Annotated in this window: 50 protein-coding genes (1 of these 50 running past the window's edge); 27 read left to right on the top strand and 23 right to left on the bottom strand. The window is 74.2% G+C overall.

Annotation, left to right across the window (positions count from 1 at the left end):
- Window positions 1–1,351 carry the 3' portion of an apolipoprotein N-acyltransferase gene (lnt, locus tag ACFVX9_RS10610; RefSeq protein ID WP_387981333.1) on the top strand. 347 nt of this gene lie to the left of the window's left edge, so 1,351 of the gene's 1,698 nt are visible here — the last part of the coding sequence; the start codon falls outside the window, past its left edge; the stop codon is at window positions 1,349–1,351.
- Between the two features lie 112 nt (window positions 1,352–1,463).
- On the opposite strand, the gene ACFVX9_RS10605 is transcribed toward lnt, so the two are convergent.
- The 4 genes from ACFVX9_RS10605 to gdhA form a co-directional block, all read right to left on the bottom strand.
- Window positions 1,464–2,228: a VOC family protein gene (locus ACFVX9_RS10605; RefSeq protein WP_363367249.1), complete on the bottom strand. Its 765-nt coding sequence runs from the start codon at window positions 2,226–2,228 to the stop codon at window positions 1,464–1,466.
- Window positions 2,229–2,304: 76 nt separating this feature from the next.
- The gene (locus ACFVX9_RS10600; protein WP_063350067.1) at window positions 2,305–3,213 is read right to left on the bottom strand and encodes an NADP-dependent oxidoreductase; all 909 of its coding nucleotides are present in this window, start codon (window positions 3,211–3,213) and stop codon (window positions 2,305–2,307) included.
- A gap of 233 nt (window positions 3,214–3,446) precedes the next feature.
- The gene (locus ACFVX9_RS10595) at window positions 3,447–4,316 is read right to left on the bottom strand and encodes an AraC family transcriptional regulator (RefSeq protein WP_063350066.1); all 870 of its coding nucleotides are present in this window, start codon (window positions 4,314–4,316) and stop codon (window positions 3,447–3,449) included.
- 207 nt (window positions 4,317–4,523) lie between these two features.
- The gene (gene gdhA / locus ACFVX9_RS10590) at window positions 4,524–5,912 is read right to left on the bottom strand and encodes an NADP-specific glutamate dehydrogenase (protein ID WP_380373885.1); all 1,389 of its coding nucleotides are present in this window, start codon (window positions 5,910–5,912) and stop codon (window positions 4,524–4,526) included.
- A 348-nt stretch (window positions 5,913–6,260) separates the two neighbouring features.
- Between gdhA and ribA the strand changes: the two genes are divergently transcribed.
- The 9 genes from ribA to ACFVX9_RS10545 all read left to right on the top strand — a co-directional run bounded on the left by ribA (window position 6,261) and on the right by ACFVX9_RS10545 (window position 11,647).
- Window positions 6,261–6,899, top strand: a complete 639-nt coding sequence (gene ribA / locus ACFVX9_RS10585; protein WP_387981330.1) for a GTP cyclohydrolase II — start codon at window positions 6,261–6,263, stop codon at window positions 6,897–6,899.
- A 14-nt stretch (window positions 6,900–6,913) separates the two neighbouring features.
- On the top strand, window positions 6,914–7,072 hold the full coding sequence (locus tag ACFVX9_RS10580) for a hypothetical protein (protein ID WP_387981329.1): 159 nt from the start codon (window positions 6,914–6,916) through the stop codon (window positions 7,070–7,072).
- Between the two features lie 620 nt (window positions 7,073–7,692).
- Window positions 7,693–7,971, top strand: coding sequence for a hypothetical protein (locus tag ACFVX9_RS10575; protein WP_380373894.1), 279 nt, complete (start codon window positions 7,693–7,695; stop codon window positions 7,969–7,971).
- Between the two features lie 246 nt (window positions 7,972–8,217).
- Window positions 8,218–8,541, top strand: coding sequence for a hypothetical protein (locus ACFVX9_RS10570; RefSeq protein ID WP_380493393.1), 324 nt, complete (start codon window positions 8,218–8,220; stop codon window positions 8,539–8,541).
- Window positions 8,534–8,995, top strand: coding sequence for a DUF6879 family protein (locus ACFVX9_RS10565; protein WP_387981371.1), 462 nt, complete (start codon window positions 8,534–8,536; stop codon window positions 8,993–8,995). Before ACFVX9_RS10570 ends, ACFVX9_RS10565 begins: the two co-directional genes overlap by 8 nt.
- 36 nt (window positions 8,996–9,031) lie before the next feature.
- Window positions 9,032–9,880 (top strand): helix-turn-helix domain-containing protein, encoded by an 849-nt coding sequence (locus ACFVX9_RS10560; protein WP_387981326.1) that lies wholly within the window; start codon window positions 9,032–9,034, stop codon window positions 9,878–9,880.
- Window positions 9,881–10,163: 283 nt separating this feature from the next.
- Window positions 10,164–10,478: a hypothetical protein gene (locus tag ACFVX9_RS10555; protein ID WP_387981324.1), complete on the top strand. Its 315-nt coding sequence runs from the start codon at window positions 10,164–10,166 to the stop codon at window positions 10,476–10,478.
- A gap of 23 nt (window positions 10,479–10,501) precedes the next feature.
- Window positions 10,502–10,642 carry a hypothetical protein gene (locus ACFVX9_RS10550; RefSeq protein ID WP_380373906.1) on the top strand — a complete coding sequence of 47 codons (141 nt, stop codon included), beginning with the start codon at window positions 10,502–10,504 and terminating at the stop codon, window positions 10,640–10,642.
- A gap of 441 nt (window positions 10,643–11,083) precedes the next feature.
- Window positions 11,084–11,647, top strand: coding sequence for a hypothetical protein (locus ACFVX9_RS10545; RefSeq protein WP_380373908.1), 564 nt, complete (start codon window positions 11,084–11,086; stop codon window positions 11,645–11,647).
- Window positions 11,648–11,915: 268 nt separating this feature from the next.
- Here the strand turns inward: ACFVX9_RS10545 and ACFVX9_RS10540 are convergent, their stop codons facing one another.
- The 3 genes from ACFVX9_RS10540 to ACFVX9_RS10530 form a co-directional block, all read right to left on the bottom strand.
- Window positions 11,916–15,362, bottom strand: coding sequence for a hypothetical protein (locus tag ACFVX9_RS10540; RefSeq protein ID WP_387981322.1), 3,447 nt, complete (start codon window positions 15,360–15,362; stop codon window positions 11,916–11,918).
- 219 nt (window positions 15,363–15,581) lie between these two features.
- Window positions 15,582–17,696, bottom strand: coding sequence for a putative bifunctional diguanylate cyclase/phosphodiesterase (locus ACFVX9_RS10535; RefSeq protein ID WP_380373913.1), 2,115 nt, complete (start codon window positions 17,694–17,696; stop codon window positions 15,582–15,584).
- 160 nt (window positions 17,697–17,856) lie between these two features.
- On the bottom strand, window positions 17,857–18,663 hold the full coding sequence (locus tag ACFVX9_RS10530; RefSeq protein ID WP_380479346.1) for an SAM-dependent methyltransferase: 807 nt from the start codon (window positions 18,661–18,663) through the stop codon (window positions 17,857–17,859).
- Window positions 18,664–18,965: 302 nt separating this feature from the next.
- Here ACFVX9_RS10530 and ACFVX9_RS10525 point away from each other — a divergent pair, with 302 nt between their 5' ends.
- The 8 genes from ACFVX9_RS10525 to ACFVX9_RS10490 all read left to right on the top strand — a co-directional run bounded on the left by ACFVX9_RS10525 (window position 18,966) and on the right by ACFVX9_RS10490 (window position 28,280).
- The gene (locus ACFVX9_RS10525; RefSeq protein WP_063351550.1) at window positions 18,966–19,430 is read left to right on the top strand and encodes an SRPBCC family protein; all 465 of its coding nucleotides are present in this window, start codon (window positions 18,966–18,968) and stop codon (window positions 19,428–19,430) included.
- A gap of 73 nt (window positions 19,431–19,503) precedes the next feature.
- Entirely contained in the window at window positions 19,504–20,649 is a 1,146-nt protein-coding gene (locus ACFVX9_RS10520; RefSeq protein WP_387981320.1) for an aminotransferase class I/II-fold pyridoxal phosphate-dependent enzyme, read from the top strand.
- A 311-nt stretch (window positions 20,650–20,960) separates the two neighbouring features.
- Entirely contained in the window at window positions 20,961–22,250 is a 1,290-nt protein-coding gene (gene egtA, locus ACFVX9_RS10515) for an ergothioneine biosynthesis glutamate--cysteine ligase EgtA (RefSeq protein WP_387981318.1), read from the top strand.
- A complete protein-coding gene (egtB, locus tag ACFVX9_RS10510; protein WP_363367232.1) occupies window positions 22,247–23,590 on the top strand; it encodes an ergothioneine biosynthesis protein EgtB in 1,344 nt (447 codons plus the stop codon). Before egtA ends, egtB begins: the two co-directional genes overlap by 4 nt.
- Complete coding sequence (gene egtC / locus ACFVX9_RS10505) at window positions 23,590–24,339, top strand: ergothioneine biosynthesis protein EgtC (protein WP_387981316.1); 750 nt, start codon at window positions 23,590–23,592, stop codon at window positions 24,337–24,339. Before egtB ends, egtC begins: the two co-directional genes overlap by 1 nt.
- 45 nt (window positions 24,340–24,384) lie before the next feature.
- A complete protein-coding gene (gene egtD / locus ACFVX9_RS10500; protein ID WP_063350058.1) occupies window positions 24,385–25,356 on the top strand; it encodes an L-histidine N(alpha)-methyltransferase in 972 nt (323 codons plus the stop codon).
- A 143-nt stretch (window positions 25,357–25,499) separates the two neighbouring features.
- On the top strand, window positions 25,500–26,924 hold the full coding sequence (locus tag ACFVX9_RS10495; RefSeq protein WP_387981314.1) for a sugar porter family MFS transporter: 1,425 nt from the start codon (window positions 25,500–25,502) through the stop codon (window positions 26,922–26,924).
- A 120-nt stretch (window positions 26,925–27,044) separates the two neighbouring features.
- Window positions 27,045–28,280, top strand: a complete 1,236-nt coding sequence (locus ACFVX9_RS10490) for a nitric oxide synthase oxygenase (protein ID WP_387981312.1) — start codon at window positions 27,045–27,047, stop codon at window positions 28,278–28,280.
- Between the two features lie 79 nt (window positions 28,281–28,359).
- On the opposite strand, the gene ACFVX9_RS10485 is transcribed toward ACFVX9_RS10490, so the two are convergent.
- Window positions 28,360–29,085, bottom strand: a complete 726-nt coding sequence (locus tag ACFVX9_RS10485; RefSeq protein WP_380479357.1) for a TetR/AcrR family transcriptional regulator — start codon at window positions 29,083–29,085, stop codon at window positions 28,360–28,362.
- 138 nt (window positions 29,086–29,223) lie between these two features.
- Between ACFVX9_RS10485 and ACFVX9_RS10480 the strand changes: the two genes are divergently transcribed.
- The 4 genes from ACFVX9_RS10480 to ACFVX9_RS10465 all read left to right on the top strand — a co-directional run bounded on the left by ACFVX9_RS10480 (window position 29,224) and on the right by ACFVX9_RS10465 (window position 34,281).
- Window positions 29,224–30,387 (top strand): acyl-CoA dehydrogenase family protein, encoded by a 1,164-nt coding sequence (locus tag ACFVX9_RS10480; RefSeq protein ID WP_387981311.1) that lies wholly within the window; start codon window positions 29,224–29,226, stop codon window positions 30,385–30,387.
- 160 nt (window positions 30,388–30,547) lie between these two features.
- Window positions 30,548–31,750, top strand: coding sequence for an acetyl-CoA C-acyltransferase (locus tag ACFVX9_RS10475; RefSeq protein WP_063350054.1), 1,203 nt, complete (start codon window positions 30,548–30,550; stop codon window positions 31,748–31,750).
- A 136-nt stretch (window positions 31,751–31,886) separates the two neighbouring features.
- A complete protein-coding gene (gene fabG, locus ACFVX9_RS10470; protein WP_380341806.1) occupies window positions 31,887–32,657 on the top strand; it encodes a 3-oxoacyl-ACP reductase FabG in 771 nt (256 codons plus the stop codon).
- Window positions 32,658–32,910: 253 nt separating this feature from the next.
- Window positions 32,911–34,281, top strand: a complete 1,371-nt coding sequence (locus ACFVX9_RS10465; RefSeq protein ID WP_363367221.1) for a S53 family peptidase — start codon at window positions 32,911–32,913, stop codon at window positions 34,279–34,281.
- Between the two features lie 157 nt (window positions 34,282–34,438).
- Here ACFVX9_RS10465 and ACFVX9_RS10460 read toward each other — a convergent pair whose 3' ends face one another.
- On the bottom strand, window positions 34,439–36,667 hold the full coding sequence (locus ACFVX9_RS10460; protein WP_387981309.1) for a hypothetical protein: 2,229 nt from the start codon (window positions 36,665–36,667) through the stop codon (window positions 34,439–34,441).
- A gap of 158 nt (window positions 36,668–36,825) precedes the next feature.
- On the opposite strand from ACFVX9_RS10460, the gene ACFVX9_RS10455 reads away from it, so the two are divergent.
- Window positions 36,826–37,350, top strand: coding sequence for an HAD domain-containing protein (locus ACFVX9_RS10455; RefSeq protein WP_387981307.1), 525 nt, complete (start codon window positions 36,826–36,828; stop codon window positions 37,348–37,350).
- A 28-nt stretch (window positions 37,351–37,378) separates the two neighbouring features.
- Window positions 37,379–37,666 carry a hypothetical protein gene (locus ACFVX9_RS10450; protein WP_380373941.1) on the top strand — a complete coding sequence of 96 codons (288 nt, stop codon included), beginning with the start codon at window positions 37,379–37,381 and terminating at the stop codon, window positions 37,664–37,666.
- A 91-nt stretch (window positions 37,667–37,757) separates the two neighbouring features.
- On the opposite strand, the gene ACFVX9_RS10445 is transcribed toward ACFVX9_RS10450, so the two are convergent.
- The 13 genes from ACFVX9_RS10445 to ACFVX9_RS10385 form a co-directional block, all read right to left on the bottom strand.
- The gene (locus tag ACFVX9_RS10445) at window positions 37,758–41,810 is read right to left on the bottom strand and encodes a BTAD domain-containing putative transcriptional regulator (RefSeq protein ID WP_387981305.1); all 4,053 of its coding nucleotides are present in this window, start codon (window positions 41,808–41,810) and stop codon (window positions 37,758–37,760) included.
- On the bottom strand, window positions 41,810–42,256 hold the full coding sequence (locus tag ACFVX9_RS10440; RefSeq protein ID WP_063350047.1) for a hypothetical protein: 447 nt from the start codon (window positions 42,254–42,256) through the stop codon (window positions 41,810–41,812). Before ACFVX9_RS10440 ends, ACFVX9_RS10445 begins: the two co-directional genes overlap by 1 nt.
- A 164-nt stretch (window positions 42,257–42,420) precedes the next feature.
- The gene (locus ACFVX9_RS10435; RefSeq protein ID WP_380479374.1) at window positions 42,421–42,963 is read right to left on the bottom strand and encodes a TadE/TadG family type IV pilus assembly protein; all 543 of its coding nucleotides are present in this window, start codon (window positions 42,961–42,963) and stop codon (window positions 42,421–42,423) included.
- Entirely contained in the window at window positions 42,960–43,376 is a 417-nt protein-coding gene (locus ACFVX9_RS10430) for a TadE/TadG family type IV pilus assembly protein (protein ID WP_159398548.1), read from the bottom strand. The genes ACFVX9_RS10435 and ACFVX9_RS10430 overlap by 4 nt, the downstream gene beginning before the upstream one ends.
- Complete coding sequence (locus ACFVX9_RS10425) at window positions 43,373–43,666, bottom strand: hypothetical protein (RefSeq protein ID WP_363367209.1); 294 nt, start codon at window positions 43,664–43,666, stop codon at window positions 43,373–43,375. The genes ACFVX9_RS10430 and ACFVX9_RS10425 overlap by 4 nt, the downstream gene beginning before the upstream one ends.
- 53 nt (window positions 43,667–43,719) lie before the next feature.
- The gene (locus ACFVX9_RS10420) at window positions 43,720–44,598 is read right to left on the bottom strand and encodes a hypothetical protein (protein ID WP_063350044.1); all 879 of its coding nucleotides are present in this window, start codon (window positions 44,596–44,598) and stop codon (window positions 43,720–43,722) included.
- A complete protein-coding gene (locus ACFVX9_RS10415) occupies window positions 44,595–45,557 on the bottom strand; it encodes a type II secretion system F family protein (RefSeq protein ID WP_380373950.1) in 963 nt (320 codons plus the stop codon). Before ACFVX9_RS10415 ends, ACFVX9_RS10420 begins: the two co-directional genes overlap by 4 nt.
- The gene (locus tag ACFVX9_RS10410; RefSeq protein ID WP_387981303.1) at window positions 45,554–47,194 is read right to left on the bottom strand and encodes a CpaF family protein; all 1,641 of its coding nucleotides are present in this window, start codon (window positions 47,192–47,194) and stop codon (window positions 45,554–45,556) included. Before ACFVX9_RS10410 ends, ACFVX9_RS10415 begins: the two co-directional genes overlap by 4 nt.
- Window positions 47,184–48,500, bottom strand: coding sequence for a hypothetical protein (locus tag ACFVX9_RS10405; protein ID WP_387981302.1), 1,317 nt, complete (start codon window positions 48,498–48,500; stop codon window positions 47,184–47,186). The genes ACFVX9_RS10410 and ACFVX9_RS10405 overlap by 11 nt, the downstream gene beginning before the upstream one ends.
- Window positions 48,500–49,315 carry an SAF domain-containing protein gene (locus ACFVX9_RS10400; protein WP_380373958.1) on the bottom strand — a complete coding sequence of 272 codons (816 nt, stop codon included), beginning with the start codon at window positions 49,313–49,315 and terminating at the stop codon, window positions 48,500–48,502. The genes ACFVX9_RS10405 and ACFVX9_RS10400 overlap by 1 nt, the downstream gene beginning before the upstream one ends.
- A 228-nt stretch (window positions 49,316–49,543) precedes the next feature.
- The gene (locus ACFVX9_RS10395) at window positions 49,544–50,488 is read right to left on the bottom strand and encodes a hypothetical protein (protein WP_380341793.1); all 945 of its coding nucleotides are present in this window, start codon (window positions 50,486–50,488) and stop codon (window positions 49,544–49,546) included.
- Window positions 50,482–50,961: a hypothetical protein gene (locus ACFVX9_RS10390; protein WP_159398547.1), complete on the bottom strand. Its 480-nt coding sequence runs from the start codon at window positions 50,959–50,961 to the stop codon at window positions 50,482–50,484. Before ACFVX9_RS10390 ends, ACFVX9_RS10395 begins: the two co-directional genes overlap by 7 nt.
- Before the next feature lie 280 nt (window positions 50,962–51,241).
- Complete coding sequence (locus ACFVX9_RS10385; protein WP_063350037.1) at window positions 51,242–52,096, bottom strand: hypothetical protein; 855 nt, start codon at window positions 52,094–52,096, stop codon at window positions 51,242–51,244.
- 202 nt (window positions 52,097–52,298) lie between these two features.
- Here ACFVX9_RS10385 and ACFVX9_RS10380 point away from each other — a divergent pair, with 202 nt between their 5' ends.
- From ACFVX9_RS10380 to ACFVX9_RS10370, 3 genes are all read left to right on the top strand, one after another.
- On the top strand, window positions 52,299–52,742 hold the full coding sequence (locus ACFVX9_RS10380; RefSeq protein WP_063350036.1) for a pyridoxamine 5'-phosphate oxidase family protein: 444 nt from the start codon (window positions 52,299–52,301) through the stop codon (window positions 52,740–52,742).
- A 142-nt stretch (window positions 52,743–52,884) separates the two neighbouring features.
- A complete protein-coding gene (locus ACFVX9_RS10375; protein WP_063350035.1) occupies window positions 52,885–53,337 on the top strand; it encodes a MaoC family dehydratase in 453 nt (150 codons plus the stop codon).
- 362 nt (window positions 53,338–53,699) lie between these two features.
- Complete coding sequence (locus ACFVX9_RS10370) at window positions 53,700–54,884, top strand: MBL fold metallo-hydrolase (RefSeq protein WP_244293710.1); 1,185 nt, start codon at window positions 53,700–53,702, stop codon at window positions 54,882–54,884.
- A gap of 148 nt (window positions 54,885–55,032) precedes the next feature.
- Here the strand turns inward: ACFVX9_RS10370 and ACFVX9_RS10365 are convergent.
- Window positions 55,033–56,915 (bottom strand): DUF6493 family protein (locus ACFVX9_RS10365; RefSeq protein ID WP_387981300.1); only part of this gene is annotated, 1,883 nt, incomplete at its 5' end.

The raw sequence follows: 56,915 nt of genomic DNA, 5'->3' as shown, positions 1-56,915 counted from the left end.
GGAGGCGGCGGTGCGCGGGTGGTGGTTCGGGGCGGGCTTCATCCTGACCGCGATGTACTGGCTGGTCCCGTCCATCGGGCCGGGGCTACCGGTGCTCGCCGTGCTGTTCGGGGCGCTCCAGGGCGGCTTCGGGTACGCCGTCCACCGGCTGCTGCACCCGCCGCTGACCGGCCGTCGGGCGCTGCTCGCACTGCTCGTCGTCCCGGCGGTCTGGGTGACCACCGAGTACGCGCGCTCCTGGGACGCCCTCGGCGGGCCGTGGGCACTGCTCGGCGCCACCCAGTGGCAGCACCCGGCGATCCTCGGGCTCGCCTCGACCGGCGGGATCTGGCTGGTCAGCGCGGCCGTCGCGGCCGCCAACACCGGGGTGCTGATCGTCCTGACCTCCGTGCACCGGCGACCGCGCGCCCTCGCGGCGCTGACCACCGTCCTGGTCCTGGCCGCCGGCCCGCTGCTGTTCGCCCTGCGCGACGCCCCCGCCCCGGCCGGGGCGGTCACCGTCGCGCTGGTCCAGCCCGGCATCGTGGACGACCCGCAGGCCCGGTTCGAGGCCAGCGCCCAGGCCACCGCCGCGCTCGGCGGGCAGCCGGTGGACCTGGTCGTCTGGGGCGAGAGCAGCACCACCGCCGACCTCGACCGCGACCCGGCCGCGCTCGACCGGCTGCGCCAACTCTCCACCGCCACCGGGGCGCAGATCATCGCCGGGGAGGACGCCCGCAAGGCGGACGGGCGGATCTCCAAGGACGCGGTACTGGTCTCCCCTGCGGGCGTGCTGGACCGCTACCGCAAGATCCGGCTGGTGCCCTTCGGCGAGTACATCCCGCTGCGGCCGGTGCTCGGCTGGATCGCCGGCGTCAGCCGGGCGGCCGGCGAGAACCGGGCGCCCGGCACCGCCTTCCACGTCCTGCCGGCCACCGACCGGGCGGGAGGACCGCTGCCGGTCGGCGCGCTGATCTGCTTCGAGTCGGCCTTCCCCGACCTGGCCCGCACCGCCGCGCGGGACGGCGCCCGGGTGCTGGTCTACCAGTCCTCCACCTCGACCTTCCAGCACACCTGGGCACCCGAGCAGCACGTCTCGCTGGCGGCGATCCGGGCCGCCGAGACCGGCCGGCCGGCCGTGCAGGCCTCGCTGACCGGGGTGTCGGCGGCCTTCGACGCGCAGGGCCGCGAGCTCGCCCGGCTCGGTACCGACGGCACCGGCGCGCTGACCGTCCGGCTGCCGCTCACCGAGCCCGGGGCGCTGACCTGGTACGACCGGATCGGCGACGTGGTACCGATCGGCGCGCTGCTCGTCACCGCGGGCGCGACGGCGGCGGCGTGGCGTTCCAGCCGCAGTCGGCGCCCGGTGTGAGGGCGGAGACTGCGCCCGACGGGAGGACGTCGGGGTCCTCGGCAGGGGCGCGGGCAGCGGCGCGGGCAGGGGCGTCGACAGGGGCGCGGGCAGGGGCGCGGCCTTCGGGGGGTCAGCCCTCGGTGCCGGCCAGGTAGACGCCGAACGACGCGCCCTGCGGGTCGCGCAGCACGGCGATCCGGGGGCCGTCCGGCACGTCGGTGGCCCCCATCAGCACGTCCGCGCCGAGGCCGCTCGCCCGGGCGACGGTGTTGTCGACGTCCGCGACCGAGAAGTACGGCAGCCAGTGCGGCGGCACCTGCGGCGGGAAGCGGTCGTCCATCACGAGCATGCCGCCGAAGTCGGCGCCGTCCAGGCCCCACTGGGTGTACTGCTCGGACGGGCTGACGGACCAGCCGAAGACCGCCGGGTAGAAGGCGGTCGCACCGGCCGGGTCGCGGGTGAGCAGTTCCACCCAACCGAGCGAGCCCGGCTCGTTGAACACCTCGGCGCCCGCGAACGCGCGGGCCTGCCAGAGCAGGAACACCGCGCCGGAGCTGTCCCCGACCACCGCGAAGCGGCCGAGGTCGGACACATCGGTGGGCTCCTTCAGGACCTTGCCGCCGGCGTCCTCGACCTTCGCGACGGTGGCGTCGGTGTCGGTGACCGCGAAGCAGGTCGACCAGGCGATGGGCTGCTGCGGCGCGAACCGCGGGCTGACGGCGGCCGCCGTGGCGTCGCCGAGGAACATCTGGGTGTAGCCGCTGGCCTCGGGGCGCACATCGGCCTCGGCCCGCCAGCCGAACAACTCGCCGTAGAAGGTGCTGGCGGCGGCCGGGTCGGAGGTGCCCAGCTCGACCCAGCAGGGGCCGCCGATGGTCACGGAGTTCTGCTTCATGGCTTCTCCTCTCGACTTCTTCTCTCGGTTCTCGATCTCTCGGTCTTTGTTGACTGATCGTCACTCTTGCCTTGTGTCACGCGACTTCGAGCACCACCTTGCCGCGGGCATGGCCGGATTCGACGAAGGCGAGCGCCTCGGCGGCCCGGGCCAGCGGGTAGCGGCCGGTGATGTTCGGGTCCAGCTCACCGGCGGCGACCAGGGCCGCCAGCGCGGACAGGGTCTCGGACGTCGTCGAGCGGGTGATGTAGCGGCCGCCGAGTTCGGCCACGGTGGCCGGGTCGGCGGTGCTGACCAGCTCCGTACGGTCCTTGCGCACGGGGACGGCGGCCCGCAGGGCGTCGCCCCCGACCAGATCGAGGATGCCGTCGACGCCGTCGGGCGCCGCGGCCGCGATCCGTTCGGCGACGCCGTCGCCGTAGCGGACGGGCACCGCGCCGAGGGACTCCACGTACGCACGGTTGGCGTCGCTCGCGGTGCCGAGGACGATCAGGCCGCGACTGCGGGCGATCTGGGCGGCCGCGCTGCCGACACCGCCGGCGATGCCGAGGATCAGCAGCGTCCGGCCGGCGCCGAGGCCGAGGTCGCGGACGGCGTCGTCCGCGGTGGCCGCCGACACGGGCAGGACGGCCGCCTGGTCGAAGCCGACACCCTCGGGCTTGAGCGCGCTCAACTCGGCGCGCATCAGCGTCTGTTCGGCGTAGGCACCGGCGGCCGCGAGGCCGAACACCTCATCGCCCGGGGTGAACCCGGTGACCCCGGGGCCGACTTGCAGGACCACGCCCGAGGCCTCCTGGCCCATGACGGCGGGGAGTTCGCGCTCCCGGCCGAGCAGGCCCGTGCGGATCTTCCAGTCCACCGGGTTCACCCCGGCCGCGCCGACCGCGATCGCCAGCTGCCCGGGGCCGGGCTCCAGCACCGGGCGGTCCAGGAACTCCTGTGTCTCCGGCCCGCCGTAGTCGACGAAGCCGAATGCCTTGGCCATCGGTGATCCCACTCCTCGGGTAGCGGTTGCGATCCCCCGTCCTCCCCCCGCCCCAGCATGCGGGCGGGGGAGGACGGGTGCGGGCGCTGCTGGGCCGAACGGGGGCGGGCGGGGCGGCGGGCGGCGGCAGTGGGCGAGATGGGCGAACAAAAAACAGATGACAGATAACAGATTTCGAAATCTGTTATCTGTCATCTGTTAGTTGTCGGCTGTCAGCTGTCAGCGGCCGTCCGTCAGCGCAGCGCCCGCGCCACCGGAATCCACAGCTGGGCCTCCGCCTGGCCGTCCGACAGGAACCGGGTGCGCAGGATCTCCGGCCCCGGCCGGAACTCGTACGGGTTGGACGGGAACCACTGCGTGAAGACGTCCCGCCACATCTCCTGGAGGGCCTTCGGGAAGGTCCCGGTGTTGGAGAAGGCCGCCCAGGTGCCCGCCGGCACCTCCCGAACGTCCAGGCCGTCCGGGACGACGGTGTCCGCGTCCGCCACCACCGCGTGGTAGTAGTCGAGTTCGACACCCTCTTCGCGGCTCTCCGAGAAGAACTCGGTGACCGAGAGGATGCCTTCCGGCTCGCGGCCCGAGAGCGCCGAGATCCGGTCGACGGTCTCCTGGCCGAGCCCCTTGATGAACGAGGCGATGGCCGGGTTCACGCCCTCGTGCACCAGCGGGACCCGCGCCCGCCGACCGATGATCCGGAAGTCCGGCTGCTCGATGATCCGGTATTCCATACTGCTGCTTCCCTCCACGACGAGTCGGAAGGACATCCGGGGCTGGGACTTGAGCACCGCGCCCTCGCGCCGGGCCTCACCGGGCCCGACCCCGTGCATCGCCCGGAACGCCCGGGCGAACGCCTCCCCCGAGGTGTAGCCGTACCGGATCGCGACCTCCAGCAACGTCCGCTCCCCGCCGAGGACTTCGGCCCCGGCGACGGTCAACCGCCGGCGACGGACGTAGTCCGACAGCGGCATCCCGGAGAGCATCGAGAACAACCGTCGGAAGTGGTACTCCGACGTCATCGCGATCCGGGCCAGCTCGGCGACCTCGACCTCCTGGTCCAGGTTCCGTTCGATGTGCTCCATCGCCCGGTTCAGGTGTTCCAGCACTCCGACCCCGTCCTTCCCTTACTGATCACCACCGTAGGAAGGACCCACCCTGCCGCACCCGACAATCGGTGCCCGCTCCGGTCGGGTACCGATCGCCGGGTGACGGCGAGTGGCGCCGTCGGCGCCAAGCGAAGGGCCGCGGGCGCCGGGCGGAGGACCGCGAGCTCCAGGCGGAGGGCCGTGGGCGTCGGCGCCGGGCGGCAGGGCTCAGATCAGACCCTGGGCCAGCATCGCGTCCCCGACCAGCTCGAAGCCGGCGATGTTCGCGCCCACCACGTAGTCGCCCGGGTGTCCGTAGCGCTCGGCGGTGGTGAAGCAGGAGTCGTGGATGTGCTTCATGATCCCGGCCAGCCGCTCCTCGGTGCGGGCGAAGGTCCAGGAGTCGCGCGAGGCGTTCTGCTGCATCTCCAGGGCGCTGGTGGCCACGCCGCCCGCGTTCGCCGCCTTGCCCGGGCCGAAGGCCACCCCGGCTTCCTGGAACACCCGGACCGCCTCCGGGGTGGTGGGCATGTTGGCCCCCTCGGCGACCGCCAGCACCCCGCCCCGCACCAGGGCCAGCGCGTCCGTCCCGGTCAGCTCGTTCTGGGTGGCGCAGGGCAGCGCGACGTCGCAGGGCACGCTCCACACGCCAGGGCCCTCGACGAACCGGACGTGGCTGCCGCGCAGTTCGGCGTAGTCGGCGACCCGGCCGCGCCGGACCTCCTTGACCTCCTTGAGGAGCGCGAGGTCGATGCCCTTCTCGTCCACCACGTAGCCGGTGGAGTCGGAGCAGGTGAGCACGGTCGCGCCGAGCTGCTGCGCCTTCTCGATCGCGTAGATGGCGACGTTGCCGGAGCCGGAGACGACGACCCGGCGCCCGTCCAGGCTCTCGCCGCGGCTGTGCAGCATCTCGGCGGTGAACAGCACGCAGCCGTAGCCGGTCGCCTCGGTCCTGGCCTGCGCGCCGCCCCAGCCGAGGCCCTTGCCGGTGAGCACGCCGCTCTCGTAGCGGTTGGTGATCCGCTTGTACTGGCCGAACAGGTAGCCGATCTCCCGGCCGCCGACGCCGATGTCCCCGGCGGGGACATCGGTGTGCTCGCCGAGGTGGCGGTACAGCTCGGTCATGAAGGACTGGCAGAAACGCATGACCTCGGCGTCCGAGCGGCCCTTGGGGTCGAAGTCGGAGCCGCCCTTGCCGCCGCCGATCGACAGCCCGGTGAGCGCGTTCTTGAAGATCTGCTCGAAGCCGAGGAACTTGACGATGCCGAGGTTCACCGAAGGGTGGAAGCGCAGCCCGCCCTTGTACGGGCCGAGGACACTGCTGAACTCCACCCGGAAGCCGCGGTTCACGTGGATGTCGCCGGAGTCGTCCGTCCACGGCACCCGGAACATGAGCTGCCGCTCGGGCTCGCAGATCCGCTCGATGATCCGGGCGTCGACGAACTCGGGGCGGCGGGCGAGCACCGGCCCGAGGGTCTCCAGGACCTCGTGGACCGCCTGGTGGAACTCCGTCTCACCCCTGTTCCGGCGGACCACGTCCGCGTAGAGCGCCTCGATCACGCGCTGCTCGGCGTCGAAGGAGGTCGGGGAGGTGGCGGCGGGAGGGGTTGTGGGCATCTGATCAGGACCTTCCGTGGTCGTCGGTGCTCGTGCGCGAGGCATTCCCGTGCCCAGGAAACGGGGAAATCCTCGCAGTGTCCACGGTCCGGCTCCCGACGCATCCACATGCTGAAACCCCCACGCCTCGCGGACCGTACGATCCACCAGCGCCCTCGCGTCCGCACGGAGCCCGACTGAACCACAGTCCGTAGTCGAATCGGGCACGGACAGTATTTAGTTGTTCAAATTGGAACTACCGAGTACGGTCATCGACATCCGATCCACCCCGGGCCGGCCGGCCCGCCCCTCTCGACCCATCGGTTCGTCGGTTCGCCGACCCATCTCCTCATCGACGGAGGCCCACCCATGCCGCAGCCCGGCCCCGCCACGGTGCGCTCGCGTGTGCGCATCCCGCTGACCTTCCACGACGGCTACCGCGCCGAGGCGCAGGCCCTCACCTTCCACGACCTCGCCGACGGCGCGGAGCACCTGGCGCTCGCGTTCGGCGAGGTGCCGGAGGGCGGGACGCCGCTGGTGCGCCTGCACTCGGAGTGCCTGACCGGCGACGTCTTCGGCTCGGACCGCTGCGACTGCGGCCCGCAGCTGCGCGAGTCGGTCGAGCAGATCGCCGAGGCCGGCGGCTACCTGCTGTACCTGCGGCAGGAGGGCCGGGGCATCGGGCTCTACAACAAGCTGGAGGCCTACTCCTTGCAGGACTCCGGATTGGACACGTACGACGCCAACACGGCGCTCGGCCTGCCCGAGGACGGCCGGGACTACACCGCCGCCGCCCAGATGCTCGCCACCCTCGGCGCCACCGGCATCGACCTGCTGAGCAACAACCCGGACAAGGCGCAGCAGTTGGCCGACCTCGGGATCACCGTGCGGCGACGGGTGCCGACCGGCGTGCACCTGTCCGCGAGCAACGTGCGCTACCTGCGGGCGAAGGTTCGCGGAACGACCTTTTCACTCGCTCATGATCTTTTGCGGGGGCGCGTCAGCTGACCGAAGGTGTGATCATGGACGGCCCCGACGTGATGGACCTGTACTGCCGCAAGTCGAAGAAGCTGCGACAGGGAAGCCACAAGCAAGAGCTGTCCATGGACGCCCAGGAGGCCCGAGGAAGGGGCTTCGCCGCCCGCGAGGGCTACCGGATCGGGGTCGTCCACAAGGCGTAGTGAGCACAGGGGTGGGGCTTTAAACGGGCCGGAATGTCCCCTTCACAGCGTGGCCGGGAATAACGGGTACAGGATTCACCCCCTATTCAGAGCCCACGGAAGGGCGACCCGCAAGACTCTGTGCGCCCGCACGGTGGCCCCTCAGAGCCCGGCCGCAGCCGAGGGCCCGTGGGCGCCCCGTGAGGCCGTGACGCGGGTGGGCAGCAGCCTTGGCGACCCCGCCCAACTGGACCAGGTCACGGCGTCTCCGCAACTGCGGCAGATTCCGTAGCTACCCGTGCAGGCCAGCGCGCGGCCAACGAATCGCGGTTGCACGGCTTCGCGCTGGCCTTGCGCGCCTTACGGCTACAACTTCCTTTCTTCGCAGCCTTGTTAATCAGAATCGAGGGAATGGAGAGTGCGCGTCGGCGCGTGACGCCGGCCACTGCCCCGGGGGGTGACTCCCCTTCGCGCCTCCTTCTTCACCGGGGCGTCATAGCAGGCCAGTACCGATGCGCATGGGCACAGACCAACCCTCCTGCGCACACTGTGACAATCAACCACCCTGAGTAGGGAAAAGGATTCCCCTGCACGAGATCATCACTGACCTTCGGGCCGGACTCGCCGCCCTGGAGATCGAGTTGGACCCCCAGGAGGACGCCGCGCTCCGCCTCGCCGAGCACCACCTGCGCGACGCCTCCCACTGCGACGAACAGGTCCGCGCCGACGGCCGACTGATCGCCGGAGGCACCCGCCACGGCGTCCAGGTCGCCCACCCCCTGATCGCAGAAGCCCGACAGCTCCGCGCCGAGGCAGGCCGCCTGATCGCCCGCGTCCGCCTCCCCGGCGACGAGCCCGAGACGGGCCGCTCCAACGCCGCGCGCAGCCTCGCCGCCCACCGTTGGGGCAACCGCATCTGACCGCCTGAGCAGACCGGCCCCGGCCGCCCAATGAACTGGGTGGCCGGGGCCTTTCGTGCGTTCTGGACCCTCGGGATTCCAGTGGGCTATCCGGGCTTGCCTGCCGAGCGAACGTCCCGGCTCATCTTGCGTTGAACGGCGTGGGGGACGCGCCTCATACCGACTTCGTGCAATTTCGTGCATGCGGGGTTGTGGATCTCACTCACAGGGCTGACGGTGGTGCATGTCCCCGCAACTCCCTAGACGTTGGAGATCGTCGTGGCACTAGATTTCGTGGGCATCGACCCGACCACCGGCGGCGGAGGCTCGCCCACCGTGTGGGTCGAGGACGAGACGGAGGAGATCGTCGTGCAGAGCTTGACGGCCGATGCCGCGCTCTGCGAGAAGATCGCGGGGACCGAGTGGGTTCCCGGCCACGCGATCGGAATCCCCGCTCATGAGTCCGTGATCCGTATCCCGGCGCGCATGCTGCCGATCCTGAAGGAGGCTATCGAACGTGTCGAACGTGCCCGACTTCGCCGCGCTGCTGAAGAACGCGCAGAAGACCGCAGTACACCTGGAGATGCGTGACGCCTACGCTGTCGGCGACGAGGCAGAGGAGATCGACCGCTTCGCCCGCACTGGCGAGATCGAGTTGGACCCCGAAGCCTCGTGGTGGCCCGAGTGGCTGGGTCTCGTCCGCGAGACGATCGGCCGTGGGGTGGTCATGCGCAGGGCCCGGATCGTCTCCGAGCCGGTGACCGACTACATCCGGTGGGAGCACGCGGTCACCCCGATGAATCTCGCTGCTGGGGAACTGGTCCGGTGGCTTCCGAGGAGTCAGGCGTCGGACATCGCGTTGCCGGGTAACGACTTCTGGCTGATCGACGACAGGTTGGTGCTGTTCCACTTCTTCACGGGGTACGGCGACTGGGCCGAACCCGGGTTCGCCTTCTCCGAGGACCCCGCGACGATTCGTCTCGTCTCTTCCGCGTTCGAAGCCGTCTGGGAGCGGGGCACCCCGCACGACGAGTACAGCGTCTGACCTACCCCTACCCTGCGAGCACCGGACCGCCAGACAATGCCGACGTCACCGTCATCAAGCGCGCAAGCGGCGCGTCTTGCCCTTGCCAACCGCCTGGTCGACCTCCGCAAGGATGCCGGACTGACGGGTAAGCAACTGGCGTTCCGGTGCGGGTGGAACCCTTCGAAAGTGTCCCGAATCCAGAGCGCGCGGACCCCGCCGGCCGATTCCGATATTCGGGCGTGGTGCGCGGCCTGCTCGGCGTCCGACCAGGCGGACGATCTGATCGCCACGTCGAGAGCGGTCGAATCGATGTACCTGGAGTGGCGGCGGCTCCACCGCACCGGGATGCGCCAGGTACAGGAGGACTTCTATGCGCTCCACGAGCGGGCGGAATTGTGCCGGACGTACGTCTCGAACGTCGTTCCTGGCTTCCTCCAGACTCCGGAGTACGCGACTGCCCTGATGCGCTCCATCACGGAATTCCAGGGAACCCCTGACGACGTAGCCGACGCCGTTGCCGCGAGGGTGGCGAGGGGACGGCTTCTGCACGAGGGCAGACACCGGTTCGCGGTACTGATGGAGGAATGGGTACTCCGCTCCCGTATCGGCGACGCGGAGACCATGGCCGGACAACTCGGCCATCTGCTGGCCATGATGCCGCTGGCCTCGCTGTCGCTGGGGGTTATCCCGTCCACCGCGCAGCGCGGCATGTGGCCCCTGGAAGCGTTCTACCTGTACGACGATCGGCACGCCGTCGTGGAGACGCTGACGGCTGAGGTCAACGTCACTCAGCCTCGTGAGATCGCTGACTACGTCCGGGCGTTCGGCGAGTTGCAGCGTCTCGCGGTCTACGGTGCCCAGGCGCGTGCACTCATCACATCGGCGATAGGCGCGCTTGGGTGAATCCGCGCAAGGCTGTGCAACTTGCTCGCGGGCCGCGCCGCCACCTCCCTACCTTCCTGCTGACGGCTTGCAGACGCAGTCGCAGCGGCGGATGTAGGGAGCGTGCGAGCGATGACTGTTTCGCGGCAGCGACGGCCCCTCCGGGACGACCGGCGGGCCTCCCCGGAGGAGATGGCCGCGATCCTGGCCGAGTACCGGAAGGCCGAGGCCGATCGGAAGGCGGGCGCCCTGCCGAGCGTGCGTCCGGCGTGTGGTTGCCGCGTTCACGCGGGGAGGTTGCCTGATGGCTGGCGCTGACGCCTGGTACGGCCGCCCCGGGCACGCCGGGCTGTGCCCCGTCCCTCGTTCCGGTGCGATCGGCATGGAGGGGTACGGCGTCCTGGACTACCGCGCGGGTGGTGCGCCGACCTGGGCGCGGGGGCAGGCCGGGCGGGACGTGTGGTTCTCCGGCTACGCGGAGGCCCGGGACTGGGCGGCGCAGCAGATGAGCCCGACCGCCGAGAGGCCCGAGTTGGAGCCCGCCGTGGATTCGCCGACGCTGGCCCGGCTGCGGGCGGCTACGCAGCAGATCAACGCGCGGCCCGTATGGATGAGGTGACTGCGGCCGACCTGGGGCGGCTCATGGCCGATGACCAGATGGCCGAGTACCGCGAGGCTGCCGAGCAGGCCCGCGCCGGTCACACCACCCGGGCCGAGGTCTGGGCCTACGTGGTGGCCGGATCGCTCTGCATGGTCGCCCTGGGATGGCTGCTGACCCGCTGAGACTCCCGTCCGTGCGTCGTCCCCCCGGGGCGCACGGGCGGGCCCGAACTCCCGCCCCGACCAGCGGACCTGGACAGCTCGAACGGTCGGAGCGGGTTCCGCAACACCGAACGGCCCGGCCGCCAACCGGTGACCGGGACATCCCAGCGCGAGGAGGCACCAGTATGCGCTACGACCCGCCCAACAAGCCCGAGAGGCCGCCCGGCCCCATGGAGCCCGGATCGTCCGCCACCACCGCCGAGTAGGAGGACTCACCCATGCGCTTCGAGATCATCGTGTCCAAGCACAAGGGCAACGAGAAGCCCCCGCCGAAGCACGCGGGCAAGCCCGCGAAGGAGAACCCCAACCCGACGCCGTCGAAGTGACGGACTGACACTCTGGACGGCCCCCGCGTGCACCATGCCGCGCGGGGGCCGTCCCCCGTTGCAAGGGAGTCACTCGGTGGACGACCGAATCGTCATCTCGTACCAGTCGCGCCACTTCGCCGGAACGGACTGGAAGGCGCGGGCCGACCGCTGGACGGCAAGCTTCTACCTCAATGACGGCGACACCGTGTTCGGCACCGCCACCATGACGCGTGTGATCCCGGGTGCGACCCCGAACCCACGCGCAGCGCTGGAGTTGGACCCCGGCCTGCTCGATCGCATCCCTCGTGTGATCTTCACCGAGGACGGTGGACTCGTGCCGATCCTGGCTGAGCTGTGCCCCTCGCTGCTGCTCCTGCTGGAGTCCGTCGAGGTCTCCGCCGAGTGGCGGGGGAAGGGCGTCGCGATGCGCCTGGCCGTCGAGGCCCTTCGCCGCCTGGCGGTCCCCGGGGCGCTCGCCGTCTGCTACCCGGCACCGATCCACGACCACGGGCCGGACGAGCCGTGCAGCTACGACTCCGACGACCCCGAGGTGCGGCGGCCGGACGAGGAGGCCATCGAGAAGCTTCGGCGGGCCTGGGAGGAACACGGGTTCTCGTTGCTCGCCGAAGGGGTGTACGTCCGGCGCGTGGAACCCTGATCGAGGTAGGCACGACGACCAGCATCGAGCGCACGTGTCGCCCAGGGGAAAACCGCAGGTCAATGGCGAGGTGTACCCTTATTCGCTGCGCCAAGGTGGAGCGGACCGGGCACTCGATCGAACTGTCCCGGCTGGTCGGCTGAGCCGGATGACGGCTGGATCGCCGGCGGCGGGCGGCTGACAACTAACAGCTGACAGATAACAGATAACAGATTTCAAAATCTGAAAGCTGAACTCTGTCATCTGTTATCTGTCAGCCGTTCGCCCGTCAGCCGCCCGCCCCCGTACCCGCCCCCCGCGCCCGGGCCGTGCGCAGCACCCCGTACGCCGCGAGCGGGAGCGCGACCAGCAACGCGGCCCAGAACGCGCCGTACCCCCAGAACTCCGCGACGGCCGTGAACTGCCCCTGGAGCACCGGGATCCGCAGCGCCTCGACCGGGCCGAGCGGTCCGGGCCAGGCGCCGAGCACCAGGGTGGCGGGGATCCAGCAGCCGAGGAGCGCCCGGGCGGTGACCGGCGTCCCCAGGGTGCTCGCGAGGGAGACGACGGCCAGCAGGACGACGAACCCGGACTGGTAGGCCGCACCGGTCTGGCCGGTCCCCCAGGAGGCCGGCGTCGGGTGGTGCCCGGTGGCCGCCAGCCGCACCTCGACCGCCGCCCACAGCAGCAGGGCGAGCACACAGGTGCTCCCGAGCGCGAACAGCGCGCGGTCGCGGGCGCCCACGGGGCCCGACCGCCACTGCTTGCCGTCCCACCGTGCCACCGCGCCCCGCCCGGCGAGCCGCCGCCAGGCCTCCCGCACCTGCCGCCGGGCCTCGTGCGCGGGCTTCAGCAGCCGGTTCGCCGCGCGCTCGATCAGCACGAACGACGCCACGATCGCCGCCACCGCCGCGAGGCCGGCCCAACTGCCCATCCCGCCCTCGAACAGCACCACCCGCTCGGCCACCGGTTTCGGCATCTCCAGGCCCGTCATCGGCGGTCCGAGCCGCAGGTAGCCGATGGCGAAGGCCCCGACGCCGGTCAGGGCCGCCGTGCCGAGGCCGACCCGGGCGGGGAAGAAGGCGAGGACGGCGGCGGCGACCAGCGCCGCCCCCAGTTGGCCGACCACCTGCTGGGCCGCGTGCTCGCCGGCCTTCTTCAACGGCCCGCCGAAGGCGCCGTCGGGCGAGATCTTGAGCTGGACCCCGGCCTCGACGGGGTAGCGGAACACCGCCCCCGCCCACAGCAGCAACCCGAGGGCGAGGAACAGCAGCAGCACGGCGCCCGCCCGACGCGGCAGACCGGTCCGGGCGTGCGGCCACCACTCCCGCAGCCGGGCCGGCCAGTCGACCGGCATCCGTTCACGCCCGCCCTGCCACAGCCGCCCCAGCCAGCGGTCCCGGCCGGCCCGGTTCTCCCGGCCTTCCCCGCCTTCCCGGCCCTGGTCGCCGTCGGGCCGCTCACCCCGGCCCCGGCCGCGCGGGCGCAGCGTCTCGGCGGCGACCAGGGCCGCGCGCCCGGCGTCGTCCCCCGGGTCGGCGCCCACCGCCCGCCGCCGCAGCGCCGACCAGCGGCGCCGGACCGCCTCCGGCGCGGCGATCGGGTCCGGCGCGGGCCGGCGCACTGCGGCGCGTACGGCCGTGCGGAGCCCGGAGCCGGCGGCCAGGGCCGCGTCCACCACCACCGCCGCGACCAGGGCGGCGAGCTCCGCCGCCCGTTCGGGCAGCGGCAGCCGGTGCAGGGCGGTGGGCAGCGGCGAGAGCCGGCCGAGCAGCCGGTCGCGTTCCTCGGGGCGCACGCTCAGCCACACCACCAACCGGTGTGCCTCCTCGCGCTCCTGCGGGCTGAGCCCGTCGCCGCCCCGCCGGCCGCCGCCGACGGCGTGGGCGGCACGGTCCACTTCGGCCAGGACGTCCGGGAGTTGGGCCAGGGCGAGCAGTCGGGAGCAGTGCTCGCCGGAGCACTCGGGGTGGAAGCAGTCGTAGCGGGCGGCGACGGCCGGGGCGCCGACCCGGACCAGTGCGTCGATGAACGCGGCGCCGTCCGGTTCGGTGGCGATGCGCTCCAGCCCGGGGGTGTCGATCGGGCGGTCGAGGTAGTAGGGGGTGGCGGAGGGGGCGAAGGCGGCACCGAAGGCGAGCACCGCGAGGGCGGCCACGGCGTCGCGGCGGGAGCCGGGCGCCCGGGCGACGTCGGTCAGGTGGTGCAGGTCGAAGACGTTGTCCTGGACGTCGTCGCGCAGCCAGTCGCGCAGCCGCTCCGCTCCCCCGGCGGAGAGCCAGCGGGCCGCGTCGCCGGAGCGCCGGAGCAGGACCTCGGCGAGCTTGGCCGGGTCGGTGAAGGGGGATCCGAAGAAGGTGATCGGCCGGTGGGTGCGGCCGGTGTCGGCCCGGGTCTGTCGCCGGACCACCGCGGGGCTGCCGCCGGCCAGCCAGCTGCGGACCTGCGGGGCGGTCCAGCGGTCCTCCGGGTTCTTGGTGAACAGCCCTTGGAGGAGCAGCAGTTGGCGGGGGTCGGCGAGGGCCGAGAGGTCGACCTCGTCACCCAGGACCAGTTCCAGTTGCAGCACCTCGTCGCTGATCAGCAGGCCGTCCGCGCCGAGGAAGCGGGGGCGGCCGGTGAACAGCTCGTACAGGACGTTGCCGAGCGCCCACCAGGGCCCGGCCTCGTGGTTGCGGCCGGCCAGGAGCTCGGGGGCCATGTACGGGATGGTGACGATCGTCTCGGGCGTGAAGCGGCGGCTGGCGGTGAGCCGGGCGACGCCGCCGAAGTCGGCTATCACGAACTCCCCGGGCTCGCGGCCGGGGCGGACCAGGACGTTGGCCGGCTTGAAGTCCAGCGGGTTGCGCTCGATCCGCCGTTGCCAGAAGTCGAGCAGGGCGACGAGCTCGTAGACGATCCGCTCGGCCTCCCGCCAGTCGGTGTGCCGGCCGCGCTTGCGCAGTTCGGCGAAGTGGTCGGCGAGGGTGACCGGCAGGTACTCCATGGCCACCCAGTCGAGTTCGGCGCCGTGGTGGCCGACCCGGCCGAAGTCGACGATGTGCGGGACGTGGCGGCGGTAGTCGTCGTTGCGCAGGTAGCCGAGCAGGTCGGCGTCCATGGCGTGGCCGGCGGTCGTCACCTTCACCGCGGCCTCGCCGCCGCCGTCGGTGCGCCGGACGTGCCAGACGGTGCCCTCGGTGCCGGAGCCGGCCACTCCGAGCGGGGCGAAGCGGCCGCGCAGGGCGTCGGGGAAGGCGCCCGCGAACCGTCCGCCGGCGGGCCCCGCACCCTCCGACACCCCGCCCCCCGACACCCCGCCCCCCGGTATCCCACCCTCCGACACCCCGCCCTTCGACACCCCGCCCACGGGGCCCTCGCCGCTCCGACTGGGCCCGGGGCCGACGTTGTCGGCCCAGCCGGGGGCGGCGGCGCGCCCGGTGCCCGCGCGCCGCTGGACCTTGGTCGGGGCTTCCGGGTCGACCCGCTCCGGCGCGGCCCGCTGGACCCTGGTCGGCGCCTCCGGGTCGAAGCGGGCCCCGCCGTCCGGCGCCCGCCCGGTCGCGGCGTCGGGGTCCGTCCGGGTGCGCGGGACGGCGCCGAGCCGGGACGGCCGGTCCGGTACGACACCGAGGCGCCGCCCCCACGGCCGCCGGTCCACCCTGGTCGAGGGCTCGGGCCGGGGCCCGGGGCCGCTCTCCGGCCAGGGGCCTCGTCGGTCGTCGTCGGCCGGGCCGGCGTCCTCCGGTGTGGCCATGGCGGCGCTCTCCTCCCCGCTTCCCGGGGCCGGCGCGGGGCCGTAGCCACGCACCACACGGCCCCGGGTGGTGATTTTGACGCGCCATCATCCCGCATGGTGGGCCGTGGTGTTGGCCGATTTTCCGGAACGCGACCGAGCGGTTGCACGACCGCTGCCGAACGCCACCGCGGGCCTTCCCCACCTGCTCGGCCCCTGCCCCCTGACGGCCCCGACGCGTCAGCCCCCGACCGGGCGCCCCCGGGGCTCCTCGGCGATCCGGCGGGCGATCTCGGCCGGCCGCACCGGGCGGCCGAAGTGCCAGCCCTGCGCCCAGTCGCAGCCGATGGTCCGCAGTCGTTCGGCGTCCTTGCGGGTCTCCACGCCCTCGGCGGTGACGGTCAGCCCGAGCGCGTGCGCCATCGACACCAGGCCGCTGACGATCCGCCACCCGGTGGACTCGTCCTTCTCCGGGTCGTGCAGGTCGCCGACGAAGGAACCGGCGATCTTCAGCCCGGAGACCGGCAGGTCGCGCAGGTACGCGAGGTTGGACCAGCCGGTGCCGAAGTCGTCCACGGCCAGCGACACGCCGAGGTCCACCAGCCCGTGCAGGGTGCGCAGCGCCTCGTCCTCGGGCCCGACCACGGTCGACTCGGTGATCTCCAGCTGCAGCCGGGCCGGATCGAGTCCGGTCGCATCCAGGATCCGGCCGAGGTCGGTGACGAGCGCCGCACTGCGCGCCTGGCGGACCGCCAGGTTGACGTTCAGCTGCGGCGCGGCGTCGCCGAAGCGCTTGACCCAGTCCGCGGCCTGGCCACAGGCCTGCTCCAGCACCCAGCGGCCGAGCGGCATGATCAGCCCGGTCTCCTCGGCGGTGGTCACGAACTCGTCCGGGCCGAGCACGCCGAGCTGCGGGTGGCGCCAGCGCACCAGCGCCTCCACCGCGGCCAGCCGGCCGTCCGCCAGCGCGTACAGCGGCTGGTAGTCGATGAAGAACTCGCCCCGGTCGAGGGCGGCCGGCATCCGCACCGACACCGCGTAACGGCTGACCGCGCGGGCGTTCTCCTTGGGGTCGAACAGCGTCCAGCGGCCGCGGCCGGCCTCCTTGGCCCGGTACAGCGTCAGGTCGGCGGCCCGCACGGCCGCGCCCGGGGTGGTGGTGGACACCCGCCGCTCCAGCACGCCGACACTCGCGCCCACGGCCAGCTTGTGGTCGCCGATCAGCACCGGCCCGGCCAGCGCCTTGAGCACGGTCTTCGCCGCCGCGACGGCCTCCTGCTCGCCCCGGCAGTTCTCCAGCAGCACCACGAACTCGTCGCCGCCGAGCCGGGCCACCAGGTGGCCGAGCGGGTTGAGCGCGGCCTTCAGCCGGGCCGCCACGGCGGACAGCAGCTCGTCCCCGGTGTCGTGGCCGAGGCTGTCGTTGACCACCTTGAAGCCGTCGAGGTCGACGTAGCAGAGGCCGAACCTGGCGCCCGGATCCGGATCCTCGAACAGCTTCTCCAGCCGCTCGAAGAAGGCCGCCCGGTTCGGCAGGCCGGTCAGCGGGTCGTGGGTGGCCTGGTGGCGCAGCCGCTCCTGGAGCCGGTAGCGGTCGGTGACGTCCTCCAGCATCGCGACCTGGTACTGCGGGACGCCGTCGTCGTCGCGGATCAGCGAGACGGTCAGATGGGTCCAGACCACCTCGCCGTCCTGGCGGTAGTACGGCTTGTCGAACTGGAAGTAGTCCCGCTTGCCGCTGATCAGCTCCTCGTACGCCTCCCACACGCCCGGGGTGTCCTCGGGGTGGACGAGGTCGCCGACCCGGCGGCCGGTCATGTCCTCCGGGCTCGCGCCGAACAGCTCCTGGAGCGCCTTGTTGACCGCCAGGATGTTGCCGTCGGTGTCGCCGATGCCGATCCCGATGGCCGCGCTCTCGAACAGCGCCCGGAACCGGGCCTCGGAGTCGCGCAGCGCCCGCTCGGCCTCCTTGCGGGCGGTGTCGGCGGCGGTGCGGATCGCCTCCTGCTCCCGCAGCGTGCGCTCGCGCAGGGCGGCGGCCCAGCCGGCCGCGAAGGCGCCGGTCAGGGCCGGGCCGCGGTCGTCGCCGAGCGGCTGCACCTGGAGCAGTTCCACCGCCCGGGCCAGCACCACCGGGTCGGTGAAGTGCGCGTCGACCAGTTCCGCGCCGGCCTGCTCGGCCAGCCGGGGCTCGAACGGCTCGCCCAGCTGCGCGCGGTGGAGCAGGGCGGCGGTGCGGGCGGTGAGGCGGCCGAGCAGCCCGGGGTCGACGGCCGTGCCGTGGTCGGCGGAGAGCAGCCGCGCCCAGGCCTCGTGGAACCGCTCGGCGCTGCCGGCGACCGGGGAGGCGCTCATGCGTCCGCCCGGGTGCGTGCGGTCACCGCTGCGGGGTGGCCGCCGCAGACGGCGGCGGGCCGGGCGGGGGGCGCAGTGGTCCGCGCGGCGGGCACGGCGGGGTGAGCGGCGGCCGCTTCGCGGAGCCCGCGGCCGTCGGTCACTCGCCCGATCCGTCCGCTCAAGGGCGGAACCCCACGCCCGCCACCCCGGTCATCCGCTCGGGGTGCTCGCCGACCGTCTCCGGCTGGTCCGGACGCCACTGCGGCAGGTAGACCACGCCCGGTTCGACCAGCTCGAAGCCGGCGAACATCCCGCTGATCTGCTCGTGGGTGCGCATGGTCAGCGGGGTCGGCGTCCTGCGGTAGAGCTCCTGGTGGTCCTCCGCCTGGTCCGGTCGGCCCTCCAGGGAGGCGTGCGAGAGGACCAGCGCGCTGCCGGGCGGGAGCGCGTCACGGAGCGTGCCGATCAGCTTCCACGGGTCCTCGTCGTCGGTGACGAAGTGCGCGACGGCGACCAGCAGGACGGCCACCGGCTCGCCCTGCGCCAGCAGAGCGGCCACCTCGGGGCGGGCCAGCAGGTCGTGGACGTCGCGCAGGTCGGCCTGGACGACCTCGCTGCCGGGGTCGTCCTCCAGCAGCAGGCGGCTGTGCGCGACGGCGACCGGGTCCCGGTCCACGTAGAGGACCGTCGCCTCGGGGCGGATCGCGCGGGCGATCTCGTGCACCGCGCCGAAGGTCGGGATGCCGGAGCCGATGTCCAGGAAGCGGGTGACGCCGCGCTCGGCCAGGAAGGACACGGCCCGCCGCAGGAAGGCCCGGTTGGAGCGCATGATCTGCGGCAGCTCCGGCCACAGGGCCATCGCCTTGCGCGCCATCTCCCGGTCGACCTCGAAGTTGTGCGAGCCCCCCAGGTAGTAGTCGTAGACCCGCGCGGCGTTCGGTTTGTCCAGGTCCGTGCCCTCCGGTACCCAGCTCGGTCGCCGCATGCCTGTGACTCCTTCACTCCGTTTTCCGGGGGTGCAGTGCCTCGCGACAGCTGCTGTGACAGACGAGACTACAAGCACACAAGATCCTCCCCTGCACCCCGAACGGCCGCAAGCGGAACACCTCCCTCCTGGCATGCGACGTTTACGGAGCGTTCGCCTCCCGTCTCACCGGCACCGGACCGACCGACGGCCGGGCCGACACAGGGGCCCACGCAGGGGCACACAGGGACCCGGTCCGGGCCGACGAGGGAACCCGACCGAAACGGGCCGGCTCCGGACCGGAGCGTCCTAGGGTGGGGCCCGTGGACCCCAACCACTACCGTTTCCGGGGCACGTGGCGACTCGCGGCGCCGGCGCCCGACGTGTACGCGGCACTGGAGGACGTACGGAGTTACCCGCTGTGGTGGCCCGAGGTCCTCGAAGTCCGGCAGACCGGCGAGGAGTCCGGGGACCTCGTGGTGCGCGCGCTGCTGCCGTACCGGCTGGTGATCCGCCTGGAGACCCGACGGCGCGACCCGGCCGCCGGAGTGCTGGAGGCGGCCATGCGGGGCGATCTCACCGGGTGGTCACGGTTCACCGTCACCTCGGACGGGCCGGGCAGCCGCGTGCTCTTCGAGGAGGACACCCGCCCCGGCAAGCCCCTGCTGCGCCGCCTCGCGCTGCCCCTGCACCCGCTGTTCCGGGCCAACCACGCGGTGATGATGCGCCGGGGGCGGCGGGGGCTGGCGGCGCACCTGGGCAGCGGGGGCGGGCCGGCGAAGAGGTGACCACACGGCCGGTGGCGGCCAGGACCCGTCCGGCTCTAGCGTGGCGGCGCACCCCCGACCACCGGAGGCCGTCATGCCCACCACCGCACCGGACGCGTTCGGCTTCACGGCCCCCTTCGACCGGACCGGGACGGGCAGCAGCAAGTGGGCCCGCGCGGGGGCGCCCGGGGTGATCGCGATGGGCCTGGCGGACATGGACCTGCCCGGGCCCCCGGCCGTGGCCGCCGCGCTGGAGCGCCGGGCCCGCCACCGCGCGTACGGGTACACGGTGTGCGACCCGGCCGGGCGGGCTCTGGTGGCCCGCTGGTACCGCTCGCGGCACGGCGTCGAGGTGGATCCGGACTGGGTGCTGCTGCTGCCCTGCGGCCCGCGCACCGCCCTGCGCCTGCTGCTGGAGACCGTGCGCCCGCAGGCGCCGGTGCTGTTCCCGACGCCGGAGTGGGGCGGCTTCGCCCAACTGTGCCGGGCGGCCGGCCTCCCGTACCGGGAACTGCCCCTGGCCGTCGGCCCGGACGGCTACCGGCTCCCGGACGGCCCGCTCCCCCACCCGGCCGGAGCCGTTCTGCTGAGCAGCCCGCACAACCCCTCCGCCCGGGTCTGGCCGACCGCCGAACTGCGGTCCCTCGCCGAGCGGGCGGCGGAGGCCGGCGCGCTGCTGGTCTCGGACGAGGTGCACGGCGATCTCACCCACCCCGGGTACGTCCACCCGGTGGCGGTGGCCACCGTCGACGCGGCGCTCCGGCCCCGGGTGGTCACGCTGAACTCGGTCGGCAAGACCTTCAACTGCTCCGGCCTGCCGAGCAGTTTCGCGCTCGTCCCCGATCCGGGCCTGCGCGCCCGGTTCACCGAGGTGCTGGCCGGCTTCGGCCTCTGGGAGGGCGGTCTGCTGGAGCAGACCGTCCAGCGGGCGGCGCTGGCCGAGGGCGGGCCGTGGCTGGACGCACTGCTCGCCCACCTCGCCGCCGCCCGCGCCCGGCTCACCGGTCGGCTGGGGACCGCCGTCCGCTCCGCGCCGCAGTCCTCCTACCTGCTCTGGCTGGACGCCGCCGCCCTGGGGCTGCCGCCGGACGGGGCCCGCCGGGCGCTGCTGGAGCGCTGCGGCCTGGAGGCCTCGGACGGCGCCGAGTTCGGCCCCGGCGGCCGGGGCGGGCTGCGGCTGAACTACGCCCTGCCGGGCCCGGTGCTGGACGCCGTCCTGGAGCGCCTCGACCGACGGTGACCGAACCGCCGGGGCACCCGCCCGACGCCCGCGCGCCCTCTGCTCACCGACGTCCCTCGACGCTCCCGCCCGGCACCCCGCGCACGCCCGGAAAGCCGCCCCGGATCCCCGGATTCACCCGATCGCGCCACCCCTGACCTGCAGAAACGAACGTTCACACGATATTTGCGAAGCGCCCCCGCATGCTCCGTAGCAGACTGGGCAGGGTAGTTCGGGCCGCAATCCTGACCCCGAGGATGGTAAGTCCGGTGATACCGACATCCCGCACCACTCCGCCCGACCGGCAGAGCCCCCCAGCGCCCCCGCCGGGGGTGACCCCGCTGACCGAGTCGGGGGCGCTCAGCCACGTGTCGGGCGTCTGCTTCAAGATCGGACCGCCCCGGCTGGTGGGCGTCGAGGTCGAGTGGTTCGTCCACGACGACCGATGTCCCGGCAAGCCCGTCCGACCGGAACTGGTCCACGCCGCACTGGAGTCGCTGCCACTCGGCGGCCCGGACGGGGCCTCGCTCCCCTCCGGCTCGCGGCTCACGCTCGAACCCGGCGGGCAGGTCGAGCTCAGCTCCCCGCCCGCCACCGGCCTCCTGGCCTGCGTCGAGGACACCCGACGCGATCTGACCGCCCTGCGGGCCGCCTTCGCGGCGCAGGGCCTGCGCCTCACCGGCACCGGGACGGACCCGCTGGCCCGCCCCCGCCTGATGGTCCTGGACCACCCCCGCTACCTCGCGATGGAGCGGTTCTTCGACTCCGCCGGCCCCTGGGGCCGGATCATGATGACCGGCACGGCCTCGGTGCAGGTGTGCCTGGACGCCGGCGACGCGGGCGGCCCGCACGCGGTGGAGCGCCGCTGGCGGCTGACCCACCTGCTCGGCCCCGTCCTGGTCGCCGCCTTCGCCAACTCCCCGCTGCTGGACGGCAGGCCGACCGGTCACCGGTCCACCCGGCAGACCGTCTGGTCCCGGATGGACCCGACCCGCACGCTCGCCCCGGAGCCGGACCACGGCGACCCGCGCGAGGCCTGGGCGCGGTACGTGCTGGACGCCGAGGTGCTGTGCGTGCGCCGCCCGGAGGGGCTGCCGTGGACGGCCCCGCCCGGCCTGACCTTTCGCGACTGGGTCCGCGGCGGTGGTGAACGCCCGCCCACGCTGGCCGACTTGGACTACCACCGGACCACCCTGTTCCCGCCGGTGCGCCCACGCGGCCACCTGGAGCTGCGCATGATCGACGCCCAGCCCGGGGACGGCTGGGTGGTACCCACCGCCCTGGTCACCGCGCTGCTGGACGACCCGCCGGCCGCCGAGGCCGCGCTCGCCGCGCTGGAGCCGCTGGACCGCCCGGACGGTCCGCGCCCGCCGCGCAGCGACGTCTGGCGCCGGGCCGCGACGCTGGCCGTCGCCGATCCCGAGCTGCGCCGCGCCGCCCTGACCTGCTTCGCCGCCGCCGACGCCGCGCTGGGCCGACTGCCCGGCGCCGGACGGCTGCGCGCCGCCGTCGCCGAGTTCGCCGAGCGCTACCCCGCGCGCGGCCGCTGCCCCGCCGACGACCAGCTGGACGCCCTGCGCTCCGGCACCCGACGCACTCCTCCGGAGGAGGCCGCACCATGACCGACGTCCGCCCCCCTGCCGCCCCGGCGGCGGGCACCGAGGAGCTGCGCGAGACCATCGCGGCCGAGCTGCTGGCCGCCCGTGCCCGCACCGCCGCGCTCACCGACTGCGTCGAGGACGGCGACCTCACCGCCCAGCACTCGCCGTTGATGTCCCCGCTGGTCTGGGACCTGGCGCACATCGGCAACCAGGAGGAACTCTGGCTGCTGCGCAACGTCGGCGGCCGCGACCCGATGCACCCGGAGATCGACCCGCTGTACGACGCCTTCCAGCACCCCCGGGCCGAGCGGCCGAGCCTGCCGCTGCTGGCGCCCGCCGAGGCCCGGGCGTACGCGCACGAGGTGCGCGGCCGGGTGCTGGACCTGCTGGCGGCCAGTCCGCTGGAGGGGGCGCCGCTGCTGGACGCGGGGTTCGCGTTCGGGATGATCGCCCAGCACGAGCAGCAGCACGACGAGACGATGCTGATCACCCACCAGCTCCGCCCGGGGGAGCCGGCGCTGGCCGCTCCCCCGCCGCCGCCCGCCCCGGCGGACGCGGCCGCTCTGCCCGCCGAAGTGCTCGTCCCCGCAGGGCCGTTCACGATGGGCACCGACACCGAGCCGTGGGCGCTGGACAACGAGCGCCCCGCGCACGTGGTCGAGCTGCCCGCCTTCCTGCTGGACACCACGCCCGTCACCAACGCCGCGTACCAGCGGTTCATCGCGGACGGCGGCTACGACGAGCCGCGCTGGTGGACGCCCGAGGGCTGGGAGCACCGGCGGCGGGCCGACCTGACCGCCCCGCTGTTCTGGCGCCTGGACGGCGGCCAGTGGCTGCGGCGCCGGTTCGGCGCGGTGGAGCCCGTCCCGGCGGACGAGCCCGTCCTGCACGTCAGCTGGTACGAGGCGGACGCCTACGCCCGGTGGGCCGGACGGCGGCTGCCGACCGAGGCGGAGTGGGAGAAGGCGGCCCGGCACGACCCGGCGAGCGGCCGCTCCCGCCGCTACCCGTGGGGCGACCAGGCCCCCGGAGCCGAGCACGCCAACCTCGGGCAGCGGCACCTGCGCCCGGCCCCGGCCGGCGGCTACCCGGCGGGCGAGTCCCCGTACGGCGTACGGCAGTTGATCGGCGACGTGTGGGAGTGGACGGCCAGCGACTTCCGCCCCTACCCGGGGTTCCGGGCCTGGCCGTACCAGGAGTACTCGGAGGTCTTCTTCGGACCGGAGTACAAGGTGCTGCGCGGCGGCTGCTTCGCGGTGGCGCCGGTCGCCTGCCGGGGCACCTTCCGTAACTGGGACTACCCCGTCCGGCGGCAGATCTTCGCCGGGTTCCGCACCGCCCGCGACCTGGAGGTGGCCTGATGTGCCGCCACCTCGCCTACCTGGGTGAGCCGGTGGCGCCGCAGGAGCTGCTGGTGCACCCGCCGCACGGCCTGTACCGGCAGTCCTGGGCGCCCCGGGCGCAGCAGTACGGCACGGTCAACGCGGACGGCTTCGGCCTCGGCTGGTACGCGGACGGCGACGAGGTGCCGGCCCGCTACCGCCGGGACGGGCCGATCTGGGCGGACGCCGCGTTCGCCGACCTCGCCCGGGTGATCCGCACCCGGGCGCTGCTGGCGGCGGTGCGCTCCGCCACCGAGGGCTGCGCGGCGGGCGAGAGCGCGGCGGCGCCGTTCGCGGCCGGGCCCTGGCTGTTCAGCCACAACGGCGCGGTGGCGGGCTGGCCGGGCAAGCTGGACGCGCTGGCCGCCCTGCTCCCGCCGGCCGAGCTGCTGGAGCTGGAGGCGCGCTCCGACTCGGCGCTGCTGTGGGCCCTGGTCCTGCACCGGCTGCGGGCGGGGGCCGGGCTCGGCGAGGCGCTGGCGGGCACCGTCGCGGACGTCACCGCGCACACCACCGGCCGGCTCAACCTGCTGCTCACCGACGGCCGCACGCTCGCCGCGACCGCCTGGGGCGACACCCTGCACCACCGCGACCTGCCCGGGCTCGGCACGGTGGTGGCCTCCGAGCCGTACGACGACGCCCCCGGCTGGACGGCCGTCCCGGACGGCTCGCTGGTGGTGGTCGACGAGCGCGGCGTCACCGTCCGTCAGCTCCTCGGCCACTACTGATCCTCCATCGCCCCTTCATCTTCTGAACAGAGGACCCACCCTGTCATGGACACATTTGATCTCACCCGGCTGCTGCCCGCCGACCACTTCAGCACCGCGCTGCGCCACGACGTGCAGCACGGGCTGACCTCCGAACCCAAGTGGCTGCCGCCGAAGTGGTTCTACGACGCGCGGGGCAGCGAGCTGTTCGAGGAGATCACCCGGCTGCCGGAGTACTACCCGACCCGCGCCGAGCGGGCCATCCTGACCGCCCGGGCCGGCGAGATCGCCGCCGCCACCGGGGCCCGCACGCTGGTCGAGCTGGGCTCCGGCTCCTCCGAGAAGACCCGGCTGCTGCTGGACGCGCTGCGCGCGCTCGGCACCCTGGAGACGTACGTCCCGGTGGACGTCAGCGAGAGCGCGCTGACCGCCGCCGGCGTCGCGCTCGCCGCCGAGTACCCCGGGCTCGCCGTGCACGGCGTGCTGGCCGACTTCACCGCCCGGCTCGGCCTGCCCCCGGAGGGCGGCCCCCGGCTGGTCGCCTTCCTCGGCGGCACCCTGGGCAACCTGCTGCCCGAGGAGCGGGCGGCCTTCCTGCGCGGGCTGCGCGCGGCCCTCGACCCGGGCGACTTCCTGCTGCTCGGCACCGACCTGGTCAAGGACCCGTCGATGCTGGTCGCCGCCTACGACGACGCGGCCGGGGTGACCGCCGAGTTCAACCTCAACGTGCTCAACGTGCTCAACCGCGAGCTGGGCGCCGACTTCGACCCGACCGCGTTCGCGCACGTCGCGCGGTGGGACCCGGACCGGGAGTGGATCGAGATGCGGCTGCGCTCGCTGCGCGCGCAGACCGTGAAGATCCCGGCGCTGAACCTGCCGGTGCACTTCGACCGGGGCGAGGAGCTGCGCACCGAGGTGTCCGCCAAGTTCCGCCGGGAGCGGGTGTCCGCCGAGCTGGCGGCGGCCGGGCTGCGGCTGAGCCACTGGTGGACGGACGAGGAGGGCCGGTTCGGGCTGTCACTGTCCGCCCCGGCGTAGGGAGGGTCGGCGCAGCCTAATTTGCTTGTTCACTTTACGAATACTCAGAGCAAAAATTGAGGTTTCAGGTGTACAAGACTTAAACGAATAGGGGTTACGATCTCGGCTACCGAGCTCAGCGTTGAGTACCAGGAGTCAAGATCGTGAGCGTCACCAAGCAGCCCTCCGGGGCGGTCGAGGCCTCCGCGCCCGGCCGCCTCGGCTTCGTCGTCTTCATCACCGCCGCCGCAGCCCTCGGCGGGTTCCTGTTCGGCTACGACAGTTCCGTGATCAACGGCGCCGTCTCCGGAATCCAGGAGAAGTTCGGCGTCGGCGACGGCGTGACCGGTCTGATCGTCTCCTCCGCCCTGCTGGGCTCGGCGATCGGCGCCGCACTGGCCGGCCGGTTCGCCGACCGCTACGGCCGCATCAAGGTCATGAAGGCGGGCGCGCTGCTGTTCGCGGTCAGCGCGATCGGCTCGATGCTCCCCTTCGCCGCCTGGGACCTCGCCTTCTGGCGCGTGCTCGGCGGCGCGGCCATCGGCATCGCCTCGGTGATCGCCCCGACCTACATCGCCGAGGTCGCGCCCACCAAGTACCGGGGCCGGCTGGCCTCCTTCCAGCAGGCCGCGATCGTGCTCGGCATCGCGATCTCCCAGCTGGTCAACTGGCTGCTGGCGAACGCGGCCGGCGGCAACACCCGCGGCCAGCTGCTCGGCCTGGAGGCCTGGCAGTGGATGCTCGGCATCTGCGTCGTCCCGGCCGCGGTCTACTTCACCCTCGCCTCGGTGATCCCCGAGTCCCCGCGCTACCTGATCCAGGCCGGCCGGCTGGACGACGCCCGCGCCGTGCTCGCCCAGGTCGAGGGCCAGGACATCGACACCGACGCCCGGATCGCAGAGGTCCAGGGGCTGATCGCCTCCGACCACCGCCCGCGCTTCGGCGACCTGCTCGGCGGGCGCTTCGGCCTGCTGCCGATCGTCTGGGTCGGCATCGGCCTGTCGGTCTTCCAGCAGCTGGTCGGCATCAACGTGATCTTCTACTACTCGTCGATCCTGTGGCAGTCGGTCGGCATCGACCAGAGCAACTCGCTGCTGATCAGCTTCGTCGGCTCGGTCATCAACATCCTCGGCACCGTCGTCGCGATCCTGCTGGTGGACCGGATCGGCCGCAAGCCGCTCGCCCTGATCGGCTCGGCCGGCATGGCCGTCGCGCTCGGCGCGGCCGGCTGGGCGTTCTCCTCCGCCACCGGCAGCGGTGACAACGTCACGCTGCCCGACCTCCAGGGCACCGTCGCGCTGGTCGCCGCCAACGCCTTCGTGCTGTTCTTCGCGATGTCCTGGGGCGTCGTCGTCTGGGTGATGCTCGGCGAGATGTTCCCGAACCGCATCCGGGCCGCCGCGCTGTCCGTCGCCGCCTCCGCGCAGTGGATCGCCAACTGGGCGATCACCGTGTCGTTCCCGTCGATGTCGCGCTGGAACCTGTCGGCGACCTACCTGGTGTACGCGGCGTTCGCGGCGCTGTCGATCGTCTTCGTGGCGAAGTTCATGAAGGAGACCAAGGGCGTCCGACTGGAGGACATGGGCTGATCCGACAGTCCGACCATCGGCCCCCGCACCCTAGCGCGATCAGCGCGGGTGCGGGGGCCGAATCGTTCACTCCCTGCGGCGGCCCGGACACCTCCGGTACTCCTGTTCGCCAGGAGGGATGTGTCCTTGATCTTCAACCGGCTCCGCGCCCGCAGACCAGCCGCCGCCCCCGCCGCCCCCGCCGGCGGCTGCCCGTACGCCCACACTCACGCCCCGGCCGCGGCCCGGCCGTCGCCCCCGCCATCGTCCACGCCGCCGCCGTCGCCGTCGCCGCCATTCACCGACCCGGAGCAGGCCGCCGAGTTCATCCGCCGCTTCCATCGCGAGCAGCCCGCCACCGGGGCCCCGGACGCCCGGATACGGGCCGTCCTCGACGAGATCGGGAGCACCGGCAGCTACGAGCACACCCCCGCCGAACTCGCCTACGGCGCCAAGCTCGCCTGGCGCAACGCCGCCCGCTGCATCGGCCGGCTGTACTGGCGCAGTCTGGTGGTGCGCGACCTGCGCCACCTCGACTCGGCCGACGACATCGCCGCCGAGTGCTTCGAGCACCTGCGGCTGGCCGGCAACGGCGGACGGATCCGCCCGGTGGTCTCGGTGTTCGCCCCCGACCGCCCGGGCCGCCCTGCCGCCCGCATCGTCAACCAGCAGCTGGTCCGCTACGCCGGCCACCGGGTCGGCGACGCCGTCGTCGGCGACCCGGCCGGCACCGCACTCGCCGCCCGCGCCCGCGACCTCGGCTGGAAGTGCGCCGAGGACCGCTTCGAGGTGCTGCCGCTGCTCGTCCAGGAACGCCCCGACGAGCGCCCGCGCTGGTACGAGCTGCCGGACGACACCACCCTGGAGGTGCCGCTCACCCACCCCGCGTACGACTGGTTCGCCGGCCTGGGCCTGCGCTGGTACGCGGTGCCCGCGATCAGCGACATGACGCTGGAGATCGGCGGCGTCCGCTACCCGGCCGCGCCCTTCAACGGCTGGTACATGGGCACCGAGATCGGCGCCCGCAACCTCGCCGACGCCGACCGCTACGACCTGCTCGGCACCGTCGCCGAGCGTCTGGGCCTGGACACCTCCAGCGAGCGCACGCTCTGGCGCGACCGCGCGCTGATCGAGCTCAACATCGCGGTGCTGCACTCCTTCCAGGAGGCCGGAGTGACGATCGCCGACCACCACACCGAGTCCGAGCGCTTCCTCCGGCACGTCGCCCAGGAGAAGCGGCTCGGCCGGCCGACCCCGGCGGACTGGAGCTGGATCGTGCCCCCGGTCTCCGGCGGACTCACGCCCGTCTACCACCGGTACTACGACCCGGTGGACCCGTCGCTGCGGCCGGCCTTCCTGGCGCGCGAGCCCTGGTGAGGCGGGGGGCGGCGGGGGCAGCGGGGGCAGCGGAAACAGCGGGACGGTGGGACAGGGAGAAGGCCGGCGGCGGCGGGGTCTAGGGGCGTTCGGTGAGGCGCTCGAAGCGCAGGACGAGCCCGTCGAGCAGCGCTTCCAAGCCGGTCTCGAAGGCGCCCTCGTCCACCGTCCCGCGGTGCCCGGCCAGCCGGTGCGCCTCGCCGAGGTGCGGGTAGTCGGCCGCGTCGTACACCTCGGCGTCCGCGGGGAAGCCGGCCGCGAAGGAGGCCAGTGCCGAGCCGGTGACGAAGTAGCGCATCAGCGCGCCGATCCGGGTGGCCTGGCCGCGCGGCCAGCCGGCCTCGACCAGGTGGCCGAAGACCGCGTCGGCCAGGCGCAGCGCGTTCGGCCGGCGGCCCGGGCCCTGGGCGAGCACCGGCACGATGTTGGGGTGGGCGGCGAGGGCGGCGCGGTAGGAGCGGGCCCAGGCGCGCAGCGCGTCCGGCCAGGGCGTCGGCCGGCCGCTGGGCGTAGCGGTGGGTGCGTCGTCGGGCGTGCCGTCGGGCTTAGCGGTGGGCGTAGCGGTGGGCGGGCCGTCGGGCGCACCGAACATCGACAAGTCGACCTCGCCGATCACGCTGTCCACCACCGCGTCCAGCAGTTCGTCCTTGGTCGCGACGTGGTTGTAGAGCGAGGGACCGCTGACCGACAGTTCGGTGGCGAGGCGGCGGGTGGAGAGGGCAGCCAGGCCCTCGGCGTCGATCAGCCGCAGAGCAGCGGCGACGATGCGCTCGCGGCTGAGCAGCGGGGTGCGCGGGCGGGCCATCGGGGTGCTGCCTCCGGTTCCTCCGGTCGGGTGGGGCGGGGACCGATTCTGGCAGGTGCCCCTTCCCAGCGCGGGCCGGCCGGGGCTACAGTCCCTCCATAAAACTTGCAGCGCTAGTTTAATGGATCTGGAGCCGCCGTGAACCTGGAGCTGTCCGAGGAGCAGAGCGCCGTCCGGGACCTCGCCGCCTCCTTCACCGACCGCGAGATCGCTCCGCACGCCGCCGCCTGGGACCGTGCCGAGTCCGTCGACCGCGCGATCATCGGCAAACTGGCCGGGCTCGGCTTCCTCGGCCTCACCATCCCCGAGGATTACGGCGGCAGCGGCGGCGACCACCTCGCGTACTGCCTGGTCCTGGAGGAGCTCGGCCGCGGCGACTCGGCCGTCCGCGGCATCGTCTCGGTCACGCTCGGCCTGGTCGCCAAGTCCGTCAACGGCTACGGGACCGAGGAGCAGAAGCAGCACTGGCTCCCCCGGCTCACCTCGGGCGAGTCGCTCGGCTGCTTCGCGCTCACCGAACCCGGCACCGGCTCCGACGCGGCCAACCTCAGCACCCGCGCCGTCCGGGACGGCGACGACTGGCTGATCAGCGGCGCCAAGATATTCATCACCAACGGCACCTGGGCCGACGTCGCCCTGGTCTTCGCCCGCACCGGCGGCGACGACCCCGACCGGCAGGGCCACAAGGGCATCACCGCTTTCCTGGTGCCCACCGACCTGCCCGGCTTCACCCGCACCGAGATCCACGGCAAGCTCGGCCTGCGCGGCCAGGCCACTGCCGAGCTCGCCCTCGACCGGGTCCGGGTGTCCGACAGCGCGCGGCTCGGCGAGGTCGACAAGGGGTTCCGGGTGGCGATGTCCGCGCTCGCCAAGGGCCGGATGTCGGTCGCGGCGGGCTGCGTCGGCATCGCCCGCGCCTGCCTGGAGGCCGCCGTCCGCTACGCCGGAGAGCGCGAGCAGTTCGGCCGCCCGATCGCCTCGCACCAGCTCGTCCAGGAACTGCTGGCCGGCATCGCCGTCGACGTCGAGGCCGCCCGGCTGCTCACCTGGAAGGTCGCCGACCACATCGAACGCGGCCTGCCGTTCGCCACCGAGTCCTCCGTCGCCAAGCTCTACGCGAGCGAGGCCGCCGTCCGGGCCGCCAACAACGCGCTCCAGGTGTTCGGCGGCTACGGCTTCATCGACGAGTACCCGGTCGGCAAGTACCTGCGCGACGCGCGGGTCATGACCCTCTACGAGGGCACCAGCCAGATCCACCAGTTGCTCATCGGCCGCGCCCTCACCGGGGTCAACGCCTTCTGACCAGCCCGTTCATCCCATCCGATCAGCCAGGACGGGTCAATCGGACCACCCGGACCACCCGGATCACCCGGACCGTCCTGACTGCTCGGATCACCCTGACTGCTCGGATCACTCGGATCACTCGGATCACTCGGATTCAACCGGATAGGAGCCCGACGACGTGCGTCCCGTCTACTTCGCCGCAGCCCGCCGCACACCCATCGGCCGGCTGCGCGGAGCGCTCGCCACGGTCCGCCCGGACGACCTCTCGGCCACCGTGCTGCGCGCCCTGCTCGCCGACGTCCCCGCCCTCGACCCCGCCCGCATCGACGACGTCTACTGGGGTGCCGCCAACCAGGCCGGCGAGGACAACCGCAACGCCGCCCGGATGGCCGTCCTGCTGGCCGGCCTGCCGGAGACCGTCCCCGGCGCCACCGTCAACCGGCTCTGCGCCTCCGGGCTGGAGGCCGTCACCCTCGCCGCCCGGGCCATCGGCTCCGGCGAGGCCGACGTCGTCCTGGCCGGCGGCTGCGAGTCGATGACCCGCGCCCCCTTCGTCCTCCCCCGCCCCGACGAGGCCCTCCCGCACCGGATCGAGACCTACGACACCCGGCTCGGCTGGCGGCTCACCAACCCCCGGATGGCCGAACTGCACGGCGTGCTCAGCATGGGCGAGACCGCCGAGGAGGTGGCCGGCCGGTACGGCATCGGGCGGGAACGCCAGGACGCCTTCGCGCTGCGCAGCCACCAACGGGCCGCCGCCGCCCGCAAGGACGGCCACTTCGACGCCGAGCTGATCCCGGTCGAACGGCCCGACGGCGTGACGGTCGGCCAGGACGAGGGCATCCGCGAGGACACCAGCCTGGAGAAACTCGCCCGTCTCAAGCCCGCCTTCCGCCCCGGCGGCACCGTCACGGCAGGCAACGCCTCGCCGATGAACGACGGCGCGGCCGGGCTGCTCCTGGTCGGCGAGGAGGCGCTGCGCGACCTCGGGCTGCGACCGCTCGGCCGGTACGTGGCCGGCGCCTCCGTCGGGGTGCACCCCGACGTGATGGGCATCGGCCCGGTGCCGGCCACCCGCAAGGTGCTCGGCCGGGCCGGCTGGTCGCTGGCCGACCTCGACACCGCCGAACTCAACGAGGCCTTCGCCGCCCAGGCCCTGGCCTCCGCCGACGGCATCGGATTCACCCCCGAACAGGCCGACGAACTGGTCAACCCGAGCGGCGGGGCGATCGCGCTCGGCCACCCGCTGGGCGGCTCCGGCGCGCGCATCCTCACCACCCTGCTGCACCGGATGCGCCGCACCGACGCCCGGCGCGGCCTCGCCACCATGTGTGTGGGGGTCGGTCAGGGCACTGCCGTCCTCGTCGAGAACGTTGACTGAGTGCGGGCCCGCGTTCGCGTCCGAGTTCACGGTCGAGTCCGCGTCCGAGTTCACGTCCGAGTTCACGTCCGAGTTCGAGTTCACGTCCGAGTCCAAGGGAGCACCGGGAATGACTGAAGTAGCCGCAGTGGCTGAAGTGACGGGCCTGGCGGGCAGGTTCGCGGGGCGGGTCGCCGTCGTGACCGGCGCCGCGCAGGGCATCGGCGCGGCCACCGCCCGCCGGCTCGCCGAGGAGGGCGCGACCGTCGCCGTCGTCGACCTCACCGCCGAACGGGCCGCCGGGACGGTCGCGGAGATCACCGCCAAGGGCGGCACCGCTCGGGCGTACGGCTGCGACGTGGCCGACTACGACGCCGTCGAGGCGGTGTTCGCACAGGTCGCGGCAGACCTCGGCGGGGTGCACATCCTGGTGAACAACGCCGGGATCACCCGGGACAACCTGTTCTTCAAGATGCCGAAGGCCGACTGGGACGCGGTCCTGACCGTCAATCTGACCAGCGCGTACAACTGCAGCCACGTCGCGCAGAAGTACATGGTGGCGCAGAAGTACGGGAAGATCGTCTCGCTCAGCTCGCGCTCCGCCCTCGGCAACCGGGGACAGGCCAACTACGCGGCCGCCAAGGCCGGCATCCAGGGGCTCACCGCGACCCTCGCGATCGAGCTGGGGCCGTTCAACATCAACGTCAACGCCGTCGCCCCCGGGTACGTCGCCACCGCGATGACCGCGGCCACCGCCGAGCGGGTCGGCAGCACGGCCGAGGACCAGCACGCGGAGGTCTCCGCCCGGACCCCGCTGCGCCGGGTGGGACAGCCGGAGGAGATCGCGTCCGTGGTCGCCTTCCTGGCCAGCGAGGACGCCTCGTACGTCAGCGGGCAGACGCTGTACGTCAACGGCGGGGCGCGGTAGGGCTGGCCCGGGCGGGGATCGTCAAGAACCCCTCAGCATTAGTACGATAATACTGATGTGTCGTCACATGACCGTCCCGGGCGTGGGGTTACCTTCACCTGGGACGGTCTTTACCTTTTCGCGTGGCCGAGCATGACCATGCCTCTGATCAGGCGACCCCACCAAATGACTATGGCATGATCATGCGGCAGTCGATGGGATGGCCGGACCGACCCGACCGGACCAGGTCGGGCCCTGCGCCCCAAGGAGTCCCATGGGCAGCCCCGCCCCCCTTCGCCGTGCCCTGGCTCTGCTCGCCGTCGGGGCCACCGCCCTCACGGCCGGCACCATCGCCGTCCCGGCGGTCGGCGCCGCGACCGCCGCCCCCGCGCACGACCTCACGGGCGTCCACGTCCGCCCCGCCTCCTTCGGGCACCACAACGCCCAGGGCCGCACCGCCCCGCTGACCACCACCCAGTGCGTCAGTCAGATCGGCATCCACTGCTACTCGCCGCTGCAGTACCGGAACGCCTACAACCTGAACCCGCTGTACCAGGAGGGCATCACCGGCAAGGGCCGCACGATCGTCATCGTCGACTCCTTCGGCTCGCCGACCATCCAGCACGACCTGGAGGTCTTCGACAAGCAGTGGGGCATCCAGGACACCAACGTCGAGGTGGTCAAGTGGGGCAACGTCCCCGCCTTCGACCCCAAGAACCCCGACCACACCGGCTGGGCCGGCGAGACCACGCTGGACGTCGAGTACGCCCACGCCATCGCCCCCGACGCGCACATCGTCCTGGTCGAGACCGGTGTCGCCGAGACCGAGGGCACCACCGGTCTGCCCGAGATGATGGACGCCGAGAAGGCCCTCATCAAGGCCGGCCGCGGCGACGTCATCTCGCAGAGCTTCGGCGCCACCGAGAACACCTTCCCGGGGTACGACAAGGGCGACTTCAAGTCGCTCACCGACCTGCGCTACGCCTTCAAGGCCGCCGCCGACCACAACGTCACCGTGCTCGCCGCCTCCGGCGACAACGGCGCCACCGACGCGCAGACCAACGGCACCGACCTGTACCCGTACAAGGTCAACTCCTGGCCGTCCTCCGACCCGCTGGTCACCTCCATCGGCGGCACCCAGCTCACCCTGGACGACAACGGCGCACGCACCGCGCCCGACAAGGTGTGGCACGACAAGTCCGGCGCCGGCGGCGGTGGCGTCTCCGGCATCTTCGAGCGCCCGTGGTACCAGGCCGGCGTCGCCAACGTCACCGGCAACCACCGCGGCACGCCCGACATCAGCATGAGCGCGGCCGTCGACGGCGGCGCCTGGACCTACGAGTCCTACGACCCGACCTCCGTCGGCTGGCACCTCACCGGCGGCACCAGCGAGGCCACCCCGCTGTTCTCCGGCGTCGTCGCCCTCGCCGACCAGCTCGCCGGCCACCGCCTCGGCCAGCTCAACTGGCGCCTGTACGGGCTCAACCTGCTCCCGGGCGCACGGACCGGCATCACGGACGTGAAGGAGGGCGACAACTCCTGGGGCGGCGTCACCGGCTACACCGCCACCGAGGGCTACGACCTCTCCAGCGGCCTCGGCACCATCGACGGCGCGAAGTTCGTCCACGCCATCGCCGGTCGCTGACGGGCAGTGGTGGGTAGCAAGTAACAACTAACAGCGAACAGATAACAGATTTCGAAATCTGTTATCTGTTCGCTGTTTTCTGTTTTTTGTTTTCTGTTCGGTGTTAGCTGCTCGCAGCCCGGTGCCGGTCGCCGGCCCGGCCGCGCGGCGCGAAGGGTCAGACGCGGTCCGCCGAGGCGGAAGCGGGCTCCGGGGCGGGCGGCGCTGCGGGCTCCGGGGCGGCGGCCAGTTGGGCGAGGTAGCGCTCGGCGGCGCGGAGCTTACGGCCGTCGGGGCCCGGGAGGTAGGCGCGGAGCTCGATGATCTCCGGGGCGATCCGAAGGGCCGCCGCGCGGTCGGGGACCGAGCGCCAGCAGGCCTCGGCATTGGTGGCCGCCTGCTGGGTCTCCGGGTGGTCCGGCCCCCGCGAACGGAGCAGCGCCAGGGCCACCTCGCGGTAGATGTCCGCGGCCTCGGCCGGCCGGCCCGCGAGACGGCACACGTGCGCCCGGACCTGGCGCACCTGGAGGACCGGTTCGGAGACGGCGCCGTGCTCGGCGATCGCCTCCAGTTCGAGGGCGAAGGCGAGTTCGGTGGCGGCACCGTGCTCCCCGGCATCCGCGCTGCGGACGATCCGGCCGATGGCGTCCCGGTAGTCGGCACGCGGCTGGCCGGACGCCGGAGCGTCGACGGGCACCGCGTCTGCAGGCACCTCGTCCGCCGGCACCGCGCCTGCCGGCACCTCGTCCGCTGGGGCCTCCGCCACCGGGACCGCGTCCACGGGGGCCTCGTCAACGGGAGGGGCCGTGTCGTCCGGCGCTTCCACCGTCGACACCGCATCGGCGGGGGCCTCGTCAACGGGAGGGGCCTGCGTCGGGGCGGCGTCCTGCGGTTCCGCCGTCGGCGTGGCGACGTCTGCCAGCGCCTGCTCCGACTCCCGCTCCCGCCCGGACTCCAACTCCGGCTTCAACTCCGGCTCCGGCCCCGGCTGCTGGGGCTTGGCCAGCGTCGCGCCTGCGGACGGCTCGACGACCTCGGGCGTCGCGTCCGCCGGAGCGGGCTTGTGCAGGGTCACGCCAGCCCGGCCGGCCGGCTGCCCCTTCAGCAGGCTGACCGGGCGGGACGGCCTGGGCGGGGTGGGCGGCACGCCGGGCTTGACCAGGCTCACCGGACCGGCCTCGGTCGCGGGAGCCGGGGAGGCCGACGACGGCAAGGCCGAGGGCGCCACGGGCGGTTCGACGACGGCGTCCTGCGACTCCGCCCGACCCGGCACCGGCGGCACCGCCGACAGCGCGGCTGGCCCGGACGACACCACATCGGCCCGCACGGCATGGACCGGCGGCACCGCGTGAACCGGCACCACGTCAGCCGGCACCGCGTCGGCCGGCGGACCGTCGCCACGGCGGGCGGTGTTGCGGAAGACCGGCCGGTCCGGGGCGTGCGTGGCCAGGATGACGACGTCCGGCCGCAGCACCGAGTACACCTGTTGCCGCAGTTGCTCGGGCGCGAGCACGTCCCCCGCGCCGGGGTGGCCGCCGTGCAGCGCCTCGATCAGGGCCCTGGTGAAGGTGCCGATCTGCTCCGGGTCCGGGCTGACGACCGCCCACAGCGGGATGCCCTCGCTGAGCGGCGAGGCGGCGCCCTGGAGGTACGGCCAGGCGTTCTGGTCGGCGCTGAGGTCGGCGACGACGAGGGTCTGCCACTCGGCCGGGCGGTGGCTCAGCTCGGCGGCGACGGCCTGCCAGGGCAGGCCGTCCTGCTTGGAGTCGCGCAGGGTGAGCTGGAGCTGTCCGCCGCGCTTGTCGGCGACCACGTGACCGCCCAAGTGGACGAGCAGCGGCCCCGGATGGCGGGACGCGGCACGCAGGTGGGCGAGGACGGTGTGCGGGTCGCTGGCGCCGGGGAGGTGGACGGCGTCCACCGCGTCCGCGGCGAGCAGTACCTGCGGTGAGACGGCCGCGAGCATCGCGGACAGCACCGACGCCTGGGCGGGACCGCCCCGACCCCAGGTGCGGCGCCCGGAGTTGCCGTAACCGCCCTCGACGACCAGGATCCGTCCGCGCGGCGCCGCCCCCAGTCCGCCCGCACCGGGGGCGCTCACGCCCGGGGCCGGGAAGGGCGGCGGCGTGGCCGCGGACGGCGGCGCGCCCACGGCGGGCATGCCGGTGACGGTCCATCCGGTGGGCGCGGCCGGCGGCGGTCCCGGCACCGTGGCCGGAGCCGTCGGAGCCGACGGCGGGGCTGCCGGAGCGGACGGCGGGAGCGGGGGCACGGGCGGCGGCTCGTAGAGCGCGGCGGGCCCGGGCGGGTGCTCCTCGGCCGGGGTGCGCGGCGGCGGTACGGCGTCCCAGGGGCCCGAGTCCGCTGCCGGTTCGGGGCCTCCGGGGACAGCTGTCGTCTCCGCCATCTTCTGGTCACCGCCCACCCCGCCGCTTCGCGGCGTCTGATGCCCTTGCTGGGTGGTGCCTGCCACCACTCCCGTCGCGCCACCCTACGAGATCCCGGCACACCCGATCCAGGCCGGGTCTCCGATCGGCGTGCCACGCGGCCCGCTATCGTGCCGTCATGGCAGGCCCCGGTACACCTCTCCTGTTCCTCGACATCGACGGACCGCTCATCCCCTTCGGCGCGCCGCCCCCGGGCGGCTACCCCGTCTTCCGCGGCGTCTCCGCCGCCGCACCCGGCCCGGGCGTCAACCCCCTGCTGGCCCGCGTCGATCCGGCGCTCGGCGGGCGCCTGCTGAGCCTGCCGTGCGAACTGGTGTGGGCGACGACGTGGATGTCCGATGCGAACGACTGCCTCTCCCCCTGGCTCGGACTGCCGCAACTACCCGTCGTGAACTGGCCGGTGGAGGACGGCGACGAACCGGCCGGCCTGCACGGGAAGACCCGCGCGCTGGTCGCCCGGGCCGCCGGCCGTCCGTTCGTCTGGGTGGACGACGAGATCGCCGCCACCGACCGCCGCTGGATCGCAGCCCACTCGCCCGCCCCCGCGCTCCTCCACCGCGTCGACCACCAACGCGGCCTCACCGCAGCCGACTTCGCCACCCTGGACGCCTGGTTGCGCACACACCGACACGACACGCCTTAGACTCCCCGACCATCTGGACTCCCCGACCATGGACTTCGCCGCCGGACCGCCCCTGCCCTGGCACCTGACGCTGGACGGCGGGGCGGTGGTCGAGCTGTGGGCGGACGGGTACGGCGTCGAGGGCGGGGCGTACGTCTTCAGCGTGCTCGCCCGGGCCACCGTGGCGGAGCAGGGGCAGGTCGACGTCGTCGCCCGGACGCCGGCGGACCGGACCCGGGTGGGTGTGGCGGTGGCCCGGGTCCCGCTCGCCGCCGTCCGGGACGTCCACACCGCCACCGAGCGCACCGTCGACGGCCGGTGCGTCTGCCCGACCTGACCGGACTGACCGACGGGCCTGACCGGCCCGGCCCTGCATGCCGCTGCCCGGTCACCCCGAGGGGCGGCCGGGCAGCGGCGTGCAGGGGACGTCAGGAACCGGCCAGCAGGTCGCGGAGCAGGGCGACGGTGTCGGCGTCCAGGTCACGGCCGGTGCGGCGGCTGAGCGCGTCGAGACGGTTGACGGCGCGCAGGAGTTGGTCGCGGGCGCCGGCCGAGGCGTAGGCGTAGAAGAGGTCCCGGTGCAGGAGTTCGACGTCCGGGGCGACGGCGAGGCCGCGGAAGACGGCGGCCTCGGCGCTGCGGTGGTCGCCGTACTGCAGGCGGCGGGCGGCCAGTTCGTGGGCGGTGTCGACGATCGCCGCGATCATGTCCTGGCGTTCGGCCTCGGCCCAGCCGTAGGAGGCGGGCGGGGCCTCGGCGAACGGGGCGCCGCGTACCAGGGCCAGGGCGTGGGCGAGGGCGGCGTCGGCGGTGGCGCTGGTGCTGCGCATGCCGCGCCGGTAGAGGCTGCGGAACTCGTCCCAGTCGCAGGTGACGACCGGGGTGAAGGAGTAGCCGTCGGTGGTGTCGGTGGGCAGGAAGGCGCGGCCCTCGGGCGAGGTGCCGAACCAGGCGGCCAGGTCGGCGAGTTTGCCGGGGAGCGGGCTCTTGGCGTCGGCCGCGGTGGGGTGCGGGTCGAGGTGGGCGGCGCCGGGGTGGAGGTCGTGGTCGAGGGCGTGGTGGTCGGCGCCGGGCCGCAGCGCGAGGTAGACGGCGAGTTCGGTGAGCCGGGACAGCGCGCCGGGTTCGGCGGTACCGAGGGCTCCAGCGACGTCGACCGGGCCGAGCAGGCGGATCCGGGGGGCGTTGCGGGCGGCGTGCGCCTCCGGGGAGCGCAGGATGGCGAGCAGGTCGTCGCTGTCGCTGCGCCCGGGGGTGGTCTGGGCGACCGGGGCGACGGCGGCGGGGCCGGGCTCGGCTCCGGGTTCGACTCCGGGCTCGGTGTGGGAATCAGCGTGGGAATCGGCTTCGGCCGGGGCCTCGGCTTCGGTGCCGGGCAGGAGATCGGGCGAGGGCTCCGGCCGGGACGGGACGCGCGGGTCGACGCCGGAGGACGCGGGCGCGGGCTGGTGGACCGGGGCCGGCTCGACGGGCGACTGCGGCACGACCGGCTGGACGGACTCAACGGCGGGAACGGACGGCACGGGCTGGACGGCGAGGACGGCCGCGGGGGCTTGCTGCGGTGCCTCCGCCGCGTCCCCCGCCACCGCGTCCGGGCGGCGCAGGTCCCGGGTGGCCTCGTCCGTGGCCTCGTCAACGAGCTGCCCGACCACGAGCTCTTCGTCGGTCCCGATCCCGCTCCCGGTCTCGGTCCCGATCCCGCTCCCGGTCTCGGTACCGACTCCGCTCCCGGTCTCGGTCCCGGTCTCGGCGGAAGCGGCCTGCCGCCCCTGCCCGTTGACCGCGTACCGCCCCGGCCCGGCCGGAGGGGCCGGTACCGGCGTCGCCGGGTCGGTGCCCGCGAACGGGCTGGCGCCGGTGCCGATGACCCGGGCGAGCAGCCGGGGCCCGGCGGCCGTGTCCGTACCGCCCTGCGCGCCGGTCGCGGCGGCGCCGACGGCGGCCAGCACGGGTACGGCGGCGGGCAGTTCGGCCGTGTCGGTGTCGTCGTCGTCCGCGTCGGGGTCGAGGCCGGGACCGTCCAGGGTCCAGGCGGGGGCCGGGTGCTGGGTGAGGTCGTCGGCGGCGCGGAGCAGTTCGGTGACCTGGTCGTACTGCTGGTCGCTGAGCCGCTGGAGTTCGACGGTGAGGTGCAGGCCGGGGATGGCCGCCTGGCCGGTGGCCGGGAGGGTCCAGCGGGCGACGGGGCCGGTGCCGCGTTCGGGGGCGCGGGTGATGACGGCGACGCAGGTGCGCGGCCGGGCGTCGAGCAGGCGGCCGAGTTCGGCGGGGACCTCGCCGCCGGGCTGCTGGGCGCAGAGCACGATCTCGGGGGTCCAGGACTCGTCGGCCTGGCCCCGGCTGCGGGCGTCGCGCGGGCTGGCGGCCTCGGCGGCGACCAGCGTGGCGCGGGCCTTGGCGGTGCGCGGGCCGAGGGCGGCGAGCGCGGCCTCCAGGGTGGGGTGGCGGTGGATGCGTTCGGCGGCCGGGCCGCTGATCGGCACCTCCTCGGCGAGGTCGACCAGGTGCAGGTGGAGCCGGTCGGCGAGCGGGCTGTGCGCGAGTTCGACGGCGAGGGTGCGCAGGATGTCGCGGGCGTCGTCGGGGTGGCCGGAGAGGTGGAGCAGCCGGACGGCCTCCAGGTCGGCGAGGACGACCGAGCCGTCGGGCGAGGTGCCGAGGGTGACCAGGGCGGGGTAGGGCGCGGCGGTCTTGCGGGCCTGGGCGGCGCTGAGCAGGTCGCCGGAGTCGAGGCTGCACCACCAGACGTTGGCGGCGTGCGCGGCGCGGAACGGCGCGATCGGGGTGGCCGGGCCGGAGAGGTGCAGTTCGATGGTGTGGCCGGGGGTGATCCGGGCGGCGACGATGGCGGGCAGGCGCTTGCCGCCGCGCACGGTGTTGCGGGCCATGGTGCGCAGGGCGCGGTCGAGCAGGTCGAGGCCGGCGTCGTCCTGACGGGCCCTGAGCTCGTTCTCGAAGGCGGCGGCCTCGGCGTCGGGCATGGTGATGCGGTGCCGGGGGCGGCGGGCGCGCAGTTGGGTGCCGCGCTTGTGGGCGACGGTGCCGACCATGACGGCGGCGAGCAGGACACCGACGGTGGAGGCGGTGAGGGCGATGGAGTAGTCGTCACCGGCGGCCGGTTCGGCGTGCGCGGCGGGGGCGGGCGCATGGGTGGGCGCCGGGGTGACGGGCTGGGACGCGGCCGGGGTCGGCGCGGGGGCGGGAGTGGCGGGCGCCTGGTCGGCCGGCGGCTGGCCGGTCGACGGCGCCGGCTGCGGCGCCGGAGCGGGCGCGGGCTCGGACGGAGGAGCAGGCGAAGGAGCAGGCGCGGGAGCGGCCGCCCCCGGCACCGTGAGCACCATCCCGGGCACCAGCACGTCCGGATCGGTCAGCCGTTCTCCGTCCGGCGCCTGGGCGCCCTTGTTCGCCTCGAAGAGCTTCGGCCACGCCTCGGCGTCCCCCAACTCCCTCTGGGCGATGACGGACAGGCTGTCCCCGCCCTGGACGGTCACCGTCGCGTGCCCGCCCGCACCCGGCTCCGTCCCGGCCTGCGGCACCTGGGCCGACCCGGCACCGGAAGCAGGGGCGGGCGCGGGCTCGGACGGAGGAGCAGGCGTCGGAGCAGGCGCAGGCGCCGACCCGTCCGCCTTCGCGTCCCCCGGCATCAGCAGCGCCCACCCCGGCTGGATCGGCCGGTCGGCGTCGAAGCGGATACCTGAATCATCCATCACCCGGCCGTCGTTGAGCTTGGCGATCTCCACCCACCGTTCACCGGAGCCCAGTTGGCGTTCGGCGATGGACCACAGGCTGTCGGCGGGCCGGCTGTCCCGCACGGTGTACGTGGGGTTCTGCTCGGCGGCGGGCGCCAGGGCGGGCGCGGCCTGGGCGGCGGGCAGGGCGGCGCGCTGCACGCCGGCCGCCAACTGCGCCGGGGCGGTGGCGGTGTGGGCCGGGGTGGCGGCGAAGGCCGAGCCGGCGACCGGCATCAGCGCGAACACCGAGCCGACCAGACCGGCCGCCATCCGCTGGCTCCAGCCGAAGGCGGGGATGCGGCGGGCGATCCGGCCGCGCAGCTGCGCGGGGATCTCCAGCAGGACGGAGAACGCGAAGCAGCCCCAGGCGAGCCAGCCGACCACGACCAGCAGCCAGAGGAACAGCCGTCCGTCGTCCGGGCCGGTGAGCGCCTGGCCGACGCCGTCCGGCGCGACCTCGCCCATCGCGGCGACCGCACGGGTGCCGTAGAGCAGCAGCGCGGGGACGCCGAGCAGCAGGGCGAGCAGGGTGACCAGCGCGGCGAGCGCGGTGATCAGGGCTGCGCCGCGGCCGCGCCCGCGCGGTGGGCGGGGCGCCGGGGCGGCGGGGCGGCCGGCGGCCCGGTGTCCGGTGTGGGCCCGGCCGTTGGCGCTCCGGGCCTGGTCCTCGGCACCCGGGCTCCGTCCCTTGGCGGTTCGAGCCCGGCCCGGGGCGGTTCGGGCCTGGTCCTTGGCACGTGGCGCGGCCATCAGTCGGTCTCCGCTTTCTCGACTCCGTGGACGAGGGTCGCACTGCCCTTGCCCGTTACCTTCCGCTCCCCGAGCGCGCCCAGCAGGACGGGCCGGTAGTCGGCCCGCACGGTGACGGTGACGACCTTGCCGTCGCCGGAGAACTCGACCTCGCCCGCCTGGAGGCCGTACAGGGCCAGGTAGGCGTCGGCGGCCTGCCGGACGTAGTCCTGCTGGATTTTGAAGCCCTTCCCCTGGAGGACGGCGGCCTGGTCGAGCTGCTGTCCGCCGACCCGCGCGGCCTCCTGGGCGTAGGCGTCGGTGCGTTCGGCGACCCGCAACCGGCCGCCGGCGTCGATCACCAGGGCGATGACGAGCACGACGTAGGCCGCGCAGATCGCCACGAAGAGGGCGACCGCGCCCCGGTCGGAGCGGCGTCGGCGCCGCGCCCTGACAGGCACTCCCATCCCCCCTGCCCCTCCCGCACCTCGTCCGCCCCACCGGCCCCCACCGGGCGCCGGCCGGTCCCGTCGCGTCATCCCCCGTGCGCTCTCCGCTTGCGTCTCCCCCGCGCGGGCCGTCCCCAATCCCCCGTCGTGGCCCGTGTCCCGCCGGGTGCCGCCCCGGGCCGTCATGTGCCCCGGTAGCGGTCCACCACGGAGGTGAACTCGCCGACGAGGTGCTTCGTCACGGGTACGCCGGACGGTCCGCCGAGCAGGTCAGCCAGTTCGACGTCGCACACCACGGTGACCTTGACGGTCGTGACGGCGCCGCCGGGCAGGTCCAGTCGGCCGGGCACGACCTGGACGTCCCCGTTGCGGCAGGAGACGCCCTGCTGGCGCAGCGTCGCGAGGGCCGAGTCCCGGCCCGGCTGCGTCATCCCGTCGACGCTGCGCTGCAGCGAGGCGGTGCGGGCGCCGGCCCGGGCGGCGGCCTCGACCGTACCGGCCGTGGTCTGCACCCGCCCGGCGGCGATGGCCACCAGGACCAGCCCGACCACCGGCGGCACGACGATCGCCGCCTCGATGGCGACGGCGCCGCCGTCGCTCCGCCGGACCGGCCACCACCGGGGCCGGCGCGCGGAACGGCGCTCGGCCCGGGGCGCGCAACGGCCCCCGGAACCACGCTCGGCGCGCGGCGCCGGCCACCAGTCGGCCCTGGTCCGCCGTCTCACGGCGCCACCGCCACCGGCGGGACGAAGTGCTCGCGCGGCGCCTCGGCGAACTGCGTGAGGGCGGGCGCCGACAGCCCGGGTATCAGCAGCGGCGGGCGCACCGCCACGGTGACCCGGACCACTTCGGGCGTGCTGCCGTCGGTCGTCACCGTGTACGAGTGCACGCCCTGCCGGTCGAGGAAGTCCCTGGCCTGTCGGCGCGCCGCCTCGTTCTTCACCTCGTCCGTCGCGTTGCCCTGGATCCGGCCGGCGTCCACGCCCTCGCGGGCGGCGGTGAGCGCGAGCTGGCGGTCGTACCACAGCAGCGCGGCCTGGACGACGAGCATCAGGAGCACCAGGACGACCGGGAAGACGATGGCGAGGCTCACGCTCATCGACCCCCGGTCGCCGCGGCGGCGAGGTCGGTACGTCACTTGGTGGCGCCTCCCGCGGCCGCGCCCGCACCCGGCATGTTCGGGTCCTGCTGCACCTTCTGCACGACCTTGTCCTTCAGCAGGTACAACGCGGTCGCGACGGCGCCCGCGACGAAGACCAACGCGATGATGGCGAGGGCGAGTTCGATGCTGATCGCGCCGCGGTCGCCGCGCGCGCGGGCGGCCCGCAGCCGGCCGAGCCGCAGGGTGAACAGCAGCAGGGCGAACTGCACGGGCAGCAGGACGGGCCGGATCAGCCGGCCTGCCAGGTGGACGAGTCGGACGGTCATTCGGGTCTCCCGGGGTGGAGTGCGGTGTGGTGCCAGATGCCCTGTGAGGAGGGTCAGTTGAGCATCTGGTGGAGTGCGGGGAAGACGATCAGGACGGTCATCAGCAGGGTGAGGGCGGCTCCGGGTGCGACCATCCGCTCGCTGTCGGCGTTGGCGCGGGCGAGGTCCTCGGCGAGCAGCTCGCCGCGCAGGCCCTTGGCGCGCGCCCGCAGGGTGTCGTACACGGCGGCGCCGTCGGTGCCGGACAGCCGCATGATGTCCGCCACGTCCTGCAGCGGGCTGAGCCCCAACTCCTCGGCCAGCGCGTCGAGTCCGGCCCAGGGCGGGAGCCGGTCGGTGGCGGCGCGGTCGAGGGCGTCGCGGATGCGCCGGAACACGGTGCCGCGCCCGACCGCGGCGGCGCGGCGCAGCGCCTCGGCGGGCCCGCAGTCGGCGGCCCGTTCCAGGGCGACGAGTTCGAGGTAGGCGGCGATGCCGTGCAGGTACTCGCTGCGCGCCTCCTTGGCCTCGCCGCGCACGATGCCGTCGGGGACGAACCAGAGCAGGCCGGCCAGCAGCGGCCCGGCCAGCAGCGGCAGGGCGAAGGGCAGGCCGATGTCCATCAGCACGGCCATCGCGCCCAGGTAGGCGGGCAGCAGCAGGCCGATCGCGGCGAACAGCAGCTTGTGCACCATGAACCGGGCCGGGGCGCGGCCGATCAGGGCGAGTTCGCGGTGCGGCAGGGACACTCCGCGCAGGCCGATCGAGCGCTCGCCGATCCGGTCGTACCAGCGCGGCCGCTCGTCCGGGTCCGCGGCCCGTTCGGCGGGGGTGCGGTGCAGCCGGTCCAGGGCCTGGCGCAGGTCGGGCGGCGCGGGCCGCAGTTCGGCGATCAGCAGGGCGACGCCGCCGGCGGCGACGGCCCCGGCCAGCACGGACCAGGGGGAGATCACCGGACCTCCCCGAGCTGTTGGAGCGCCTCGTCCTCGCGCGCCGGGGCGCGGCGCCCGGCCTTGCCGCGCCGGTCGGGCGCCAGCAGCCGGGGCACCGGCGGGTGCGAGGCGAGGGCGCGCATCCAGGCGATGATCGCGACGAACAGGGCGGCGACGACCGCGAGCACGATCTGGCCGAGCAGCGTGCCGTACGGCCGGGTGTACTCGGTGTTGAAGGAGCCGACCGTGACGACCAGCACGATGATGCCGACCAGCCAGCGGATGGTGGTGCGGTGCTTGGCCCGGTCGGCCTCGATGGCGCGGCGCTGGCGGACCTCCTCGCGCACCGAGTCGGCCATGTCGGCCAGTGCCCGGGCCAGGCCGGGGCCGCTGTCACCGGAGCGCAGCACGAGCGCGGCGAGCACCTTGTCGGCGGTGGCGTCGGCGACGCTGTCGGCGAAGGCCTGGAGCGCCTCCTCGGGCCGCCAGCGGGCCTGGAGCCGGGCGGCCAGTTCGCCGATCTCCTCCTCCAGGGCGGCGGGGGCGGTGCGGCGGCTGGTGACGATGGCCTGGTTGAGGCCGACGCCGAGCAGCAGCACGTCGGCGATGCGCTGGGTCCACTCGGACAGCGCCTCCAGGCGTTCGATCCGGCGGGTGTCCGGGCGGGTGGTGTCGAACAGCCAGGGCAGGCCGAACACGGCCAACGGCACCAGCAGGGCGGCCAGCGGGATGCCGGTGAACAGCCAGGAGAGCGGGGCGCCGGCGAGCGCGAGCGGCAGCTGGATCCGGCGCAGCCGGGCGACCCTGGCCGAGGCGGCGCCGGGGGCGCCGTACCAGAAGACGTGGGCGCGGCCGGCCAGCGGGTTGCTCCGCTCCGGGGTCTCGTCCTCGTCCGCCGGGTCACTGCCGCGGGCCCAGGCCACCAGGGCGACCAGGCCGCCCGCGACGGCCAGCCCGCACAGGGCGAACAGCAGCATCATCGCGCGCCACCGCCGATCCGCAGTTGCAGCGGGGTGGCCCAGCCGCCGTAGCGGGAGCCGAGCAGGGCGGCGTCGAAGCCGGCCCGGCGCAGGTCGTCCAGGCACTGCGGCGGGGTGTGCGGGACGGCCCGCGGCTCGCCGAGGTCCACCCGGGGGCCGAACACGGTGTTCAGCGCGGGCCGACCGCTCTCGCCGAGGCCGGCGACCTCCAGGACGTGGGAGACGAAGCGGTGCCGGCGGCCGCCGACGGCGGTCTCGTCGACCATGGCGACGTGCACGATGAGGTCCAGGGCGTTGGCGGTGAGCCGGTAGGCGAGCGAGTCGGTCATGTGCGAGCCGTACTCCAGGCAGAGTTCGGCGATGCGGTCGACGACCATGTGCGGGCCGCGGGCGTGCAGGGTGCACATCGAGCCGCCCTCGCCGTTGGTCATGACCCGCAGCATCGGGACGACCTCGCCGGATCGGACCTCGCCGACGATGATCCGGGACAGCGTCATCCGCAGCGCCGCCGGGATGAGGTCGCCGATCGTCAACTCGCCTGCCAGGCGGCCCTCGACGCGTTCGCCGTTGCCCTCGCGGGCCTCCATCGGGACGACCTGGCGCAGGTGGCCGAGGGTGTGCAGCCACAGCTCGAACTCCGACTCCAGGGTGCCGATCCGCTCGTCCGGCGGGATCTCGGCGGCCATCGCGCGCAGCAGGCTGGTTTTGCCGACGCCCTGGGTGCCGGTGATCATCACGTTCTTCCGGGCCCGGATCGCGGCGGCCAGGAACGCGGCCAAGGTGCTGTCCAGGGTGCCGAGTTCGACCATCTCGGGCAGCGTCGCCGAGGCCACCCGGTGGCGCCGGATCGCCACGTACGGGCGGGGCGTCACCTCGGTGAGCGCCTGGAGGCGCATGCCGCCCTCCAGGCGCAGCGCGAGGGTCGGGCTGGCGGTGGACAGGCTGCGCTCGCCGCCGCCGTGCTGGCGGGCCAGGTCCTGGAGCAGTTCGACGAGTTCGGCGTCGCTCTCGGCCACCGGCGGTACCTGGCGCAGGGGTTGGTGCACCCGGGAGACCCAGACGTCGTCGCAGCCGTTGATCAGGATGTTCTCGATCTCCGGGTCGTCCAGGTAGGGCTGGAGCCGCCCGGCCCGGAACAGCAGGTCGAAGACGGCCTCGGCGAGCGCGCGGTCCTGCTCCCGGGTGGGCGGGATGCCGTGGGTCTGCGCGTAGGCGTCGGACCAGCGGGCGACCGCCTCCTCGATCAGCGCGCGGCCGCGCTGGCGGCGGGTGGCGCGGTCCGGTTCGGCGCCCGAGGTGGCGGTCAACCGGGTGATCTGCTGGTGCAGTTCGGCCGCGACCTGGCGCTTCAACTCGCGGGCCACCTGCGGGTCGACGGCCGGCCGGGTGGCGGCACCGCGCAGGTCGAGCGAGGGCAGCTGGGAGGGCACGGCGGTGGGCGTGGCCGCGCCGCCCGGCTGGACGTACGGCGGCGGCGCGGGCTGCGGGGCGACGGGGCCCGGCCGGTAGGCCTGGGGCGGGGCGGCCGCCGGTGTCTGCGTCTGGGCCTGTGTCGGGGCCTGGGCCTGGGCCGGGGTGGCCCAGGGCAGCGCGGCCGGGTCGGCCGCGGGGTGCTGGTGCAGGGGGCTACCGCGCACGGAGCACCTCCCCGGGGTTGTACGGCTGCGGACCGTTCGGGTGTGTCTGATCGGGTGTCACGGCGGGCTGCTGGAGCGGGTAGCGGCCGTCGTCCTCGGGCTCCGGGCGGACGTACGCGCCCTGCTGGTCGTACGGGGCCCCGCCCTGCTGGTCGTACGGGCCGAACCCGGCCTGCTGGTCGTACGGGCCGAACCCGCCCTGCTGGTCGTACGCGACGTAGCCGCCCTGCGGCCCGTACGGCGACTGCGGCTGCTGAACATGCCCCGGGAACGGGGCCGGAGCGGCCGGTTGGGGGGCCAGCCCGGCCAGCGGCGCCACCGGGCCGGTGGTGATCACCGGCCCGACCGGCTGCGGCGGGGAGTACGAGGGCTGCTCCCCCTCCACCGGCCGGTACGCCGTCGGCGCGGCCGCCTGCGGGGTCGGCACCGGGGGCTGGACGTGCACCGCGGTCGGGGGCTGGGGCTGGGGCTCGGTCCGGGCCGCGGCGGTGAGCTGGGCTGGGACGGGCGCGGCGGTCGGCGCGAGCCGCTGGCGACGGCGGCGGACCAACAACTGCACCTCGTCCGCCGCCGAACGCGCCGTCCGCATCAGCTCCGAGCGGATGAACCGCCGGTCGGTGATGTCACCGCCGTCGGAGAGCACCCGGGCGGTGCGGGTGGCGTGCGGCAGCAGCCCCAGCACCGGCAGGCCGAACTCGCGCGACACCTCCGGCCCCGAGTACGGCCCCTCGGCGACCAGCAGCAGTCCGAGCGCGTCCACCCCGGTGCCGGCCGTGGCGAGGTCCTCGGCGAGCGCGGACAGCCGGGGCCTAGCCGAGCTCAGGCCGCGCAGCGTGGTGCGGACGGTCACCGCGACCACGTCCGCCCGGCGGGCCAGCACGGCGCTCACGCCGGTGGCGCCGGAGCGGCCGAGGTCCACGATGACGTCGTAGCCCTGCGGTTCGAGGCCGTGCAGCAGGTCGACGAGCGGCTCCCAGGTGTAGGCGAGGCCCGGGGCCTGGGTGGGGTCGGTCAGCCCGGGCAGCAGCAGCCGCTCGGCGGTGCCCTCGGGCGAGAGGTCGATCAGCTGCTCCCAGATGGTCGCGGCGAGCAGTCCGCGCCGGTCGGCGACGGCCAGATTGCGCAGCCCGTACACCGCGTCGACCCGGCCCTCCAGGGCGCCCGCGAGCACCGCGCCGCCGTCCGGGTCGGCCTCCACCAGCAGGACCCGCCGTCCGGGTTCCAGCGGCCAGGCCAGCAGCAGGGCCAGGGCAGCCGTGGTCGCGCCGGGCGCGCCCGGGCCGCCGGCCACCGCGATCACCGCCATCAGGCGCCACCCGCCCCGGTCGGGGGCACGGGGGCCGTGGCAGCGCCGGAGGCGGTTCCGGTCGCCGGGGCCGTCGGCGCGGCGCTGCCGCCGGTGCCCGCACCGGCGGTCCCGGTCGCGCCGCCCGCCGCGGCGGCGCGCGGGGCCAGCAGGACCTGGATCCGGCCGCCGGCCACCCACTGCGCCAGCCGGGGGCCGTCCGCCGCGCCGACGGCCACGTCGATCACCTGGCTGCCGTCGGTGTCCACCCGGCCGACCGTGATGACCGTCGCGGGCATCGAGTCGGCCTTGGTGTTGTCCGGGGTGTAGACCACGACGATCTGCAGCCCCGGCTGGAGCCGGGTGGCGGGCAGTTGGCTGTGCTTGGCCGAGACGCCGACCACGATCTGGCCGGGCTGCACCGCCAGGGTCTGCGCGACGTCGCCCCTGGTGAGCATCGCGCCGCGCTTGAGGTCGGTGGCGGCCCGCATGCCGACCGCCTTGTCCCGTTCGGTGGCGGACAGCGGCCGCAGCGCCGGATCGCCGGCGATCCGGGCCACCACCAGGTCGTCGTCGGTGATCACCTGCCCCCACGGGATGTCCCGGGCCAGCGCCAGCACGGCGACCCGCTGGCCGGTGCTGTTGTAGAGCACCGCGCCGCCCAGGCCGCCGGCGGCGATCAGCGCGACGGCCATCGCCAGCACCGCCGGGCGCCGCCGCCGGGCCCGCAGCGTCCGGCCGGGGACGTGCGGGGCGGCGCGCCCCTTGCCCTTGCCCGCACCGCTGCCCGGGGCCTCGCCCGGCCCCTGCCCCTGGTCCGGGACCGCCACGGACACCGCGGCCCCTGCGGGTGTGCCGGATCCCGGCGTCGCGAACGTACGGTTCTCCACCGGGTTCCGCCCTTCCCTCGTGCTCGTTCCGGATCGTCGGTACTGGGTTCTCGGTGCTCGGGTCGTCACCGCTCGGGCCGCCGGTGCCCGGGCTTCGGTGCCGTGGTCGCGTGGGGCCGGCCGCCGGCGCCCCGCGGCCGGGCCGCGGGGCATCGGACGTCCGCCGCCGCCGGGTCAGTTGAGGACCTGCACCTCGGCGACCTTGAGCGTGAAGTTCGAGGACTGCGGCATCTTGACGTCGAAGGTCTTCGCGTTCGGCCCCGTGACCACGACCTCGCCCACCCAGTTCGCCGTCACCGTGCCGTCGAAGACGCCGCTCTTCCTGGTGCCCGAGCCCACGGCGAACTCGTAGCCGCAGTCAGGGGACTTGGCGGCGCCGTACTTGGGGTCGTACGGTGTCCCGGCCTTGTCGCAGGTCACGGAGACGCCGCTGTCGAAGACCCAGGTCACGCCCCTCAGCACCGGTGTGACGGTGACCGAGGCGCCCGGGACGGACAGCGTCTTGGGCGCGGGCGCCGCCACGCCGTCCAGCCAGAGCCAGACCGGCGCCTTCACCACCGCCGTGCCCTTGGGCGCGACGCCCGCCGTCGGCTTCGGGAAGCGCATCTCGTGGGCGAAGCCGAAGCCGACGTCCACCAGGTTCAGCGCCGGCGGCCCGGCCGGCGAGGTGGCCTCGAAGACGATCTCGGCGCCGTCCTGGCCGCCGCCCGTCTGCGGGCAGACCTTCGAGTAGAGCGCACCCTCGGACGGCTTGTGGCCCTGCCACGCCGGGTCGCCCTCGGGGAGCGGGTTGTCCAGCGGGCGGAAGTAGCATCCGACGCCGCTGTTGAACCAGCCGCGCTCCGGGTCGTGGCAGGGCCACTGCTGGTCGTGGTAGCTGCACAGCAGCGGCCCGTCGCTCGTACCGCCCCCGCCGCCACCGCCGGGCTGCGACGGTCCGGGTTTCGGTTTCGTGCCACCGGTGTTGACCCCGGAGCAGATCACGTCCGGGTAACACTGTTCGGCACCTCCGCCCGGCGGTTCGTCCGCCGCCGCCGACACCGCCGAGGCCAACAGCAACCCGGCGGACAACGGCGCGAGGATCGCGAATCGCCGGGCCGGTTTACGCGTGTTCAGCATGCCCGGTCCACCTCCCGCTTGAAGTCGTAGATCAGCCAACGTGCTTGGAACCAGCGCAGGGACGCGGTCGCGACGTAGCGGTTCAGTCGGTCGCCCGGATCCTTTGCCACCTGGGTGACGGCGTCGACGCGGTGCCATCCCGACACGTCGACGCAGTCCTCGATCACGGCGGTCTGCGGATCGGCTTTCAGGTCAATGGCCTTGACCACCGCCGAATTGCGCGGCGTTCCGGTCATCACCAGTTTGGCGTCGCGAAGTTGGCGGAGACTGACCAGGGTGTCGGTAAGGGCCCGCCCGGAAGAGTACGTCTCCAGAGCGAATCCGTCCGAATCCGACCGCCCGAATGCCTCGGTCTGGGCCTGCCACCAGTCCTGATACGTCTTCAGGGCCAGCCGCCCCATGGCACCTTCCGGCCCGTCCGTCGGCGCGATCGAGGTGTTTACCGAACCACCCGAAGGAGGTACCGGATCCACTCCCGCGACACTGGGCGCAGCCGTTCCGAGCCGATCGACGGAACCACCGGCACCGCCGCTCGCACAGGCCCCGAGGAGCAACACCAGAACCACCCCACCGACCCCAACCGCCCCAGGGCGCAACACATTTCCGCGCTGCCGCATCGCCCCACCTCGTCGCGACCGACCGATTCGTGATCCGTGGCCGCCGGAAGAATTCCGTCGTCCCGCAGGTGTTTCCGCTGGGGATCGATTCTTCGCCAACCCACCCCATCACGGCAACACCTCAGGCCACCTGACCTTACGCGGAAGGCGGTTCCGTCGGGGCACTTTCCCGCCACAGAACGGCCAACAGTTCTTCGGAAAGCGACAATCCGGCCAATGCGCCCCGAACCGCGGCCCGATTGCGCATCAACAGGCGCCCGCCCTGCGGCGGAACGAGCAGGCGCGCGCCCGGCGCACCCGAACCACCCGGTGCTTCGCCCCCGTCGAGCAGCGCGGCGACGGACGGCTGGAGATCCAGCGGGGCGACGGCCGCCGGGGCGCCCGGGACACCCTGCCGCAGCACGGTGGTCAGGGCATGGCTGAACGAGCCCTCACCACCCGGCAGTACGGCGTCCCGGCCGCGTCTGCCCGGGGTGTACCGGCCGACCCGGCCCCACAGCGGGACACGCGGGTAGGCCAGCAGTTCGCCCGCGCCGTCCTCGCCGCCGCCGCGCTCCAACGCCGCCCAGGTGTCCCGGTCGGCCACCGCGTCGACCAGCAGCAGGGCCTCCTCGTGGCCACCGTGCACCATCGCGCTGACCACCCAGTCCCAGGCCAGGCCGCGCCGGTAGGCGTTGTCGGCGGTGCTGCCGCCGGTCACCAGGGCGAGCCGCCGCCCGCGCGGATCGACCGCCAACTGGCCGACCAGGCAGACCACCAGCCACCGGCCCGGGTGCTGGGCGGCCTCCCGGACGGCGGTGAGCATCGCGTTGGCGTCCGCGTCCGGCGCCACCTCGGTGACCCGGCAGCCGGCCGCACCGACGTCGAAGCACATCCCGGGCAGCACCCGCGCGAGCAACCGGGCGCCGTCCGGCGCCAGCGCCGAGCCCCCGAAGCCCCGATCGGGCCCGCCGTTCGCCCCGATCACCACCAGGTCGACCCCGCCCGCCATCCGCACGCCCCCTCCCATGCCGGCCCCGGCGCACCCGGGGCCGCCCGCCGCGCCCGCCGCTGCCGTGGTGCGCAGGGGCGCGTACCGTACCGCCGCCGGGCAGGCTACCGCCCCGGGCGGCCGCCGACGGGGCTCCCGGCCCGTCCGCTCAGGGACCATGGGCCCTATCGGCGCGCGCGCCGACCGGAGGACGATCGGACGCATGGAGCGTGAGGACCGTGTGGAGACCCTGAGCGAGGCCGAGTGCCTGCGGCTGCTCAGCACCGTGCCCGTCGGGCGCGTGGTGTACACCGAGCACGCGCTGCCGGCCGTGCTACCGGTCTCCTTCGAGGTCCTGGACGGGCGGTTGGTGCTCGCCGTGCGCCGGGGAAGTGCCACCGCGCGCGGGCTTGACGGCACCGTGGTGGCCTTCCAGGCGGACCTGCTGGACCCGGTCACCCGGACCGGCTGGAGCGTGCTGGTCCACGGCCGGGCGGACGTGGTGCGCGAGCCCGAGCAGGTGCGGCGGGTGCTGCGGTCCGGCCTGCGGCCGTGGGTGGGGGACCCGGAGCCGCTGTTCGTCGCGCTGGTGCCGGAACTGGTCAGCGGCCGGCGACTGTTCCCGACCGGGCAGGACGCGCTGGGGCGCGGGGCGCTGCGGTCCTGAAACACCCACAGGGCCGCCGCGCCCTCGGGTTCCCGGGTTCCTGTGTTCCCGGGTTCCGGTGTTCCCGGTTCCGCACCGCTGACAGATACCGGCGGGTACGCATACGCTTCCGGCGTCCTGACCCCTCCCCCAGGAGCGCACCGTGACGAGCTTCGCCTCCCTCGCCGATCTGACCGCCGCCGTCGGCACCGAACTGGGCACCAGCGAGTGGCACACCATCGGGCAGCGGCAGATCGACCTGTTCGCCGAGGCGACCGGCGACCACCAGTGGATCCACGTGGACCCGGAGCGGGCCAAGGAGAGCCAGTTCGGCTCGACCATCGCGCACGGCTACCTGACCCAGTCGATGATCCCGGTGCTGGCGAAGGAGTGCTACGGCGTCGAGGGCGTGCGCATGGCGCTGAACTACGGCTCGGAGAAGGTGCGCTTCCCGGCGCCGGTGCCGGTGGGCACCGCGATCCGGGCCACCGCCGAACTGGTCTCGGCCACCGAGGTGCCGGGCGGGGTCCAGGCGGTGGTGCGGTTCACGATCACCAGCGCGGAGAGCGCCAAGCCGCACTGCGTCGCGGAGACGATCACCCGCTTCTACGCGTAGCGGCGCCGGGCGGTGGCCCTGGGCGCGCGGCCGGGCGGTGGGCGCGGCGACCGGGGCAAGGTACGCGGCGACCGGGCGGGGTACGCCGATTGGCCCGCGCGGGGCCGCTCACCAGGTCCGGACGGCCCATGACGAGTAGTCTCCGACGAGATGGTTGTCGTATCGCAGCGGCCCCACCAGTCGCCCGGATACCCGCCCCGGCATGCCCGGTAGCCGTGACCGTCCTTGGAGGAGCCTTGCCCCGCCCCGCCCCCTGGTTCTCCCGCCTCGCCGGTCTGTCCTCGCAGTTCATCACCCCGCCGACCAACAGCCCGACCACCAGCCCGGCCCTCGGCCCGACCGCGAACCGCACCGGGTCGGGCCTGGCCCGACTGCCCCGCGCGGCCTGGCACCTGGTCCGGGCCGAGGCCTTCGGTGCCGAACCCCGGGGCGAACGGCTGGCCCGGATCCACCGCTCCCCGCAGTTCGCCGACGGCGCCTTCCGCAACCCGCTGCCCACCCGCCGCCTGGTCTACGAGCGCAGCCCGCTGGAGATCACCCGCGCCCAACTGACCGGGGACAAGACCCGCCGGGCACCGACCGCCGCCGTACCCGTGCACCGGCTGCTCCCGGTCGACCTCGCCCTGCCGCCGGACTCCGGACTGCGACTCACCTGGCTCGGCCACGCCACCGTGCTCGCCGAGATCGGCGGGCGGCGGGTCCTGATCGACCCGGTGTGGGGCGAGCGCTGCTCGCCGTTCGCCTGGACGGGGCCCAAACGGCTGCACCCGATGCCGCTGCCGCTGTCCGAACTCGGGCCGGTGGACGTGGTGGTGATCTCCCACGACCACTACGACCACCTCGACATGGCCACCATCCGCGCGCTGATCGGGACGGACGCGGTGTTCGCCGTCCCGCTCGGCGTCGGCGCGCACCTGGAGCGCTGGGGAGTACCGACCCGGCGGATCGCCGAACTCGACTGGTGGGAGTCGGCCGAGATCGCCGGGCTCACCCTCACCGCCACCCCGGCCCGGCACTACTGCAGCCGCGGCCCGCGCACCAGCGCGCTGTTCCTCTGGGCGTCCTGGGTGGTGGCCGGCGGCGGGCACCGGATCTTCCACAGCGGGGACACCGGCTACTTCCCGGGCTTCGCCGAGATCGGCCGCCGGCTCGGGCCGTTCGACGCGACGCTGATGCAGGTCGGCGCGTACAGCGACTTCTGGCCCGAGGTGCACATGACGCCCGAGGAGGGCGTCCGGGCCCACCTGGACCTCGGCGGCGATCTGCTGCTGCCGATCCACTGGTGCACCTTCAACCTGGCGACGCACCCCTGGGAGGAGCCCGCCGAACGGGTGGTCGCGGCTGCCCAGGCGCTCGGCGCCCGGCTGGCGGTGCCCCGGCCCGGCAAGCCCTTCGAACCGGTCGACCCGCCCGCGCTGCGGCTGTGGTGGCGCGCGGTCGCGGCCACGCCTCGCGGCATCGAGCCGCTGGTCCGGGACCGCAGCGCGGTGCCGGTCCGGGAGCGGGCGACGGATTTCAGCGAACAGATTTCAAAATCTGTTCGCTGAAATCTGTTATCTGTTATCTGTCTGCTGTTATCTGTTTGCTGTTACCTGTTCGCCCACTTGTCCGCAGCCACCTGTTCACTGCCACCTGCGGGACGGAGCGGCGGACGGAAGTCCCGCCCACCGCCTGGGCCCAGGACCAACCGCGGCGTCACCCCGCCAGGACGTCCCGCAGTGCGCGGGCCTCCTTGACCAGCCGGCTCGATCCGCCCTGCTCCGCCACCGCCGTCACCTCGGCCACCGGCCCCCGGGCGCCGGTGCGCCGGGCGCAGTCCGCCGCGAGGGCGAGCAGGTCGCCGAGGCCCCGGGCGGGCGCGCCCTCGCCGCCCAGCAGGGCCGGCAGCGCGGGCCCGAGCACCGACCAGACCGTGCCGTAGGCGCCCGTCCCGGCGGCCAGGGTGAGCGCCGCCGCGAGCCGGTTGGGCTTCACCGTGCCGCAGTCGACCAGCGCGCCGAGTTCGCGGCCGAGCTGCGCGCCGTCCAGCTCGCCGCGGGCGGCGAGCACCAGCAGGCCGTCGACGGCCGCCGTCCGGTCCTCGGTGTGCCGGGCGCCCAGGCCGTAGGCCAGCGCCAGGTGCAGGGCGAGCCCGGCCGGGCCGCCGGCCTCGGCGAGGGCGGGCAGCAGCCGGCCCGCGCCGCGCTCGTCCCGGTCGGCGCCGGCGGCGAAGTGGTCGAGCCACCGGGCCGCCAGTTCCTCCCGGTGCCAGGGGAGCATCGCGGCCCAGTGCGCCGTGGGCCGCCACGTCCAGTCGCCCACCTTGCGGGCCCGGGCCACGCTCGGCTCGGTGCCCTCCAGCAGCGCCCGGAACTCGGGGGCGAGCCGCTCGCCGTCCGGGCCCTTCGGGCCGGCTCCGATGCCGGGTTGGGCGACGGCCACCCGCCGGACGTCCTCCCACCAGCGGTCCGCGTACTGGTGGCCGTGCTTCGAGCCCCGGCCGGGGGCGAACAGCACCCGCTCGGACGGCTGGTCGGGCAGGCCGCCGGTGCGCAGCCACTGGGCGGCCCACCGCCCGGACGGCGAGGTGAGCGCCTCGGCGGCGCGCAGCACCCCGGCGTCGGCGCGGGGGCCGACCCGCAGCAGGGCCGCACACAGGTCGGCCCGGCCGGGGGTGACGCCCGCCGCCTGGTACCCGGCGAGGCGTTCGACCAGCGTGCCGGGGTCGATCGCGCCGGTGGTGTCGGTCGGGATGGCCAGCAGGTAGGGCGGCCGGTTCGCGGTCACCTGCCAGGCGGCCTCCTCCAGCCGGGCGGCGAGGGCGGTGCCCTGCGCGGTGTTGTTCTGGCCGCGCAGCGGGGACCGGCCCTTGCCGCCGAGGAAGTCCCAGAACCGGTGCGGCGGCGTCTCGCCGGCCACCGCGGCCACGACGTGGAGGACGTCCCGGGGCGAGCAGTCGCGCCAGCGGTCGACGCCGCTCCACGGGTGGACCCGCCGGACCGGCTCCAGCGCCTCGGCGAGCGCCGCCCGGTCCTGGTGGGCCTGGCGGACCAGGCCGTCCAGCACGCGCTCGAAGACCGTCGGCTCCGGCTCGTCGGCGGCGAGCAGGGCGGACAGCTCCTGCGCGAGTTCGGCCGCCGAGGCGATCGGCGGGCCGAGCGGGAGGGGCTGGGGGGCGGGCGGGAGGAGCTCGTTCCACCCGGTGTCCGGGTCGCCGTCGCCACCGACCGGTGCGCCGAACAGTTCGCCGGCGCGCTGGTGGTGGGCGGGGTTCAACACCTCGGCGGCGAGCCGCAGTTCGGGCAGGACGGCCTCCCCGGCCGCGCGCAGGTGCCGGGCCACCACGTTCAGCGCCCGCTCCTGGACGGCCTGGTCCGGGTGCCCGAACGCCTCGGCGGCCGCGAGCACCACCGGCCCGGACCGCCCGGGCTCGCGCCGGGCCGCCCGCTCCAGCCAGCCGAGTTGGGCGCGGACGAGCTTCTTCTCGGCCCGGAACAGCACCACCGCGGAGGACTCGACCAGCACCTCGGGTTCGATCAGCCCGGCCTCGTCCAGCCCGGCGAGCACCTCCTGGGCGTGCCCGGCGACCACCGACAGCC

Origin of the sequence: Kitasatospora sp. NPDC058243, assembly GCF_042882025.1 — a bacterium.
Classification (GTDB): Bacteria; Actinomycetota; Actinomycetes; order Streptomycetales; family Streptomycetaceae; genus Kitasatospora.
The sequence above is the reverse complement of the archived record's forward strand: the minus strand, read 5'-3'. Positions and strand labels throughout refer to the sequence as shown.

Excerpts from the sequence above, each read along its gene's own strand:
- ACFVX9_RS10605 (WP_363367249.1), bottom strand. The coding sequence starts at position 2,228 with ATGAAGCAGAACTCCGTGACCATCGGCGGCCCCTGCTGGGTCGAGCTG.
- ACFVX9_RS10600 (WP_063350067.1), bottom strand. The coding sequence starts at position 3,213 with ATGGCCAAGGCATTCGGCTTCGTCGACTACGGCGGGCCGGAGACACAG.
- gdhA (WP_380373885.1), bottom strand. The coding sequence starts at position 5,912 with ATGCCCACAACCCCTCCCGCCGCCACCTCCCCGACCTCCTTCGACGCC.
- ribA (WP_387981330.1), top strand. The coding sequence starts at position 6,261 with ATGCCGCAGCCCGGCCCCGCCACGGTGCGCTCGCGTGTGCGCATCCCG.
- ACFVX9_RS10580 (WP_387981329.1), top strand. The coding sequence starts at position 6,914 with ATGGACGGCCCCGACGTGATGGACCTGTACTGCCGCAAGTCGAAGAAG.
- ACFVX9_RS10565 (WP_387981371.1), top strand. The coding sequence starts at position 8,534 with ATGCGTGACGCCTACGCTGTCGGCGACGAGGCAGAGGAGATCGACCGC.
- ACFVX9_RS10560 (WP_387981326.1), top strand. The coding sequence starts at position 9,032 with ATGCCGACGTCACCGTCATCAAGCGCGCAAGCGGCGCGTCTTGCCCTT.
- ACFVX9_RS10555 (WP_387981324.1), top strand. The coding sequence starts at position 10,164 with ATGGCTGGCGCTGACGCCTGGTACGGCCGCCCCGGGCACGCCGGGCTG.
- ACFVX9_RS10550 (WP_380373906.1), top strand. The coding sequence starts at position 10,502 with ATGGCCGATGACCAGATGGCCGAGTACCGCGAGGCTGCCGAGCAGGCC.
- ACFVX9_RS10540 (WP_387981322.1), bottom strand. The coding sequence starts at position 15,362 with ATGGCCACACCGGAGGACGCCGGCCCGGCCGACGACGACCGACGAGGC.
- ACFVX9_RS10535 (WP_380373913.1), bottom strand. The coding sequence starts at position 17,696 with ATGAGCGCCTCCCCGGTCGCCGGCAGCGCCGAGCGGTTCCACGAGGCC.
- ACFVX9_RS10530 (WP_380479346.1), bottom strand. The coding sequence starts at position 18,663 with ATGCGGCGACCGAGCTGGGTACCGGAGGGCACGGACCTGGACAAACCG.
- ACFVX9_RS10520 (WP_387981320.1), top strand. The coding sequence starts at position 19,504 with ATGCCCACCACCGCACCGGACGCGTTCGGCTTCACGGCCCCCTTCGAC.
- egtB (WP_363367232.1), top strand. The coding sequence starts at position 22,247 with ATGACCGACGTCCGCCCCCCTGCCGCCCCGGCGGCGGGCACCGAGGAG.
- egtC (WP_387981316.1), top strand. The coding sequence starts at position 23,590 with ATGTGCCGCCACCTCGCCTACCTGGGTGAGCCGGTGGCGCCGCAGGAG.
- egtD (WP_063350058.1), top strand. The coding sequence starts at position 24,385 with ATGGACACATTTGATCTCACCCGGCTGCTGCCCGCCGACCACTTCAGC.
- ACFVX9_RS10485 (WP_380479357.1), bottom strand. The coding sequence starts at position 29,085 with ATGGCCCGCCCGCGCACCCCGCTGCTCAGCCGCGAGCGCATCGTCGCC.
- ACFVX9_RS10465 (WP_363367221.1), top strand. The coding sequence starts at position 32,911 with ATGGGCAGCCCCGCCCCCCTTCGCCGTGCCCTGGCTCTGCTCGCCGTC.
- ACFVX9_RS10460 (WP_387981309.1), bottom strand. The coding sequence starts at position 36,667 with ATGGCGGAGACGACAGCTGTCCCCGGAGGCCCCGAACCGGCAGCGGAC.
- ACFVX9_RS10455 (WP_387981307.1), top strand. The coding sequence starts at position 36,826 with ATGGCAGGCCCCGGTACACCTCTCCTGTTCCTCGACATCGACGGACCG.
- ACFVX9_RS10450 (WP_380373941.1), top strand. The coding sequence starts at position 37,379 with ATGGACTTCGCCGCCGGACCGCCCCTGCCCTGGCACCTGACGCTGGAC.
- ACFVX9_RS10445 (WP_387981305.1), bottom strand. The coding sequence starts at position 41,810 with ATGGCCGCGCCACGTGCCAAGGACCAGGCCCGAACCGCCCCGGGCCGG.
- ACFVX9_RS10440 (WP_063350047.1), bottom strand. The coding sequence starts at position 42,256 with ATGGGAGTGCCTGTCAGGGCGCGGCGCCGACGCCGCTCCGACCGGGGC.
- ACFVX9_RS10425 (WP_363367209.1), bottom strand. The coding sequence starts at position 43,666 with ATGACCGTCCGACTCGTCCACCTGGCAGGCCGGCTGATCCGGCCCGTC.
- ACFVX9_RS10415 (WP_380373950.1), bottom strand. The coding sequence starts at position 45,557 with ATGATGCTGCTGTTCGCCCTGTGCGGGCTGGCCGTCGCGGGCGGCCTG.
- ACFVX9_RS10405 (WP_387981302.1), bottom strand. The coding sequence starts at position 48,500 with ATGGCGGTGATCGCGGTGGCCGGCGGCCCGGGCGCGCCCGGCGCGACC.
- ACFVX9_RS10395 (WP_380341793.1), bottom strand. The coding sequence starts at position 50,488 with ATGCTGAACACGCGTAAACCGGCCCGGCGATTCGCGATCCTCGCGCCG.
- ACFVX9_RS10385 (WP_063350037.1), bottom strand. The coding sequence starts at position 52,096 with ATGGCGGGCGGGGTCGACCTGGTGGTGATCGGGGCGAACGGCGGGCCC.
- ACFVX9_RS10380 (WP_063350036.1), top strand. The coding sequence starts at position 52,299 with ATGGAGCGTGAGGACCGTGTGGAGACCCTGAGCGAGGCCGAGTGCCTG.